The sequence below is a fragment of the Halpernia frigidisoli genome (assembly GCF_900113805.1).
GTDB classification, from domain to species: domain Bacteria; phylum Bacteroidota; class Bacteroidia; order Flavobacteriales; family Weeksellaceae; genus Halpernia; species Halpernia frigidisoli.
Genome location: NZ_FOQT01000001.1, coordinates 980,415 through 1,038,085, shown reverse-complemented (window position 1 = coordinate 1,038,085; position 57,671 = coordinate 980,415). Strand labels below are relative to the sequence as shown.

General features: G+C 33.4%; 53 protein-coding genes and 1 pseudogene (1 of these 54 only partly in view). 16 read left to right on the top strand and 38 right to left on the bottom strand.

Annotation, left to right across the window (positions count from 1 at the left end; all coding sequences use genetic code 11):
• On the bottom strand, positions 1-265 hold the beginning of the coding sequence (locus BM238_RS04835; protein ID WP_090079125.1) for a hypothetical protein. It extends 803 nt beyond the left edge of the window; 265 of the gene's 1,068 nt are visible here — the first part of the coding sequence; it begins with the start codon at positions 263-265; its stop codon lies beyond the left edge, outside the window.
• Between the two features lie 200 nt (positions 266-465).
• Between BM238_RS04835 and BM238_RS04830 the strand changes: the two genes are divergently transcribed.
• A complete protein-coding gene (locus tag BM238_RS04830) occupies positions 466-1,128 on the top strand; it encodes a TrmH family RNA methyltransferase (protein ID WP_090079025.1) in 663 nt (220 codons plus the stop codon).
• 4 nt (positions 1,129-1,132) lie between these two features.
• Here the strand turns inward: BM238_RS04830 and BM238_RS04825 are convergent, their stop codons facing one another.
• From BM238_RS04825 to tsaD, 3 genes are read right to left on the bottom strand one after another with little or no spacing between them, the layout of a single operon-like run.
• A complete protein-coding gene (locus tag BM238_RS04825; protein ID WP_090079024.1) occupies positions 1,133-2,017 on the bottom strand; it encodes a hypothetical protein in 885 nt (294 codons plus the stop codon).
• Positions 2,018-2,075: 58 nt separating this feature from the next.
• Positions 2,076-2,768, bottom strand: a complete 693-nt coding sequence (locus tag BM238_RS04820) for an RsmE family RNA methyltransferase (protein WP_090079023.1) — start codon at positions 2,766-2,768, stop codon at positions 2,076-2,078.
• 3 nt (positions 2,769-2,771) lie between these two features.
• Positions 2,772-3,788: a tRNA (adenosine(37)-N6)-threonylcarbamoyltransferase complex transferase subunit TsaD gene (gene tsaD / locus BM238_RS04815; RefSeq protein WP_090079022.1), complete on the bottom strand. Its 1,017-nt coding sequence runs from the start codon at positions 3,786-3,788 to the stop codon at positions 2,772-2,774.
• Between the two features lie 2 nt (positions 3,789-3,790).
• On the opposite strand from tsaD, the gene BM238_RS04810 reads away from it, so the two are divergent.
• The 3 genes from BM238_RS04810 to BM238_RS04800 all read left to right on the top strand — a co-directional run bounded on the left by BM238_RS04810 (position 3,791) and on the right by BM238_RS04800 (position 9,616).
• Complete coding sequence (locus BM238_RS04810) at positions 3,791-8,575, top strand: translocation/assembly module TamB domain-containing protein (RefSeq protein WP_090079021.1); 4,785 nt, start codon at positions 3,791-3,793, stop codon at positions 8,573-8,575.
• Positions 8,576-8,705: 130 nt separating this feature from the next.
• Positions 8,706-9,176 carry an Lrp/AsnC family transcriptional regulator gene (locus BM238_RS04805; RefSeq protein WP_090079020.1) on the top strand — a complete coding sequence of 157 codons (471 nt, stop codon included), beginning with the start codon at positions 8,706-8,708 and terminating at the stop codon, positions 9,174-9,176.
• A 68-nt stretch (positions 9,177-9,244) separates the two neighbouring features.
• Positions 9,245-9,616, top strand: a complete 372-nt coding sequence (locus BM238_RS04800; protein WP_090079019.1) for a hypothetical protein — start codon at positions 9,245-9,247, stop codon at positions 9,614-9,616.
• Between the two features lie 302 nt (positions 9,617-9,918).
• On the opposite strand, the gene BM238_RS04795 is transcribed toward BM238_RS04800, so the two are convergent.
• The 15 genes and pseudogenes from BM238_RS04795 to asnB all read right to left on the bottom strand — a co-directional run bounded on the left by BM238_RS04795 (position 9,919) and on the right by asnB (position 22,848).
• A complete protein-coding gene (locus BM238_RS04795; RefSeq protein WP_090079018.1) occupies positions 9,919-10,872 on the bottom strand; it encodes a ketopantoate reductase family protein in 954 nt (317 codons plus the stop codon).
• A gap of 61 nt (positions 10,873-10,933) precedes the next feature.
• A complete protein-coding gene (locus tag BM238_RS04790) occupies positions 10,934-11,515 on the bottom strand; it encodes a Crp/Fnr family transcriptional regulator (protein ID WP_090079017.1) in 582 nt (193 codons plus the stop codon).
• Between the two features lie 282 nt (positions 11,516-11,797).
• Positions 11,798-12,748 (bottom strand): transketolase family protein, encoded by a 951-nt coding sequence (locus BM238_RS04785; protein WP_090079016.1) that lies wholly within the window; start codon positions 12,746-12,748, stop codon positions 11,798-11,800.
• 185 nt (positions 12,749-12,933) lie between these two features.
• A complete protein-coding gene (locus tag BM238_RS04780; protein ID WP_090079015.1) occupies positions 12,934-13,785 on the bottom strand; it encodes a transketolase in 852 nt (283 codons plus the stop codon).
• Between the two features lie 88 nt (positions 13,786-13,873).
• The gene (locus BM238_RS04775) at positions 13,874-14,266 is read right to left on the bottom strand and encodes a type II toxin-antitoxin system HicB family antitoxin (RefSeq protein WP_090079014.1); all 393 of its coding nucleotides are present in this window, start codon (positions 14,264-14,266) and stop codon (positions 13,874-13,876) included.
• Between the two features lie 15 nt (positions 14,267-14,281).
• The gene (locus BM238_RS04770; protein ID WP_090079013.1) at positions 14,282-14,476 is read right to left on the bottom strand and encodes a type II toxin-antitoxin system HicA family toxin; all 195 of its coding nucleotides are present in this window, start codon (positions 14,474-14,476) and stop codon (positions 14,282-14,284) included.
• 59 nt (positions 14,477-14,535) lie between these two features.
• Entirely contained in the window at positions 14,536-15,642 is a 1,107-nt protein-coding gene (locus BM238_RS04765) for a DUF5700 domain-containing putative Zn-dependent protease (protein ID WP_090079012.1), read from the bottom strand.
• Between the two features lie 96 nt (positions 15,643-15,738).
• Complete coding sequence (locus BM238_RS04760) at positions 15,739-16,575, bottom strand: GIY-YIG nuclease family protein (protein WP_090079011.1); 837 nt, start codon at positions 16,573-16,575, stop codon at positions 15,739-15,741.
• A gap of 29 nt (positions 16,576-16,604) precedes the next feature.
• Positions 16,605-18,173, bottom strand: a complete 1,569-nt coding sequence (locus BM238_RS04755; protein WP_090079010.1) for a sodium:solute symporter — start codon at positions 18,171-18,173, stop codon at positions 16,605-16,607.
• A 100-nt stretch (positions 18,174-18,273) separates the two neighbouring features.
• Complete coding sequence (locus BM238_RS04750; protein ID WP_090079009.1) at positions 18,274-18,732, bottom strand: hypothetical protein; 459 nt, start codon at positions 18,730-18,732, stop codon at positions 18,274-18,276.
• Positions 18,733-18,754: 22 nt separating this feature from the next.
• Positions 18,755-19,042: a GNAT family N-acetyltransferase gene (locus BM238_RS04745; RefSeq protein ID WP_090079008.1), complete on the bottom strand. Its 288-nt coding sequence runs from the start codon at positions 19,040-19,042 to the stop codon at positions 18,755-18,757.
• A 10-nt stretch (positions 19,043-19,052) separates the two neighbouring features.
• Entirely contained in the window at positions 19,053-19,340 is a 288-nt protein-coding gene (locus BM238_RS14645; RefSeq protein ID WP_317040672.1) for a hypothetical protein, read from the bottom strand.
• A pseudogene (locus tag BM238_RS14640) lies at positions 19,341-19,622 on the bottom strand (TMEM175 family protein). It lies immediately after the preceding gene.
• A gap of 25 nt (positions 19,623-19,647) precedes the next feature.
• The gene (locus BM238_RS04735; protein ID WP_090079007.1) at positions 19,648-21,039 is read right to left on the bottom strand and encodes an MFS transporter; all 1,392 of its coding nucleotides are present in this window, start codon (positions 21,037-21,039) and stop codon (positions 19,648-19,650) included.
• A gap of 138 nt (positions 21,040-21,177) precedes the next feature.
• Entirely contained in the window at positions 21,178-22,848 is a 1,671-nt protein-coding gene (gene asnB, locus BM238_RS04730; protein ID WP_090079006.1) for an asparagine synthase B, read from the bottom strand.
• 338 nt (positions 22,849-23,186) lie between these two features.
• On the opposite strand from asnB, the gene BM238_RS04725 reads away from it, so the two are divergent.
• Positions 23,187-24,074: a hypothetical protein gene (locus tag BM238_RS04725; protein WP_090079005.1), complete on the top strand. Its 888-nt coding sequence runs from the start codon at positions 23,187-23,189 to the stop codon at positions 24,072-24,074.
• A gap of 85 nt (positions 24,075-24,159) precedes the next feature.
• Here the strand turns inward: BM238_RS04725 and BM238_RS04720 are convergent, their stop codons facing one another.
• A complete protein-coding gene (locus BM238_RS04720) occupies positions 24,160-25,362 on the bottom strand; it encodes an RsmB/NOP family class I SAM-dependent RNA methyltransferase (RefSeq protein WP_090079124.1) in 1,203 nt (400 codons plus the stop codon).
• Between the two features lie 320 nt (positions 25,363-25,682).
• On the opposite strand from BM238_RS04720, the gene BM238_RS04715 reads away from it, so the two are divergent.
• Positions 25,683-26,015 carry a zinc ribbon domain-containing protein YjdM gene (locus BM238_RS04715; protein ID WP_090079004.1) on the top strand — a complete coding sequence of 111 codons (333 nt, stop codon included), beginning with the start codon at positions 25,683-25,685 and terminating at the stop codon, positions 26,013-26,015.
• A 149-nt stretch (positions 26,016-26,164) separates the two neighbouring features.
• On the opposite strand, the gene BM238_RS04710 is transcribed toward BM238_RS04715, so the two are convergent.
• The gene (locus BM238_RS04710) at positions 26,165-27,100 is read right to left on the bottom strand and encodes a sulfate/molybdate ABC transporter ATP-binding protein (RefSeq protein WP_090079003.1); all 936 of its coding nucleotides are present in this window, start codon (positions 27,098-27,100) and stop codon (positions 26,165-26,167) included.
• 76 nt (positions 27,101-27,176) lie between these two features.
• On the opposite strand from BM238_RS04710, the gene BM238_RS04705 reads away from it, so the two are divergent.
• Complete coding sequence (locus BM238_RS04705) at positions 27,177-27,836, top strand: YceI family protein (RefSeq protein WP_090079002.1); 660 nt, start codon at positions 27,177-27,179, stop codon at positions 27,834-27,836.
• 102 nt (positions 27,837-27,938) lie between these two features.
• Complete coding sequence (gene pheS, locus BM238_RS04700) at positions 27,939-28,949, top strand: phenylalanine--tRNA ligase subunit alpha (RefSeq protein WP_090079001.1); 1,011 nt, start codon at positions 27,939-27,941, stop codon at positions 28,947-28,949.
• Between the two features lie 58 nt (positions 28,950-29,007).
• On the opposite strand, the gene BM238_RS04695 is transcribed toward pheS, so the two are convergent.
• The 4 genes from BM238_RS04695 to BM238_RS04680 are packed head-to-tail and all read right to left on the bottom strand — an operon-like array spanning position 29,008 to position 31,796.
• Complete coding sequence (locus BM238_RS04695) at positions 29,008-29,211, bottom strand: hypothetical protein (protein ID WP_090079000.1); 204 nt, start codon at positions 29,209-29,211, stop codon at positions 29,008-29,010.
• A gap of 39 nt (positions 29,212-29,250) precedes the next feature.
• Complete coding sequence (locus BM238_RS04690; RefSeq protein WP_090078999.1) at positions 29,251-30,096, bottom strand: isoaspartyl peptidase/L-asparaginase; 846 nt, start codon at positions 30,094-30,096, stop codon at positions 29,251-29,253.
• 7 nt (positions 30,097-30,103) lie between these two features.
• Positions 30,104-30,877: a Rossmann-fold NAD(P)-binding domain-containing protein gene (locus tag BM238_RS04685; protein WP_090078998.1), complete on the bottom strand. Its 774-nt coding sequence runs from the start codon at positions 30,875-30,877 to the stop codon at positions 30,104-30,106.
• Positions 30,878-30,908: 31 nt separating this feature from the next.
• Complete coding sequence (locus tag BM238_RS04680; protein WP_090078997.1) at positions 30,909-31,796, bottom strand: cyanophycinase; 888 nt, start codon at positions 31,794-31,796, stop codon at positions 30,909-30,911.
• A gap of 172 nt (positions 31,797-31,968) precedes the next feature.
• Here BM238_RS04680 and cphA point away from each other — a divergent pair, with 172 nt between their 5' ends.
• On the top strand, positions 31,969-34,599 hold the full coding sequence (cphA, locus tag BM238_RS04675) for a cyanophycin synthetase (protein WP_090078996.1): 2,631 nt from the start codon (positions 31,969-31,971) through the stop codon (positions 34,597-34,599).
• Between the two features lie 71 nt (positions 34,600-34,670).
• Here the strand turns inward: cphA and BM238_RS04670 are convergent, their stop codons facing one another.
• The 10 genes from BM238_RS04670 to BM238_RS04625 form a co-directional block, all read right to left on the bottom strand.
• Positions 34,671-34,970, bottom strand: coding sequence for a type II toxin-antitoxin system RelE/ParE family toxin (locus tag BM238_RS04670; RefSeq protein WP_090078995.1), 300 nt, complete (start codon positions 34,968-34,970; stop codon positions 34,671-34,673).
• Positions 34,958-35,182 (bottom strand): hypothetical protein, encoded by a 225-nt coding sequence (locus BM238_RS04665; RefSeq protein WP_090078994.1) that lies wholly within the window; start codon positions 35,180-35,182, stop codon positions 34,958-34,960. Before BM238_RS04665 ends, BM238_RS04670 begins: the two co-directional genes overlap by 13 nt.
• Before the next feature lie 42 nt (positions 35,183-35,224).
• Complete coding sequence (locus BM238_RS04660) at positions 35,225-36,409, bottom strand: hypothetical protein (RefSeq protein ID WP_090078993.1); 1,185 nt, start codon at positions 36,407-36,409, stop codon at positions 35,225-35,227.
• Between the two features lie 3 nt (positions 36,410-36,412).
• Positions 36,413-37,249, bottom strand: a complete 837-nt coding sequence (locus tag BM238_RS04655) for a type 1 glutamine amidotransferase (protein ID WP_177205425.1) — start codon at positions 37,247-37,249, stop codon at positions 36,413-36,415.
• Positions 37,250-37,296: 47 nt separating this feature from the next.
• Positions 37,297-38,400, bottom strand: coding sequence for a carboxylate-amine ligase (locus tag BM238_RS04650; protein WP_090078991.1), 1,104 nt, complete (start codon positions 38,398-38,400; stop codon positions 37,297-37,299).
• A 42-nt stretch (positions 38,401-38,442) separates the two neighbouring features.
• A complete protein-coding gene (locus tag BM238_RS04645) occupies positions 38,443-39,417 on the bottom strand; it encodes an ATP-grasp domain-containing protein (protein WP_090078990.1) in 975 nt (324 codons plus the stop codon).
• Positions 39,418-39,455: 38 nt separating this feature from the next.
• On the bottom strand, positions 39,456-40,169 hold the full coding sequence (locus tag BM238_RS04640) for an alpha/beta hydrolase-fold protein (protein ID WP_090078989.1): 714 nt from the start codon (positions 40,167-40,169) through the stop codon (positions 39,456-39,458).
• A 107-nt stretch (positions 40,170-40,276) separates the two neighbouring features.
• Positions 40,277-41,482, bottom strand: a complete 1,206-nt coding sequence (locus BM238_RS04635) for an ATP-grasp domain-containing protein (RefSeq protein WP_090078988.1) — start codon at positions 41,480-41,482, stop codon at positions 40,277-40,279.
• Between the two features lie 109 nt (positions 41,483-41,591).
• Positions 41,592-43,010: a leucyl aminopeptidase family protein gene (locus BM238_RS04630; RefSeq protein WP_090078987.1), complete on the bottom strand. Its 1,419-nt coding sequence runs from the start codon at positions 43,008-43,010 to the stop codon at positions 41,592-41,594.
• Positions 43,003-44,109 (bottom strand): alpha/beta hydrolase, encoded by a 1,107-nt coding sequence (locus BM238_RS04625; protein WP_090078986.1) that lies wholly within the window; start codon positions 44,107-44,109, stop codon positions 43,003-43,005. The genes BM238_RS04630 and BM238_RS04625 overlap by 8 nt, the downstream gene beginning before the upstream one ends.
• Positions 44,110-44,385: 276 nt before the next feature.
• Between BM238_RS04625 and glgB the strand changes: the two genes are divergently transcribed.
• The 7 genes from glgB to apaG all read left to right on the top strand — a co-directional run bounded on the left by glgB (position 44,386) and on the right by apaG (position 55,242).
• Entirely contained in the window at positions 44,386-46,356 is a 1,971-nt protein-coding gene (gene glgB, locus BM238_RS04620; RefSeq protein ID WP_090078985.1) for a 1,4-alpha-glucan branching protein GlgB, read from the top strand.
• Positions 46,357-46,400: 44 nt separating this feature from the next.
• Complete coding sequence (locus tag BM238_RS04615; protein ID WP_090078984.1) at positions 46,401-47,807, top strand: glycogen synthase; 1,407 nt, start codon at positions 46,401-46,403, stop codon at positions 47,805-47,807.
• Positions 47,808-47,918: 111 nt separating this feature from the next.
• Positions 47,919-49,187, top strand: a complete 1,269-nt coding sequence (locus BM238_RS04610; protein WP_090078983.1) for a glucose-1-phosphate adenylyltransferase — start codon at positions 47,919-47,921, stop codon at positions 49,185-49,187.
• Between the two features lie 119 nt (positions 49,188-49,306).
• Positions 49,307-50,341, top strand: coding sequence for a hypothetical protein (locus BM238_RS04605; RefSeq protein WP_090078982.1), 1,035 nt, complete (start codon positions 49,307-49,309; stop codon positions 50,339-50,341).
• A gap of 315 nt (positions 50,342-50,656) precedes the next feature.
• Positions 50,657-53,446: a 2-oxoglutarate dehydrogenase E1 component gene (locus tag BM238_RS04600; RefSeq protein WP_090078981.1), complete on the top strand. Its 2,790-nt coding sequence runs from the start codon at positions 50,657-50,659 to the stop codon at positions 53,444-53,446.
• A gap of 58 nt (positions 53,447-53,504) precedes the next feature.
• Complete coding sequence (gene odhB / locus BM238_RS04595) at positions 53,505-54,761, top strand: 2-oxoglutarate dehydrogenase complex dihydrolipoyllysine-residue succinyltransferase (protein ID WP_090078980.1); 1,257 nt, start codon at positions 53,505-53,507, stop codon at positions 54,759-54,761.
• Between the two features lie 94 nt (positions 54,762-54,855).
• Positions 54,856-55,242, top strand: a complete 387-nt coding sequence (gene apaG, locus BM238_RS04590; protein ID WP_090078979.1) for a Co2+/Mg2+ efflux protein ApaG — start codon at positions 54,856-54,858, stop codon at positions 55,240-55,242.
• Between the two features lie 2 nt (positions 55,243-55,244).
• Here apaG and BM238_RS04585 read toward each other — a convergent pair whose 3' ends face one another.
• The 3 genes from BM238_RS04585 to BM238_RS04575 are packed head-to-tail and all read right to left on the bottom strand — an operon-like array spanning position 55,245 to position 57,652.
• Complete coding sequence (locus BM238_RS04585) at positions 55,245-55,802, bottom strand: 3'-5' exonuclease (RefSeq protein ID WP_233741907.1); 558 nt, start codon at positions 55,800-55,802, stop codon at positions 55,245-55,247.
• A gap of 8 nt (positions 55,803-55,810) precedes the next feature.
• Entirely contained in the window at positions 55,811-56,773 is a 963-nt protein-coding gene (locus BM238_RS04580; RefSeq protein ID WP_090078978.1) for a glycosyltransferase family 2 protein, read from the bottom strand.
• A gap of 3 nt (positions 56,774-56,776) precedes the next feature.
• The gene (locus tag BM238_RS04575) at positions 56,777-57,652 is read right to left on the bottom strand and encodes a lysophospholipid acyltransferase family protein (RefSeq protein WP_090078977.1); all 876 of its coding nucleotides are present in this window, start codon (positions 57,650-57,652) and stop codon (positions 56,777-56,779) included.
• Positions 57,653-57,671: the final 19 nt, after the last annotated feature.

Here is a 57,671-nt window from a genome sequence, read left to right as displayed (position 1 = left end):
AAGTCAAACGCGAATAGATTTTCTTTAAATTCTGATGAATTTCTGACATTTCTTGTGGTCCATAAATTACACCTTGCCAAAAAGTATCATTTTCATCTTTGTCTAAAATTGGGTAATTATCAACGTAACGAAGCAGATCATCATAAACAATCGGCGATTTAAAAGCCCGGTCGTAAGATTTTAAATAATCTAAAAGTTCAGAATTTATTGGATAACTCGTTTTTCGTTTTGAAATTTTTATATCTTTTTCAGATTCTGAGTTCATAATTTTTTCTTTACACATTAAAAATACAATTTTTTATTTTGTAACATTTTTTTTGGGCGCCTTTTCCGCCTTCCACTCCCGCTTCTTTTTTTTTCCGCTGCGCTGCAATAAAAAAAGAGCTCCGTTCAAGTCGGGGCGTGGTACTCGTATTCTTCGGAAAAGTATTTTTCAAATGATATTTTTTTTCTCATTTTTGCCAAATGGAATTTAGAACTGAAACATTTAATTATCTAAAAAAATTTCTCACAGATTCTCGCTTAGCGATAATTGAAAAAGTTGTACCAGAAAGCACAGATTTTGTTTTACCGGTGATCGAAGATATTTTCCAGTTCCGAAATGCTGCGGCAATCGTGCGTTCTGCCGAAGCGTGTGGTTTTCACAAAATTATCGCCATGGAAAAAGAACATATTTTTAATCCAAATTTAAAGGTCACAAAAGGCGCAGAAACCTGGGTAGAAGTACAAAAACGGCCTTATGAATTAGAAACTTTAAAACAGATAAAAAATAAAGGCTATAAAATTGTCGCCGTTTCACCCGAAAAAAATGCAGTGAGTTTAGCAGATTTTAAAATTACCGAACCCATTTCTTTGGTTTTCGGCACAGAAAAAGAAGGCGTCACAGACGAAATTTTAAATTTTGCAGATGAAACTTTGGCAATTCCCATGTATGGTTTCACACAGAGTTTTAATGTTTCGGTCGCCGCCGCGATTTGCTTTTATGATTTACGCCAAAAATTGGAAAACTCGAATTTAGAATTCAAACTTTCTCCAGAAAAATTGATTGATCTAAAAATCCGTTGGGCAGTAAATTCCCTGCAAAGTGGCGAGGAAATTCTAAATAAGTTTCTGACAGAAAATTTTTAAAAATTTATTTAAAAAAATCAGGAGTCAAGCTTTCAAGTGGAAAAGTAGCGCCAATTCTGATTTGGTTAAAAGGAAAATATCGAATTCCATTTTGATATTGGATAAAATACGTATTTTTTTTATTTTTTAAATTTAATTTTGAAGCGAAAACTATTGGTTGATCACCGTAATCCGGCACTCGTTTTATCCAGCCGCTGTATCCGGAAAAGGTATTTTCCCAGGAAAAATTATTCTTTTTTAAGATCAATTTTAAACCATACATTACAGCATCATCCTGCACATTTAAATTGGGCGTTTGCACATCCCAGGAATAAAATCCGGCATCGGCAACCAACCTTATTTCATTTAAAAAACTGTTTTTTAAAATAAAACTTTTACCAAATTCTGTATCAAAATAGTAGCCTGCGGTGTTAAAAAATCTTCTGTTATTAAAATCACTTCCCGAAGCTGTTTTTAAAGTCGCATTTAATATTAAGTTTGTATTTTTTTCCTGATTTTTAAATATTGAAATTCTCGTCTGAAAATAAATATCGCCGGACGCAAAACCTGAATTTTTCTGCATTCCGCGGCGTTCCTTTACAGCATCGGTCACATTGTAATATTCAAAAGGAACTGCCCAAACTTTGACAGAAATTTTTTCCGAAATTAATGGAATTTCTGCTTTTAAATAAGGATTTACAGTTTCATCACCTTTGCCAAAATAATAATCGCCATAAACTGAAAATTCTGTAAATTTTGGAATGGTTGCATCCGTAAAATCAGGAACAGGATTGGCGTTCGGGCCAAAATAATTGGTGGTATGATTGATCAATTTTTGACCTGAAAAAACGGTGAACACAAGTAGAATTGTGAATAGAAAAATCTTTGAGTAGAAGGAAATTTTTGGCATTTGTTTTTTTTGCAAAAATAAAACAAATACGCTGTAAAATTTTATATACAGAGTTTTTTCAAATCATTTTGTAATAATTCCACGCAGCAACAAAAATGCCTGCAGTTTCTGTACGTAATCGTTGATCACCAAGTGAGACTGCTTTAATATTTATTGATGCTAAAAGTTCGATTTCTTTATCAGAAAAATCGCCTTCCGGGCCGATTAGAAAAGTATAGTTTTCTAATAAATTAATCTCCTTCAAATTAATTCTTTTTAAATTTTCATTGCAGTGCGCCACAAATGTACTATCAGAATCGACATTTTGCAAAAATTCTGAAAGTTTAACCATTTCATTTATTTTAGGAAAATGAAATCTTAAACTTTGTTTGCCCGCCGAAATCATCTTTTTCTCAATTTTATCAAGATTTAAAAATTTTCGTTCTGTTTTTTCCGTCTGCAAAAAAGTGATCTCTGAAATTCCCATTTCTGTGGCTTTTTCAACAAAAAATTCTATCCGATCTAAATTTTTTGTTGGCGCAATCGCAATATGAAGTTTTGGAGAAAATTGTGGTAAATTTTCTTTGATACTTAGAACGTTTAAAATTGCTTTTTTTCCTTCTAAAACTAAATTTCCCTGCGCTAAATTTCCTTTCCCGTCAGTTACAAAAAGTTCTTCGCCAGATTTCATCCGCAAAACTTTTAAAATGTGCGTCTGCTCATCTTCGTTAATTTTAACTTCAGGAAAAATATCACCAAAAAATAGTTTCATAATTTAAATTTCATATCGTGAAGTTGCAACCGCAGTAATATCAGTAAATTCACCTTTTTCAAATTTTAATTTTGCGACCATTGCAATCATTGCTGCGTTATCTGTCGTGTATTCGAATTTGGGAATGTACGTTTGCCAGTTTAATTTTTCTTCATTTTGTTTCAAGGCTTCTCTTAAACCAGAATTGGCCGAAACGCCGCCGGCAATTGCAACTTCATTAATTTTTAAATCTTTCGCCGCTTTTTCTAATTTGTCCATCAAAATTTCAACAATTGCTTTTTGAACAGAAGCGCATAAATCATTCAAATTTTCTTTAACAAAATCCGGATTTTCTTTTTCCTGTTTTTGGATAAAATATAAAACCGAAGTTTTTATACCGCTGAAAGAATAATCGTAATTATCAATTTTTGGCTTGTTGAATTTAAACTTATTTCCATCGCCCAATTTCGCTAATTTATCAACAATCGGACCTGCTGGATAATCCAGATCGAAAATTTTCCCAATTTTATCAAAGGCTTCACCTGCGGCGTCATCAGAAGTTTTGCCGATAATTTCCATTTCAAAATAATCTTTAACCAAGACAATCATCGTGTGACCGCCACTTACAGTTAAACATAAAAAAGGAAATTTTGGTGGTTTTGGATTGGCGTCATCAATAAAATGGGCTAAAATATGCGCTTGCAAATGATTAACTTCAATCAACGGAACATCTAAACTCATCGCCAAAGATTTAGCAAAAGACGTCCCAACCAGGAGCGAACCCAAAAGTCCTGGACCGCGTGTAAAACCGATCGCAGAAATATCTTTTTGTTGTATATTTGCTACTGACAGACTTTTTTGTACAACAGGAATAATGTTTTGCTGATGCGCTCTGGAAGCCAATTCCGGAACCACGCCACCATATTCTATGTGTACTTTTTGAGTTGCAGCGATATTGGATAATATTGTATTATTTTTAATAACCGCCGCAGAAGTATCGTCGCAAGAAGATTCTATACCTAAAATAATTGTGTCGCTCATATATGGCAAAGATAGAAAATAATAAAAATAATAATTCGGATCACGAAAAAAAAACCCTCTCGGAGCAAGTCGGTCAAAAGGTTTCTGATATTGAAGACAACGTTGTAAAAACGGTTGAAGATGCCAAAAATTTGCTTAAAGATACAGTTGAGCATCCGATTGAAACTGCAAAAGAATTTGGAAATCAGGCTGTAAAAGATGTGACGAGCTACACTTGGTGGGCAAAATTGTTACTGATTCTTTTTTGGTCAGTTTTAAGCTTGGTGATCTTGATTTTTATCGCAATCAATTTGCCGGTAACGAAACGATACGTTGCAAATCAGGCAATTAAATTGCTGAATAGTGATTTTAAAGCAAAAATGACCACTCAAAATGTGGATGTGGATATTTTTGGAGTTGTTCGTATTCAGGGTTTAAAAATTCAGGATGATAAAGGTCTTGATTTTATAAAAGTTCGGGATTTTACGGCCAGTTCAGATTGGTTTTCCATTATCAGTAATCCAAATGATATTAAGTTCCGCTCGCTTACTTTAAGCAATGCAGATATTAAAGTGGTGACTTACAAGGGAGAAAATAAAGCTAATTTTATCTCTTTTATTGATAAATTTTCTTCAGATAAAAAGAAAAAAACCGGTGTTTTTCAAATGAATACGCGGTTGTATATTTTAAACAGTAAAGTTTCGATCATCAATCAAAATCATGAAGGAGATGCCGGAAGATGGGTTATCGCAGACAATGTTAATTTAAAAGTACCTGTTTTAAAAGTAAATGGCGCAAATGTATCAGCACAGATCAATAATTTTTCCTTTAATACAAAGCGTTGGGGCAAAACGACACAGGTAGAAACTTTTTCAACCGATTTTTCCTATACTCCAAAGTCTCTTATTCTGAAAGATCTCACTTTTAATACCGACCACAGTTTACTTATTGGCGATATTGTTTTTAATCTGGACCCAAAAACCGGCTGGCAGGATTTTGCAGACAAAGTTAAATTAGACTTTAATCTTAAAAAAGGAAGTCAACTTTCTGGTTATGATCTCAGTTATTTTATGACAAGATGGGATAATTACAAACCTTTTTCTGTCTCTGGAAAGATGAATGGTGCTTTAAATAAATTTTATCTGGAAAATTTTCAGGTTGGTAATAAACAGGTGGCAATTAATACTTCTACGTTAAAAGCCACAAATCTTTTAAAAGGAAACTTTCAGATCGAGACCAATCGTCTTTCGACGGATTTAACTTACATCGATCTGAAGGCAATGTTGCCAACATTTATTTCGTCAAAAATGAAAAATTTTGCGGATGAATTTGGTCGTTTAAAATATGCTGGCGCAGTGAGAGTAACACCTAAGCAGATATTCGTGCCGGCAGGAAGTTTGATCACGGGAATAGGACAGGCAAAAATTTCGAGTTTTTATCTAGAAGATTTTAGCACAGATCTCCCAAAATTTCGGGGTTACGCGGAAGTCAATAATTTAAATACCTCCGTGATCACAAAAAATCAGCAGGTTGGTTTGCTTTCAGGGAAATTTAACTTAAATGGTCAAAGTCTGGATGTCAACAAAATTGTTTTAAAAACCAAATCTCAGATCTCACGGGTAGAAATTTTAGGTAAAGAAATCAATAATATTTATTTAGACGGTATTTTAGATCATAAAACTTACCGCGGCATCGCCAATATTAATGATGAACAGGTAAAAGCAAATGTCAACGGTTTTTTTGATTTTAGTACAAATAATTTAAAAGGTGATTTTTTAGCAGATGTTTCGAGTTTAAATTTAAATTATTTTTCAAACAGTCCTTCACTTCAGAATTTTAGTGGAAAAATAAACGCAAAAATTGCGATGACCAGTCTAAATGATCTTATTTTGGATGCGAATCTGCAAAATGTTGATTTTTCGACGGCCAATCAAAGATTCAATATTCCGAACGGAGATATTAAAACTTACTTTGAAAATGGCTCCAGAATAGTTAATGTAGCAATTCCTGATGTGGTTAATGGTGAAATCGCCGGTAAATTTAATTTAGGAGATCTTGCTGGAATGGTTCAAAATGGTTTAAATAAAATTCTTGCTGGTAGCGGCGTTCAAAAATCTTTCAGAGGACAGGATTTTAAATACAATTTCGACGTTCAGCAGGCTTTGATAAGTTATTTTCAGCCAAACGTTAGCATTCCGAATGGCTTAAAAGTAGAAGGATCTTTTGATGGAAATTCAAATAATTTGGTATTAAATGCAGATGCTTCAAGTTTAAAATATTTAATGACCAAAACAGAAGAAATTTCTGAGGCGGATAAAGCGTTGGCTTTGGCAAATCCCTCTTATAGAATTCAAGAAAGAGCTTTGGTAGCGAAGGATTCTGCGATGGTAGATCAAATTTCAATTAAAATTAATACAGCCAATCTGGATGGTCAGCTTCAGGCAAATATTGGTCGCATCGCATACAACAGTAATATTCTAAAAGATATAAGTTTAAAAGGAAGAAATGAAGGCGATAAAATTTTACATTTAGCAGCCAACTTTAAATTAGGAAGTCCACAGGAAGAAATTGATGAAAAACTAAACGATTATGCCATAAATTTAAATCAAACTACAAATGCCGAAGGTGATTATGTCGTGAGATTTGAACCCACTCAAATAAAACTGAAAAATGTGATTTGGTCCATTGATACGAGTCCTGAACTTAATGAGTCAATCACTTACCGAAAAAAAACCAAGGATTTCCTTATAGAAAATTTTTGGATATATTCTGATGAAAGTGAGTTACTTTTAAGAAACGCCGTATTTAAATCTGCCAAAGATTTTACAGCGGAAGGCGAGGTGAAAAACTTCCAGCTTTCGAAAATACTGGCTCTTTCTAAATCTGAAAATAGTATGGATATTACTGGTGTCGCAAATGGCACTTTCCAGTTGGAAATGGACAAAAGCAATCTGAAACCGATCATCGATTTTAACATTGAAAATATTGTTTTAAATGGTCAAAAGATGGGTAATATTCTGATAGAAGCCAAGAACAGTTCGTCGCCAAATATTTTTGATATTTCTGCTAAAGTTCTTTCTTCAGATACTTTCGGAAATAATACTTTGAACCTGACAGGAACGGTAAATAATAATACAAAATCGCCAACTTTGGATCTTACTGCGGCGATGGATCAGTTTGATCTGGCTTTCACGCAGGAATTTGTAAAAACGGTTTTTGGCAATGTTCGTGGAAAAGCGAGTGGAAATCTAAAAATTTCCGGGACTTTAGCGAATATTGATTACAGCGGTGATATTGCCATGAAAAAATTTGGTTTGAAATTACTTTTCACAGGAGTTGATTATTCTTTTGACGACACTGTAATTCCGCTCAGTAAGGGTTTGGCTGTATTGAATGACATTGGTATTAAAGATGGCAGAACAAATTCAAAAGGAAGTATTTCCGGTGCAATACAATTTGAAAGTCTGGCTTCATTGGGCGTCAATCTTGTTATGAGAGCTGATAATCTGCTGCTTTTAGATACGCAGCAAAAGGATTTTGATCTTTTTTGGGGCCGCGTTTATGGAAAAGGCGATCTTTTTGTGGATGGACCTGTTTCTGCGCTAAATATTTCCACACCTAATATGAAAGCACTTAATAACAGTATTTTCACCTTTAACAGTAATTCTACGGCCAATGTGGAGGAATTCAAAATGTTGAGATTTTTAGAGAAAGATAAAGCCGGAACAGTAACAGTTCAGGATCGTAAAAAATATGGTGCTAATATGAATGTGGATTTCACTTTAGATGTGGACAAAGGAACGACGGTTAATGTTTTGGTCGGAGACGATGTCGGTGATATCAGTGTGCGCGGTGATGCTACAAATTTAAAATTTAATCTTGGCCGAAATGGAAATATCGCCATGAATGGCAAATATTTGGTTGATAATGGAACTTTCGTCTCAAAGTCAATTCTTAACAGAACCTTTCAGATCGCTAAAAATAGTAGTATAGAATGGGACGGAAATGCACTTGCACCGGTTTTGGATATTAACGCTAATTATTTAAGAACAGTTACAAACGCGGGAGAATATCTAAATGTTGGATTGCTACAGCCGATCACCGTTGTTTTAACAACAAAAATTACGCAGACGCTCAATAATCCGAAAATCGCGTTGGACGTTTCCGCACCAGATGTTTCAAGTCAGATAAAGGAAACTTTGGCGGCAAAAATGAGTCAGGAAGATGAGAAAGTTTTGCAGTTCGGATCTATTTTGGTGTTGAATAGTTTTAATGTTCAAAATTCTGGTGGGATTAATTTTAATGTAGGGAAAACTGCGGAAAACACAGGCTACGCTATTTTACTTAAACAACTTGGTTCGGTTTTAAATTCCATTAGTAATGAATTTCAGGTCAACTTAGATTATATCCAAGGCGATCAGGCGTCGAATACTGGCGACAGAGCCAATGCTGGAGTTAGTATTGTTTTATCACCACGTGTAACTTTAAAAACTGGATTGGGAATTCCACTTTCTAAAAGTAGTGACGCCAATGTCAATTATCTTTCCGGCGAAGGTATTGTAGAATATGATTTTTCGAAGAAAAATGACGGCAGTAGAATTGTGAGGTTTTATTCAAAACCAAGTAATATCGGTCTTGTTGGTGGCGGCACCACAGGAAATTCCGGTGCAAATCAAAGTTACGGCGCTGGTGTTGTTTATAGCAAAAGTTTCAATACAATCTTTAAAAGAAACAGAAAAAATAAAAATAATCAATCAGAAAATGCTGAAATAAAAAAAGATTCTATTAAAATTGATACTTTAAAATAGAAAATAATAAACATAATTCGCTATTAAGTTAAATATTGTTAATTTTTCCCTCAATTTTTTATAATAAATAATTTTTCTTAAATTTGCAACAAAATAGAGCAAAAATTACATATTCTTTAAAGTAAAAATTATGAATTATCAGTTAGATGAAATAGATAAGAAGATATTAGACTTTTTGGTAGAAAACACCAGAATGCCTTTTACGGAGATCGCAAAACAAATGGATGTTTCCGCAGGAACGATCCACGTGAGAGTTAAAAAAATGGAAGATGCAGGTATCATCCTGGGATCTTCATTAAATATAGATTACACGAAATTAAACTACCATTTCACGGCGTTTATCGGTATTCTTTTAACCAAATCAAATAAAACACAGGATGTTTTAAGAAAATTGGGTGAAATTCCAAATGTGATCGAAACCAGCGTTATTTCCGGTAAATACAATATTTTTTGCAAAGTAAAAGCAAAAAATACCGAGAATGCAAAAGAAATCATTTACCAGATCGACGATATCGAAGATGTAATGAGAACTGAAAGTATGATCTCAATGGAGGAATACATCAGCGACAAAAACCGTTTGATAAAAGCGATCCACATATAATTCATTTTCTGAATTTAATCATAAAAACTTTTGAAACCCGTTTCAAAAGTTTTTTTTAGTTTTACACTATGGATAATTACTTTGATAATGAGCCCAAAAAAACAACACCATTTTATCTGGCATTAGGCGCGCTCGCTCTTTTTACGCTGATGGGATTGGGGATTGATGGGGATGAATTTCTGCAGCGCGATACACTTCAAATTCCTATTTGGTATTTTTTCATGATCTTCTTTGTCGATGCAATGTCGCTTTTATCAATTTTGGGAATCGCTTTTTTCAGGAAGTTTGCGGTCATCAGCTTTCCGGTTTTTGTTTTAATGCATTTTTATTTGCATCAGTTTTATTTGGAAACTTTCCTTTATACCGATGTCACCAATATTTTCCTTTACGTCGGCGTTGGTTTGCTGGTTATTATACCGAAGTGGAAATATTTTGAATAGAAATCAGGTTCTTATTTCTTATTTTTTTGGGCAGCAATTACCGCCTTCCGTTCCCAATCTTTTAATTTTTTTTGAGAAAAAATAAAAAGGATTTCCACTCAAGTCGGGCTGCAGATTTCCGCGATATTCAAGATTTTCTTACACTTAAGTTCTTTAATTTTTTTTTAGAAAACGTAAGATTTTATAAACTAAATTTAGGTGTTAGGTATTTCTGTTGGCGGGGACTTTTTATGAAAAGCTTTTCTAAACATGACAAATTGAACATTAAGCGAAAATTTTGACGACAGGAACTTCCGGCCCGCCTATAGAAACATCTTATTGTGTGTAGCTTTAATTTCTTGATACAAACATTCAGTAAAAATTGTTCTTACATTCATTTCTTTTCCATATTTAATTATTGCACCTGCAAATAATTCCAATTCATTGTTTTCTTTACCAGAGTTTACATCAAGCTGCAAGGAAGTTGGTGTTCCTACAGGAAATTTGCTTGCATTTTCAAATGTTTTAGAAATAATATCATCTTGTAAATAAATACCTTTTTTATCAGCAATTGATTTTATTTCTTCTATTATTTTTATTGCTTCTTTTCTTTGAGATTTAATTGAACAAACTGTTCCTATAGAAGAATTATATTTTGCAGTAACTAAACCAAAACTTGCTATAAAAATAAATTTTGTCCAGATATCAACTAAAGAGTTTTCTTTAAATTCAAAATTAATCTTGCTTTTTTCTATTAAATCAATGATCCAATTAATATCTTCAGAATTATGTGCTGGATCTTTACCAAATATTAGTTTACCTGGTTTTCCTTTATGTTCAACAATTCCTTTTTCTTTTATGTGCGATGCTACATAAACACAAGAAGGTAAAATAGTGTTGTTAGGTATGATTTCACGAATTCTATCGTAAATATCTGCGCCATTCATCATCGGAAATAAAACTGTATTTTTTGTGATAATTTTGGCTAATTGGCTACACACATTCTCCAAATCATATTCTTTCACACAAATAAATATTAAATCAGGGTTTTCGACATCTGAAATATTTTGATAAATAGCATCGGGTTTAGTTACGCTATTTTTATGTTCTTCTGAAAGTAGTGTTAGTCCTTGTTCTTTGACTATTTTATAGGTATCATTTCTTGCAATAAATGATATGTGGTTTTGTTTATCTATTTCATTGATTTGGTTAATTTTAAAGCCAAAATAACCACCAACCCCACCAAGACCAACGATTATGATATTATTTTTATTCATTTTTATTTTTTACAAAAATACAAATGAGCTGACGAATAAGAACTTGATAAATGACAAGAAATCATATTTTGCTAATTTCTTTTCTAATCCTACTCAATGTGCTATCTGTTACTCCCAAATAAGATGCTATAATTTTAAGAGAAACCTGTTGAAATATATGAGACTGATGATTTAAAAGATTTAAATACCTTGTTTCTGCTTTTTGACTTACCATTTCAATTAACCTATCGTTTAATTTAGAATAATTTATAACAAATAAAAGCCTACTAAACTCTCTGAATTCTGCGATATTATGAAAATTTGATTGTACATTTTCTAAATCTGTTTCCCAAAAATAACAATCTGTTATAGTTTGATAAATTTCTTTTGTTGGTTGTTTTTTAAAAAATGATAAAAAGTCGTTTACAAAACATGGTGCTGAATAAATGTTTGTTGTAACTTCTTCATTATTTTCATTTAAAATATAGGACCGTACATATCCTTTTTGTAAAAAATATGTTTTAATGCTGATTGTTTCTCTGTTAATTAAAATAGTGTTTTTATTTAACGTAAAACCACAAAATGATTCTGTGATTTTTTCAACAATTTCTTTTTGAATAGGAAATAATGAATGAAAATAATTATTTAGAATTAATTTACACATTTGTTTTTTTTCAGTTAAACACAACTCTCAAATATACGCAAGTTTTAAAAAATAGTAATAAAATTGCATTTTTGTGAACTGCAAATTATCAAAATGTTGTATTATGTATTATAAGTAATATACAAAAATAGGAAGTTTAATAATTGAAAAATACGGGAATTTAGAAGTTCAAAATACGCGTTAGTAACTCCAAATTATTTAAACGTGATAATCAAAAAATTTAACAATAAAAAAATCCACAACTTATAAAAAGATGTGGATTTTTTTATTGCTAAAAACGTTTTAAGATTTTTCCATAATTCTTTTTACCGCTTTTACAACGGCTTCAGAATCAATTCCATATTTATGCATTAATTGTTCCGGTGTTGCAGATTCCCCGAAAGTATCATTAACCGCCACAAATTCCTGTCTTGTTGGATGATTTTTTGCGAGCATTCCAGCGATGGATTCTCCTAAACCACCAAGATAATTGTGTTCTTCACAGGTTACAATTTTTCCCGTTTTTTTGACAGATTTTAAAATGATGTCGTTGTCTAAAGGTTTGATCGTGTGAATATTTATAACCTCACAAGAAATTCCTTCTTTTTCCAGTTCTTCTGCGGCAACTAAACTTTCCCAAACTAAATGTCCGGTTGCAACGATGGTTACGTCAGTTCCTTCCTGCAAAAGAATGCCTTTTCCAATTTCAAACGGCATATCTTCCGGCATAAAAACTGGTACAACCGGACGACCAAATCTTAAATAAACCGGTCCTTCAAAATCAGCAATTGCTAAAGTTGCGGCTTTTGTCTGGTTGTAATCACAGGTATTTATAACGGTCATTCCGGGAAGCATTTTCATCATTCCAATGTCTTCTAAAACCTGGTGTGTTGCGCCATCTTCGCCTAAAGTTAAACCTGCGTGAGATGCACAAATTTTCACATTTTTATTGGAATAAGCAATGGATTGACGTATTTGATCGTAAACCCTGGAAGTAGAAAAATTAGCGAAAGTTCCTGTGAAAGGAATTTTTCCACTGATCGTTAAACCTGCAGCGATGCACATCATATTGGCTTCAGCAATCCCAACCTGAATAAATCTTTCTGGCGCTTTTTCGATAAATTTTTCCATTTTAAGGGAACCAATTAAATCGGCGCAAAGGGCAACTACGTTTTGGTTTTTGTCAGCCAACTCGGCCAAACCTGCACCAAAACCACTTCTTGTATCTTTTTTTTCTGTATATGTAAATTTCATAATTTTTTGAATTGTTCGAATTTTAACGAATTATTCGAATTTAAAAGTTAATGTCTAAATTATAAATTAGTTGCAGCCCGACTTGAGTGGAAATCCTTTTTGCCTAAAAAAACTTTTCTTTTTTCGATAAATTTTGAAAGCAAAAAGATTGGGAACGGAAGGCGGAATTGTCTGCCCAAATAATTTTAATAATCCGTGATTTCGTCTAAACTTAGTTGACCCATCGCGTTTTCCAGCTGTTCTGCATTAGGCGCTTTTCCGTGCCACGCGTGAGAACCGATCATATAATCTACGCCAAATCCCATTTCTGTGTGCAACAAAATGGCGACTGGTTTTCCGTTACCGGTTTCACTTTTTGCTTTCTCCAAAATCCCAATGACAGCTTCCAAATCGTTGCCGTTTTTTTCTTCTAAAACGATCCATCCAAATGCTTCTAATTTAGCGTATAAATCGCCCAAACTAACAATATCATCGGTGTCGCCATCAATTTGACGGCCGTTGTAATCAATTGTTGCAATTAAATTATCAATTTTTTTCGCTGAAGCAAACATAAAGGCTTCCCAATTGGAACCTTCCTGCAATTCGCCATCGCCCTGCATTGTGTAAACTAAACTTTTATCGCCGTCCATTTTTTTACCTAAAGCCGCGCCAATCGCGACAGAAAGTCCCTGACCAAGTGAACCGGAAGCAATTCTGATCCCCGGCAAACCTTCATGCGTTGTTGGGTGACCTTGCAAACGGGAATTTAATTTTCTAAATGTTGCCAGTTCTGAAACTTCGAAAAAACTAAATCTCGCCAAAGTAGAGTAGAATACGGGAGAAATATGTCCGTTGGAAAGGAAGAAAAGATCTTCGTTTTTTCCTGCCATTGTGAAATTTGTGCTGTAATTCATCACTTTACCGTAAAGCGCGGTGAAAAATTCTGTGCAGCCCAAACTTCCGCCGGGATGCCCGGAATTTACGGCATTTACCATGCGCAAAATATCGCGTCTGATCTGTGTGGCGGTTTTTTTTAATTCTTCAATAGTGTGACTCATTGTTTGTAAAATATTAAGTTGCCCAAAAGTAAGGATTTTGAGTGGGATTTGGAAATGGGAAATCCTGCTATTTTAGCAGGATTTTGAATTAAGAAACTGAAAGGAATTCTCTTCCTAATTGATGGAAACCGTCCACAATTTTTTTTCTTTGTTCAGATTTTGGATTTCTATACCCCGAAACGTAATGCCCTAATTGTCTTTCGTTAATTCCCGTTATTCTAGAAATTGCAGCGCGGGTTAAGATTTTATCAAAACGATGCAGTAATGCTTGTGCAGTAAACTCAAATTGCAACTCATATTCCTTAGATAATTCTTTTGGTATTTCGTCTTTTTCTAATCCTTCAAGATGAAATTCAAGTACAGATTTATAATTTTCCTGTACTTGTTCAAATGTTTTTCCTGTAGCAACGCAACCATCAACTAATTCTGAAACTGCGCCAAAATTTTCGTCCCAATCTATAAAAACTTTTATTTTTTGCATTGTTTAATTTTAAAATTATTTCCAACCGGCTTGTTTGAAGATGCTGTTTAAAAGCATTTGCGATAAAACTTCGCTCGGTTTGCCATTTACAGTTACAGTTCCTTTTTTAGTAGAATTTTTATATTGGCGATGACTTCCTTTTTGTCTGTGCAAAAACCAAGCATCATTTTCAAGCATTTTGATAATTTCGCCAACTTTTATTCTTTTCATATTTTTAAAAAGGTCTTACAAAGATAGTAAAAATACTAACAATTATTATTTTATTATATTTAATTATATCTGGTCGGCCAATATTTCTTTTCCATAATCTGGATATATTTTATGGATTCATCGGCAAAAAGTGGTGGATTTTTTTTGTCCTTTTTTGCGGCTTTATTATAGAGATAAATAAATTGAAAAGGATTTTGAATGTTTTTTAGTAATTGATTTTTGTAGCCATTTCTTAAAATAATGTCTGCCATAAAATATCCCGGTTTATGTCCACTTGTCCATTGGATAAGATTTCTGTAGTCTTTCTCAGTTTTGATAATTTTGTCGCCGGAGTTTTTTAATTCAATGATATTATTATTGACTACAGAAATAATACTGTCAGCTTGAGGTATCAAAAAATCTCTCAAACTTAACCCGTAAGGTAAAACATCTTCATTGGCCAGATTTGTAGGTTTGTCGATCATATCCGCTGAACCTTCATTTAAAACCACATTTAGAAAATACATCAAGCCTTCATCCTTTTTTTCAACATTTTTAAAATCCAGAGGTTTGCGAAGAACGTGGTGCATCTCATGACCCAAAAGTGCGCCTTTCTGAATTTTGTCTGCGTTATATAAAGTCCACAAAGTGGCGATCACAGTTCCACTTCCGGCAATGGCGTCGTTCTCAATTCCGAGTGGATAAATATTGATGTTTTTATCTTTTACCTGCAGATATTTTGGAAGCATGCTGAACGTATTTTGATAACTGGTCTCAATATATTCCTGTGAACCTAATTTTGACTGAAAATCTCTCAATACTTTCTCATTTTGTTTGTAAACATAAACTTTGTAAGTCAGCCAAAATGAAGCAGGATCTTTTTCAATTGCCGCAACTCTTGTCTTCAAAATTTCAGAATTTTGAGGCATGTAAACCACTTCAATTGCTTTCCGCAAACGCTTTAAGTAATCTTTAATAAAACCCTGATTTTTGATATAAATTTGATTTGGTTCCAGACTTAAAAATTTTTCAAATGTTTCGTGGGAAAGTGAATCGCCTTTTTTCAAGGGTTCTATCATTTTCCAGTAGGCGTTTATTGCTTCAAAATGGAAAGTTTGGGCTTTTGAAGTGTTTAAGAAAGTAGTGGAAATTATTACTAAGAAAGTAATCAGGAAATGTTTTTTCATGGAAGTTTTTTTAAAGAAATATAAAAAATATTCAAATTTGCTATTTTGAAAGCAATTATATTTTAAAGTATTTAGAATATGAAGCAACCTCGGCTATTAAGAGTTTTCTAGACTCTTTAAAATTCTTCCATCGATTGTTTTCCATTCTGTGAGTCCATTTGCACTTCTTCCCATTACAAGTGTTGCAGCAAATGAAGGACTTGAGAAAATGAAATCTTCATTAAATTCAAAGTCAGTAATTACATTTTTAAAAATTAAATTTTCTCTAAACTTTTTTATTGATGAAGACATTGAAGTTGTCACTGAATCAGCAATCTTTGACCCTTTTAATACTAAGAATCCTTCAGAAGTTTGTTCACCGGTTGAATTGCAACCACGGGTTGCTTTTAAAAATAATAATTCTTTAGGCAAAACTGATTTTGAAGTTTCCCGTTTATCCTCAAAAACTTTATGGCCTAAAGTATTTACAATTATCTTAATATTTTCCAAAAATTCTTCCATTTCCGCTCTGTCTGATTCTGAAATTGAAGATAAAGTCGGTATACAACTATTTTCAATTAAATACCGTTTTGTTAAAGTACCAATATTATGAAGTCTATTTTCTAAATATTTGATGTGTGCTTTATTTAAATTATCATCTTTACTAATGAAAACAATTGCTTCTTTCCAGAAATCTTTTGTTGATAAATGTTGATTTATGCGAACCAAAACATTTTCTGCTTCGCCAATATATACTAAATCTTCATTTTCCTCATTTTTACCGAAAAGAAGATAGACACCAGTCGTATTTAAATCAATTCTATCAAAACAATCTTTTACTTTAATCCTTGGAACTTTATATGCTTTGCCCGTCCAATTAGATATTTCACATGACATTCTTCCATTAGGGTCGCCATCGATTAAAAATATTTTTATAGTTTTTCCAAAAGCCATAATTTTAGTGATTTTAATTTTAAATCTTTTTACCCAATCTTAAATTTATCCTTTTCCCGAATCAACCACAAACCAATAAACGTCAATAATCCGTCGATAATAATTAATTCTACACCAATTTTGTAAGTGGAGTTTTGCGTGACGAAATAGTTAATTAAATACGTTAAAACCGGTGCTAAAATGGTCACCGCAAGAATTCCGTATTTTTTGTTTATTTTAAATTTTGTTAAAATTCCAAAGGCAAATAAACCTAAAAGTGGTCCGTAAGTGTAACCCGCAATTTCCATAATTAAGTAAACAATGGATTTATCATCGATGGCTTTAAAAATCATAATTAGCACGAAAAACAAAATTGTGAAACCCAAATGAATTTTCATTCTTAAAGATTTCTTTTGCTTTTCTGTTCTTATCGTATCATCGTTTAAATTTAAAAGATCAACGCAGGTTGAACTGGTAACTGCCGTTAAAGCACCATCAGCAGACGGAAATAAAGCGGAAATTAAACCGATAATAAAAATTACGGCGATGAAAATTGGGAAATATCCATTCAATGAAAGTGCGGGAAAAAGATCGTCGCCCATCATGTTCGAAATATTTCCTGCAGCATCTTTAAAACCGAAAATGTTACTTGCTTTTCCGGAAACTGCATCGGCAATTTGTCCGTATTCTGCGCCGTTACTTTGGGCAAATAAATACAGCAAACCGCCTAAAAATAAGAATGCAAAGTTCACCAAAAGTAAAGTTCCGGCGAAAGTGAGCATGTTTTTTTTGGAATTATGAAGATTGTCAACAGAGATGTTTTTCTGCATCATTTCCTGATCTAAACCTGTCATGGCGATTGTAATGAACATTCCTCCAAAAATCGTTTTCAGGAAAAAAGTTTTTGAATGAAAATCGATATTTAAAATATGGGTGTAATCTTTTTTAGCCAAAATATCATAGGCTTGTCCAGCAGAAAGATTGAGATGCATTAAAATATAAGTGATACAGGCGATCAAACTTAAGATCATAAAAGACGTTTGCAAAGTGTCCGTTATAACAATCGTTTTCACGCCACCTTCATAAGTGTAAAGCAAAACCATAATTAAAATGACGGCAGAAGTGACCCAAAATGGAACGCCTAAATCTGATAGAAGAAAAATTTGCAACACATTTACGACTAAAAATAATCTCGCAGTTGCGCCAATCGAACGGGAAACAATGAAAAACAAAGAACCAATTTTATGTGCTTCGACATTGAATCTTTTACCCAAATAAGTATAAATTGAAGTCAGATTCATCTTATAATAAAGCGGCAAAAGGACAAATGCCACAATAAAATAACCAATGAAAAAGCCGATCACGAGCATGTAATATTCAAAACCACCGAATTTATAAGCGCCTTCTGTCATTTTACCAACAGTTCCCGGAACAGAAATAAAGGTGACGCCGGAAAGCGAAGTTCCGATCATTCCAAAAGCCACGAGCCACCATTTACTTTTTCTGTTGCCGATAAAAAAGGATTGGTTATCTGCATTTCTACTAGTAAAATATGAAATGATCAAAAGTCCAATAAAATAAACGAAAACGAATGACAGCAATAGAGTAGCGGTGCTCATAGATTTAAGAATTAAATTTTCACAAATATAGTTTTTAAAATTATGTCACAAAAAAAGCCTTGCAAAAAAATGAAAGGCTTAATTTTTTTTTTGAAAATAATCACATAGAATCTCCGTTAAATATGGCGTTTTTATCCTTTACAGTTCGCAAAGTATAACCTTTCCATTGGAAAAGTTCGTAGGTTCCGTCAGTCCAGACGTAATTTCCCTCAGTGCCTTTGCGTTCCATAACTTTACTTTTTACGGCGTTTGGTAAAAATAATTCCGCTTTGGATTGGTCATTATTAAATAGCAAATAAGCGCTTTCTTTTGTTAATTCTGAAACTGATTTTAATACAATTGCACTGTCACGAACGGGAAATTCCCTGTTTTTTAGAATAGAAAATTTTTGCATTTGAATTACATTTGCAGCATCCATAACGTGCGCCATGGGATTTATTACTGCTGAATCATTTTTCACAATACTGTCCGTGTCGTTCTCAGATTTTTTTATTTTCTCCTTGTCGCAAGAGGTAATTAACAGAAATAGAAGAGTGATGAAAATGGAATATCCTTTCATAATTTCAATTTTTTAAAAGTTATTATTTTGTAAAAACATCTTCTACAGAATCGTCTTTTGACAAAACGGAATGGGCATAACTGCAAGTAGCTTTAATAGTTTTACCTTCTTTTCTTGCAAAATCTACGGCTGCATTTACCAGTTTTTTGCCAAATCCCTGTCCTTCAAATTCCGGATCTACTTCTGTGTGAACGATATTAAATGTCAAAGGATTAGACCATTCGTACTGCATTTTTCCCACGTTTTTTCCTTGTTTCACTATAAAAAATTCACCAAAATTCAAATTATTTTTTTGTTCTATTTCTACCATATTATTTTATTTAAATATTTTTTTCTATTCTTTTATCGGGGATCAACCAAAGCATTGCCACAACAAAAATTAAAATTAAGGAAATTATCGGATAAAAAAAAGAGGGAATAATAGATATTAAATAAAATCCTGTAGATAATTTTTCCTTTAAAACATTCTTTAATACTTTTCCCAAGGCCGAATCAGAACCTTCACTTTTTAAAGATGCAATTTGCAGAATGTTAAATGAAACTGCGCACATAAAAAGTACAAAACCATATGCCGCGACCGTGTTTTTAGAGAAATGATTTTCACCCATTCAACCGGTTGCAAATGGAAAAACTGACAGCCAAAATAGCAACAGCAAATTAGCCCACAAAATTTTACCATTTACTTTTTCTACGATCTGAAATAAATGGTGGTGATTATTCCAATAAATTCCTATATAAAGAAAACTTAAAATACAGGAAATGATTTGTGGGATTAAAGGTTTTAACGCTTAAAAATTTCCTTCTTCCGGTATTTTAAATTCCAAAACCATAATAGTAATTATTACAGCTAAAACGCCGTCACTAAAAGCCTCAAGCCGGTTGGTTTTCATCTTAAATTTTATTTATTAATCTAATTTAATCTTTAGTTTTTAAATTATCTCCATCCCGAAAATGCAACCTTCTAAATACAAAGCCTGAAAAAACGGTCAGAATTCCAATTGTTAAAAACGTATTTCTAAAAGCATCATGAATGTGAACGGGTGCTAAATTTTGGTAAAATCTTAAAACTGCTAAACCAATTGCAATACCAAAACCAATTGCAATTTGTTGATTTACAGAAAGTAAGGAATTTCCACTGCTGGTTTGATCATTTCTGAGGTCAGCAATGGCGATAGTATTCATTGCTGTGAAATGGATGGAATTAAAAAATCCAAGTGAGGCTAAAAGCGGTATGAACCAGTAGATATTTGTGTTAATTCCCGGTATTGCCAAACACGTAATTAAAACACCAATAATAAAAGTATTGTACATCAAAGTATTTCTGTAGCCAAAATAATTTAAAACAGAAATGACAGCAGATTTACCAAACATTGCCGTTAATGCCATCGGAGCAACGATCCAGCCGGAAATGACAGCAGATTCTCCGTAGGCAATCTGAATCATAAAAGGAATTAGGAGCGGAATAGAACTGATACCTAGACGACACGCTAAATTTCCAAAAATCCCAACGCGAAAAGTTCTTACTAAAAATAATTTTAGAGGAAATATAACGTCTGCCGTTTTTTTAGCGTAAGTATAATAATAGTAAAGCAGCAAAAAGCCCAGTAAAAAAAGCATTAAAATAAAACTCAAACTTTTGGTTTGCCCCATTAATTCTAATGAAACTGACAGTAAAAGTGCTGCGCCTGCAAAAATTGAAAATCCTTTGAAATCAAAATGTGTGACCTTTGAAAAATAATTAGGCATAAATTTTAAACCTAAAAAGATACCCAAAAGTCCGATCGGTAAATTGATTATAAAGATCCAATGCCAGCTTAGATAATCTACCAAGTAACCACCAACTAAAGGACCCAAGACTGGTCCAATTAAAGCAGGAATTGTGGCATAGTTCATCGCTTTTAATAGTTCAGATTTATCAAAAGCTTTTATCAAGGCCAGCTTTCCAACTGGCGTCATTAAAGCACCACCCAAACCCTGAATGACACGCGAAATCACCAATTGATTAAGATCCTGAGAAAGTGCGCAGAACAGAGAACCGATGCTGAATAAAATAAGGGACCAGATAAATATTTTTCTTGTTCCGAATTTATCAGCTAAAAATCCGCTGACCGGCATAAACAAAGCCAAAGTCAGAACATAACTAATGATGGCATTTTGCATATTTAGCAGCGATTCTTTAAAATCTAAAGCGATAGAAGGCAGTGCAGTATTTAGAACCGTGGAATCAAGCATTTGCATGAAAAATGCAGTCGCCAAAATCCAGGGTAGATATTTTTTAACGTTGGGGTCTAAATTAGATGTGATCATATTGCAAAAATAAGATTTTTGTTAAAATCTTCTGTGAAATCATTTAGATAAATAGATTTCACATTATAGTTAAAACAAAAAACCCACTTTAAAAAGCGGGTTTATATTATTTATAACAAATTTTTCATTACTAATAATTTAGTAGGAATCTTCATGCACAGACTTTACTGCGCGTCCACTTGGATCATTTGCATTTTTAAATGCTTCATCCCATTCTAAAGCAATCGGCGTAGAACAAGCCACGGAAGGAACAGAAGGAACAGTTGCGGCCGCAGTTTCACTTGGGAAATGCTCTTCAAAAATAGTTCGGTATCTGTATTCTTCTTTATTTTGAGGCGTATTTAAAGGAAAACGGAATTTTGCATTGGCAAACATTTCATCCGTTACTTCATTTTCTGCCACTTCTTTTAAGGAATCAATCCACGAATAACCAACGCCATCAGAAAATTGTTCTTTTTGTCGCCACGCAATACTTTCCGGTAAAAGATCTTCAAAGGCTTTTCTCAAAACCCATTTCTCCATTTTACCTTCGCCTTTACTGATCATTTTATCTTTTGGATTTACATTCATCGCGACATCCATAAACTCTTTATCCAAAAAAGGAACGCGACCTTCAATTCCCCAGCTCATTAAAGATTTGTTGGCTCTTAAACAATCGTAGAGATGCAACTTTCCTAATTTTCTTACCGTTTCTTCGTGAAACGCTTCCGGATTTGGTGCTTTGTGGAAATATAAATAACCACCAAAAAGTTCGTCAGAACCTTCGCCGGAAAGTACCATTTTAATTCCCATTGACTTAATGACACGAGCCAATAAATACATCGGAGTAGAAGCACGAATGGTTGTTACATCATAAGTTTCCAAATAATAAACAACATCTTTTACCGCATCTAAACCTTCCTGAACGGTGAAATGAACTTCATGGTGAACGGAACCAATATGATCCGCCGCTTTTTGTGCGGCAATTAAATCCGGTGAACCTTCCAAACCAACCGCAAAACTGTGCAATCTTGGATACCAGGCTTCTTGTGTGTCGCCACTTTCAATTCTGTTTCTGGAATATTTTGCAGTAACTGCGGCAATTATTGAAGAATCTAAACCGCCGGAAAGTAAAACGCCATAAGGAACATCACTCATTAATTGTCTGTGAACCGCGTCTTCGAGGGATTTTCTGATCGCAGAAATATCCGTTACATTATCTTTTACGTTTTCGTAATTATCCCAATCTCTTGTGTACCATTGTTGCAACTCAAAACCATCTGGGCTGTAAAGTAAACTTCCCGGTAAAAATGTTTCTATTGTTTTGCAAACACCTTCTAACGCTTTTAATTCTGAAGCCACGAAATAATTTCCATTTTTGTCCCAACCTTGATAAAGCGGGCAAATTCCCATGTGATCTCTCGCTATCAAGAAAATATCTTTTTCAATATCGTAAAGTGCGAAAGCGAAAATTCCATTTAATTTGTCTAAAAAATCTTTGCCGTCTCTTTTGTATAAAGCCAAAATAACTTCACAATCAGATTCGGTTAAAAATTCATAATCAGGGAATTCTTTACGCAATTCTTTATGGTTATAAATCTCACCATTTACGGCTAAAACGATGTTGCCATCTTTTGTAAATAAAGGTTGTTTCCCTGAAGTTGGATCGACAATTGCCAATCTTTCGTGGGAAAAAATAGTTTTTTCGTTTTGAAAAATACCGCTCCAGTCCGGGCCACGGTGTCTGATTTTCTTCGACATTTCTAAAACCTGAGGTCTTAGCATTTCAGTTTTTTGTTTGGCGTCAAAAAGGCATACAATTCCGCACATATGTTAATAAAGTTATAGGTAGTTGTTAGTTTAAATGTGAATTAATACACAAATTTAAGTAAAAAACTTTAGTGAAAGTAAGTGGAGGATAAATTGAATTTCAAATAAATAAGCAATCAGAAAAATAGTTATACATTTAATGGTGATATATTACCAAAAATATCAATTTAAAACTTTTAATTATATTTTAAATTCGCAGTTCATTGTATAAAATTTGGCAAAATTTAAATAAGAAAAAATAAATTTAAAGTGACAAAGAAATATTTGAAACAGTTGCCCGTAAAAACTAAATTAAGATTTTAAATTGTCCATAACAGAAAAGTTAATCTTCCAAAAAAATGAAAAAAGCATATTTATTGTTCATTCTAATTTCTAATTTATACTTTTCCCAGGAATATTTTTTTTTGGATAGTTTGAAATCTGAATTTAAAATTAATAAATACAATTTAGAAACAAAAGACATCTATAAAATCAATAAAAATATTGAAGTTTACAATGTCTTTACATCCAAAAATGAAATTTTACTTTTATCTGTATTGCCTGATTTAGATGAAAAGATTCTCTCAGGTTTTGATGAAAAAGGCTACAATTGGATGCCGGTAGATTCTGCCGTTTTTAGAAATAAAATCATATCAAACAACAAGTTGCGAAGTCTAATTTTCGGTTGGAAATCTGATAATAAGCCTGAAAATAAAACTTTAAAATATAAACTGATTAAAAAAGCTAACGGAAAATATTATGTTTCTAAACTTTGCCTAACAGAATTTTTCGTTGTTTCGAATTTAAAACTACCAATCATTACGTCTTATGGTACTATAAACACTGCTGAGAACAAAACAACAATTGAAGAATTTGAAAAAAGTTTTAAAAAACAGATGCTTGGCGAAGAATTTATTATGGATGTTCGGACTAATAATTTCCATAGAAATATAGATAATCCATATATTTTTAAAATTTATTTATCAAAAAAGTTTAAAATCAAAGATCAAACTGCATTTCAGTTTTGGACGTTTGATGGCTGGTGGGAGCACGATGGTTACAACGAATACAGAGGAATTGACCGTTTTTTATACATACCTGAAAAAGGCATTGTTGGTGGTTCTTATGATTTTTATTTTAGATTAAAACCAAAGAATTCAAGTATTGATTATTATGCAATTTCAAATGATAAATTATGGGAAAATATTATCGATGAAAAGATAATGTTGGCAACAGAATTTCAATAGCATACTTTTTTATTTCCCTTAAAATATTTAAAACAAAAAAAGCACTTCAAATTTGAAGTGCTTTTCTATTATATAATAATTGATTTTATTTTCTCTCTATCAAAGCCATATAAAACCCATCATAACCTTCACTCGGCATTACTTTTTTCTCTTCCAATAAAGCATAATTTGCATTATTTTTTAAGAAAAGATCAACCTGTTCGCGGTTTTCAGAAGGTAAAATTGAGCAGGTCGCATAAATCATTTTTCCGCCCACTTTGATGATTTTAGAATAATCCTGCAATATTTTTTGTTGTTCAATTTTTATTCTATCAAGAAATTGTTGGTCAATTTTCCACTTAGAATCAGGATTTCTTTTTAAAACGCCGAGACCGCTGCAAGGTGCATCAATAAGCAATCTATCGGCTTTTTCGTGCAATCTTTTGATTACTTTCGTGTCTTCAATCAAACGTGTTTCTATATTTTGCGCGCCGGCTCTTCTGGCTCTTCTTTTCAATTCTGCCAGTTTCCAGGCATAGATATCCAAAGCGATAATCTGACCTTTATTATTCATTAAAGAAGCCAAATGCAAGGTTTTTCCGCCCGCTCCGGCGCAAACATCTACAACTCTTTGTCCTTCTTTAACGTCCAGAAATTCACCAATTTTCTGTGAACTTGCATCCTGAACTTCAAACAAACCATCTTTAAAAGCAGTCGTCAAAAAAACATTTTTCTTTTCTTCCAGTTGAACGGCATCCGGATAATTTTTTATCGGAAAAGCAGTCACATCTTCATCACGCAAATCTGAAATCAATTCTTTTGTTGAGGTTTTTAAAGTATTTGCGCGCAAAACTGTCGGCGCCTGCTCATTTAGCGCAATCATTTCTTTTTCCCAATTTGCGCCCAATTCGCGTTCAAAAGTTTCAACCAACCAATCAGGAATTGAATATTCAAAGGCTTTAGACGGCACTTTGTTTTTCTTTAATTTAACCAAAACATCTGCGACTTTTACGCCGTCAAATTCCTCAAATTTTTTATAGTGCGTTTTTGTCCAAAGGCAATAGGAAATGATCATTTTGTAGATATTATCCGGCTTGGCATTTTCGCCCATGTAATATTCCAGGCGTTTTTTCCAGCGGATAATGTTGTAGAAAATTTCTGAAACCACTTTCCGATCCGCGCTTCCCCATTGTCTGTGCGCTTTCAGCAGTCTTTCGATCACTTTATCGGCATATTTTCTTTCGCCGAAAAACGTTTCCTGCAGCGCATCGTGAATTCCTATCAGTAAATTTCTGTGTATCAGTTCCATACAATGGATTTTTTTATTTAAGATTATTAATTTTATCTCAATTATTCCGGACAAAATTTTTGCAAAAATACGGCTTTAATTTTTATCGTTAAATCAGTTTTTGATATTATAGAATATATGTTTACAAATTTTTTTGGGCGCCTATTTCCGTCTTCCGTTCCCGCTTTTTTATATTCCACTCCGTTTCATATAAAAAGAGCTTCACTCAAGCCGGGGCGCAAGAACGTATCCATCTTCAAAATTATTTATAAATAAGAAAATTAACATTTTAAAAATTAAATCTTTACTTTTGCTTTTAAGAATCAACTATCAACTAAATCATGAGCGAACCAATTATCTGTCCGAAATGCAAATCAGAACTTACTTTCAATATGGACGGCGAGATGTTTTGTTCGCAATGTTTTCACCAATGGGATCCAAATGAAGAATGGGTTGAAAATGAAATTTTGGATTCAAACGGCGCTGTATTAAATAATGGCGATACCGTTCAGGTGATTAAAGATCTTCCTGTAAAAGGTTTTCCGAAATCCATAAAAGCCGGTACAAAGATTAAAAATGTCAGATTAAGACCAGATTCTGATCATAATATTGATTGCAAAGTGGATGGTTTTGGCGCAATGGCTTTGAAATCTGAGTTTTTGAAAAAAGTTTAAATACTTAATCACAAAGGCACAAAGCCAAATGCGTGAGTATGAAAAGTATAATTTAAAAAAAACATAAGGCACATAAAATCTTTATGAACTTTTCTTATAGATTTTTTAAAAATGTTTTGTGACTTTGTGGTAAAAAAATCAAAAACTTATTAAACAAATTCCAAATAAACATTACCGCTCAATTCCTGTTCGGAATAAACTACTAAGTTTTTCCCTTTGAAATTAATTTTATTCCAAAAATAACTTCCCGCAAAACGGCTTTCCAAAACCTTCGCTTCCAAACCACTTTCTGTAATATTTATTTGATGCGGAAAATAGAAGTTTTTAGATAAATTTAAATGATTTTTTTCTTCATCTGAGAAAATATTCACTTCACCAAAAAGTTTCGCCACATAATCTGTGTAAGGGTTTTCATAAGTTTCTTTAATGGAATCACTTTGAATCAAGCGACCATCTTTTAAAATAATCAATCGATCCGTCCACGGCATGATTTCCTGAATATCGTGCGTTGAAATGATCAAAGAAAGTCCATTTTCTTTCACATATTTAAACAATCTTTCGCGCAATTCTATCTTTCTTGAATAATCTAAACTACTAAAAGGTTCATCTAAAAGTAACAATTTTGGCATTTGAGAAAGCGATCTTGCAATCGCAACGCGTTGTTGTTGACCGCCACTTAAATTTTTAGGTAAAATATCTGCGAAATTCTCCATTCCTACAACTTCCAAAAGTTGGATTACTTTTTCTTTTTTCTTTTCTAAGTTTATATTAGAAAGAAATTTCCCAACGTTTTCTGCGACAGTTGCATAAGGCATTAAATCATAAGTTTGCGCCACCATTTTGATGTCTGTTTCCCCGGGGACAATATTCTTTTTTGGACCATAAAGATTTTCATTATCTAAAATAATTTCGCCAGATTCCCATTGCAAAAGCCCGTAAATCAAATTCAATAAAGTTGATTTTCCGCAACCACTTTCACCCGCCAATGCGACAATTCTACCTTCATCAATTTTTAAATTAAAATTTTGAAAAAGTTTTTGATTTTCGTTGTGGGAGAAGTGTAAATTTTTGATTTCTAAAAGCATAATGCAAATTTAACAATTTTGTCAATGAAATAAAATAAACTTATTTTTGCACCCACAAACAACATAATACTAAACTATGAAATTTATAAAATTACCTTTGATTTTTAGCGCTTTAACATTAATTATTTTAACAAATTGCACAAAAGATAAAAAAGTAGAAAGCGAAACTACTGCCGTTACGACTTCAAAAAATGGAAAAGTATATGAAGTAAATACCGTAACAAGTAAGATCGAGTGGAAAGGATACAAAATTGTAAAAAGTGAAAACGCCGGACACATTGGTAATATATCAATGAAAAGTGGTGAAGTAACTGTAAATAATGGTAAACTGGAAAGCGGCAAATTTGTGGCAGATATGACAACCCTGACAAGCGAAGATCTAAAAAACGACCCAGAAAACTTAGCAAAACTAAATGGCCATTTAAAAAGTGCCGATTTCTTTGATGTTGAGAAATATCCAACTACAACTTACGAAATTACAAAAGTGTCGGAAGCGCCCGCAGGAAGTGATTACAATACTATTTTAGACGGAAATTTAACGATAAAAGGCATTACAAAACCAGTCCAGTTTAATGCAAATGTTTCCATGGAAGGCGAAACTATAAAAATTGCAACTCAGCCGAAAGATATTTCACGAGAGCAATTTGGGATTGTTTTTCAAATGCCTGCTGCAAACGGATTGATCAAAGATGAAATGACGCTTCAAATCGTAGCAAATGCTTCTGCGAAAAAGTAATATTTTACATTAAATAGTAATCTGCTTCAAACTTTGAAGCAGATTTTTTTTGCTTAAATTTTTAAAGGAAAAATTGTATTTTTGTGCTTACTAAAATTTGATATGTTAGAGAATATTGCGGCGATGATAGAAGAAGTGAACAAATTTACTTCGACCAATAAAGATGAAATTGAAACATTCCGACTAAAATTTAATGGAAAAAAAGGTATTTTAAATGATCTGTTTGAGGAATTTAAAAAAGTACCAAACGAGAATAAAAAAGATGCCGGACAAAAAGTAAATGCTTTAAAACAAGCTTTTCAGCAGAAACTGGATGAACTAAAAACGGCTACAAAAACCGAAACAATTTCCGTAAAAGAAGATCTTACGAGACCGGGTTTTCCTTTGGAATTAGGAACGCGTCATCCGATAAGTTTGGTTAAAAACAGAATTAGTGATATTTTTAAATCAATCGGTTTTGCAGTTGCAGACGGACCGGAAATTGAAGACGACTGGCATAATTTCACCGCTTTAAATTTACCGGAATACCATCCGGCTAGAGATATGCAGGATACTTTTTTCATAGAAAAAGATCCGGATGTTTTGCTGAGAACGCATACTTCTTCCGTACAAATTCGTTACATGGAAGAAAATAAACCGCCGATTCGAATTTTAGCACCAGGAAGAGTTTTCCGGAATGAAGCGATTTCTTCCCGTTCTCATTGTATTTTTCACCAGATCGAAGGTCTTTATATTGATAAAAACGTGAGTTATGCAGATCTGAAACAAACTTTACAGTTTTTCACAAAAGAATTGTTTGGAAAATCTAAAATTAGATTACGCCCTTCTTACTTTCCTTTCACCGAACCAAGTGCGGAAGTTGATGTTTACTGGGGTTTGAACTCAGAAACAGATTACAGAATTACGAAAGGAACAGGTTGGCTGGAAATTATGGGTTGCGGAATGGTCGATCCTGCAGTTTTGCAAAATGTCAACATCAATCCAGACGAATTCAGCGGATTTGCTTTCGGAATGGGAATCGAAAGGATCGTAATGCTGCTTCATCAAATGGGTGATATCAGAATGTTTTTCGAGAACGATAAACGAATGTTAGAACAATTTAAAAGTCTATAAAGCGAAAAAAACTTCAAATAATTTTGAAGTTTTTTTTAATTAAAATGAGGATGAAAAATTATTTTGTTTCGTCCATTTTTTCAATTTTTGTGCTGTCAACTGGCACACCTTCACTACTTGCAGCCGCAGGCGCAGTTCCGTCAACTCTTTTTTCTTCAACAGAATGTTCTTCTTTAAATTCTTCTCTTTTCTCTTTATTTTGAGCACAACTTACAGCGGAAAATACAAGAATTGCCAGACTTAGTTTTATTAAATATTTCATAATTATTGTTTTAAAATTTATAAGCTAATTTACAGTTTTTTAATTGAAAACTTCAAAATTTTCCCCATCAAAACTGGCAAATACCATTGTCGGATGAGAATTTTGATGAAAGATATTTCCTTTTGAATCAATCGCTATCGCGCCGGCAAAACCATCGATTTTTTTTAACTCGGTAAATGTTTTGTCAAATGCTTCATTTATTTTAAAACCGTCAGAAACACGCGTTACAATTTTAGTCGCAGTTGCATTGCTAACAATATCTTCGCCCACGCCGGTGCAACTCACACCACAAAATTCATTGGCAAAATTTCCTGCCACTGTTGCAGAATCAGAAATTCGTCCGGGAATTTCAAATCCTTTTCCGCCGGTGGAAGTTGCCGCAGCAATTTTTCCATTTTTATCTAAAGCTACGCAACCAACAGTTCCTTTTCCCAAACTTTCAACTTTTGCCAGATATTCTTTTCTACGCTGCGGAATTTCGGTGGAGTAGTCTTTAAAACCATTCTCTGCAGCGTATTTTTTTGCACCAATATCTCCCAAAACACGGTCGTTGGTTGCCATTAATTTCTCAGCAACTAAAATTGGATTTTTTACATTTTCAATATTAATAACACCTGAAAATTTTTGAGAATCGCCATCCATTATAGAAGCGCTCATTCTGATCACGCCATCACTTTGAATCTGCGAACCGGTTCCTGCATTATAAAGTTCATCATTTTCAAGAAGTGAAACTGCGTAAACAACTGTTTCTGCCGCTGTGTGATTTTCTAAAAATTCATAGGCAAGTTTGGCATTTTTCTTTAAAGATTCCTGTTTTGCTTCTTTTATTTCATGGCTTTGGTCGCTTTCAGAAAAGAAACCGCCGTGAATAATTATTTTACTCATAAATATTTTAAAATTTTGCTGGATTTGGATGAATGAATTTATAATTTATTTTGTTGATCAATTTTTCAGAAGAAACACATTTTCCAGATTTTTCTCCATCAGATTTTTTGCAAATATTTTTTGTTTGACAATTAAAAACTTCAATTTTTGTAGGATGTTCGGGCGAGACAATATTAAAAGGTTCACCATTAATTTTTAAATCAATTAATTTTAAAAAAACTTTACAAATATCTTCAAAATGCGTGTGATTGACGACTTGATTAGGTTCGGCAATTTCTTTATTTTGGTAATATTTAGAAAAAAATCTGTCAGCCCCCATTAATCCGCCAAATCTTAAAATATTGATCTGTGGAAATGTACTTTTCATTAATTTTTCAATGGTCCAGATATTTTGATTTAATAAATTTTCATCGATGGAATTTTCTGTAACTATTTCGTCAACTTGCGGATAAATTCCTGTGGAACTGCAAAGAAAAAGCTGACCTTTAAAATCACCAATAAACTTGATAATATTTTTAAATCTTTGTTTCAAAACTGTAACTGGCGTTCGTTGAGAAAAAGGAATTGTAATTATTATAATGTCAACATTAGAAAATAGATTTTCATAATCTAAGTCTTCATGATCAGAAAATTTAACCAAATAAGGATTAAAATTTTGATTTTTTAAAGTGGTTAATTTTTCTTCGGAAGTTGTGGTAGAAAAGATTTTATACTTGTAAATGGCAGATTTTGCAATTTTTTCTCCGAGCCAACCGCAGCCAATTATACCTAGTTTTTCCATGGTTCTAAGATAGAAAATTTAAAGGAAAAGATTATCTAACCTGTGGAATTGGTGAATACTGAGAATTATTAATTGTCAAATCTTTTGTCTTAAGATCAAATGTATCGTTCATAGACATAACATGGACAGTTAAATTATCAATAGAAATTGGTTGTCCAAGCTCGATATTTGTTAAGTTAGTATCCTTAATAAATCTTCCATCCACAATAATTACCAAACCGGAACCAACTGTTGTCATAATTCCATTAAAAATAAATAAGCCAGTATCTTCCCCTAAGCCAATTCCCAAAGTACGTGGATTATTGACCACAGATTGAAATAATCTGCCGATCCTTCCACGCTGCACAAAATGCGTGTCAATAATTACATCATCAATAAAACCTAAACCTTGTGTAGTTTTTATTTCCCCTTTTAAAAGCGCTTCCTGACTGGAGCCCTGATAAATCATATTTTCGGAAGCAGCCGCTGCTCCTGCAGAAGTTCCGGCATAAATAAAATCTTCATTTTCGTATTTATCAAGTAAAGCCTCGTGAAAACGTGTTCCGCCTAAAATGGAAGTTAGCCTCAACTGATCGCCGCCAGTAAACATCACGACATCGGCTTTTTTTATTCGTTCAACTACGTCATCGCTGTTTGCTTGTTCGCGGTTGATAATATCTAAAATATTGACATTTTTAGCGCCAAGATATTCAAAGGCTTTTTTGTACTCCGGGCCAACAATTTGTGGGATTTGTGAAGCTGTAGCGAGGATTTCAATTACGGAATCATTTTTTGATTTCGATTCGTCAATGATCTTTCTTAAAATACCACGTTCGAAAAAATTAAGGTTTTTTTCTACATTTTGATCGAAATCTGTCTCGGCAAAACTACCTTTGTTAACAGCACCACCGATTACAATTAATTTTCCCTTTGGATCCATGGGTGCAAATTTAATTAAAATAAGATAAAGGCTTAATTTTTAAAAGGAGATATTTTTAGATAATTTGATCTTTTACCATTAATTTTAAATCTATACTATTTAATTATTTACATCTTTATACTATATTTGACTAATATTCGCTTTTGCACACATTAATAAAGATCTATAACATATGAAAATTGAGAAAATACAGGTTTTAAAAGGACCAAATATCTGGAGTATAAGAAGAACTAAACTTATTCAGATGCGTTTAGATCTTGAGGAGCTAGAAGAACTTCCAACAAATAAAATAGAAGGTTTTCGCGAGAGAATTGAACTTTTAATTCCTTCGCTGATATCACATCGTTGTTCCGAAGGTGTTGAAGGCGGACTTTTTCACCGTATCGAAATGGGAACGTGGATGGGACATGTAATTGAGCATGTGGCTTTAGAAATTCAGACTTTAGCGGGAATGGATACCGGATTTGGAAGAACCAGAGAAACAAAAACCAAAGGCGTTTATAATGTTGTTTTTAGTTATTTGGAAGCAAATGCCGGCGTTTTTGCTGCGGAAGAATCTGTTGAGATGGCCAGAGCTTTAATTGAAAACAGATATTACGATATTGAAGCGTGCATTCAAAAATTAAGGGAAATAAGAGAAAAAGAAAGACTTGGTCCATCAACCGGAAGCATCGTTGAAGAAGCTGTTTCAAGAAATATTCCATGGATCAGACTTGGGAAAAATTCTTTAGTACAATTGGGTTATGGTAAAAATCAGCAGCGTTTTCAGGCAACCATTACCGGTTTAACCAGTTCAATTGCCGTCGATATCGCATGTAATAAAGAATTAACCAAAATAATGTTGGGTGACGCCGCAATTCCCGTTCCTTCCGGTGACTTAGTGACTGACGAAGAAGGTTTAGCAGATGTAATAAGAAAAATTGGTTATCCAGTTGTTCTAAAACCATTGGATGGAAATCACGGAAAAGGTTCATCCATAAATGTAACTGACTTTGAAGTTGCAAAATTAGGATTGGAACACGCTCAACAATACGGCAAAAAAGTAATCGTTGAAAAATATATTACTGGTTACGATTTTAGAATTTTAGTAATAGATCATAAAATGGTTGCTGCTGCGAGACGCGTTCCAGCGCATGTAGCAGGTGACGGACAAAAAAATATTCAGCAGCTGATCGATCAGGAAAATACCGATCCACGAAGAGGTTACGGTCACGAAAATGTTTTAACTGAAATTCTGGTTGATAAAGATACCAATGAACTTTTAGAAAAATTAAACTATACTTTAGACACAATTCCTCAAAAAGGTGAAATTGTTTACCTAAAATCGACTGCAAACCTTTCTACAGGCGGAACTTCCATTGATGTAACAGAAATGGTTCACCCGGAAAATGTGATGATGGCGGAAAGAATTTCCAGAATTATCGGCCTGGATGTTTGCGGAATTGATATTATGGCAGAAAATCTTACTCAACCTTTAAAAGACAGTGGTGGTGCGGTTTTAGAAGTAAATGCTGCTCCAGGATTTAGAATGCATTTGGCGCCGTCCGAAGGATTGCCAAGAAACGTAGCAGCGCCGGTTGTGGACATGCTTTATCCGCAGGGCAAGGAATTCAGAATTCCAATTATTGCAGTTACCGGAACAAACGGAAAAACCACCACGACTAGAATTATCTCCCATATCGTCAAAAATAATGGTTACAGAGTAGGTTTTACAACGTCTGACGGTATTTATATTCAAAATACAATGCTGACAAAAGGCGACACAACAGGTCCACTTTCGGCAGAATTTGTTCTAAAAGATCCAACTGTCGAATTTGCTGTTTTAGAATCTGCAAGAGGTGGAATTTTACGATCAGGTTTAGGTTTTAACTCTTGTGATATTGGTGTTTTAACGAATATCAAAGAAGATCATTTGGGTTTAAATGATATTCATTCCCTAAAAGATCTGACGCGAGTAAAACGCGTGGTTTTAGACAGTATTAAGAAAAATGGCTGGGCAGTTTTGAACGCTGACGATGAATATTCAATGAAGCTGGCGACCGATCTTCACTGTAAAGTAGCACTTTTTAGTTTAGATGAAAAAAATCCTCATATTAGAAAAGCGGCGAAAGAGGGAAGAACAACCTGTGTTTATGAAGAAGGTTTTATTACCATTAAAAAAGGCGACTGGAAGATCAGAATTGAGCGTGCTATTTTAGTGCCGATCACGATGGAAGGAAAGGCTAAATTTATGATATCCAATGTTTTAGCAGCGACTTTGTCTTGTTTTCTTTATGGTTTTAAAATAGAAGATATTTCTTTGGCTTTAAAAACATTTATTCCAAGTGCCGATCTTACGCCCGGAAGACTGAATGTATTTAATTTCAAAAAATTTAAAGTTTTAATTGATTTCGCCCATAATCCTGCAGGCTATGAAGCCATTGAAGATTATTTAAAATATGTAGAGGCCACAAAAAAGATCGGAATTATTTCCGGTGTAGGCGATAGGAGAGACGAAGATATTCGCGAATGTGGAAAAATTGCAGGCAGAATGTTTGACTATATCATCATCAGAAATGAAAAACATTTGCGTGGACGTTCAGAGGAAGAAATTAACGGATTGATCATTGACGGTATAAACTCTGCGGATAAAGACGTCACTTATGAGATCATTCCAAAAGAGATTGAAGCGCTGAAACACGCGATGAGTATGGCAGAAGAAGGAACTTACATTACCGCTTTAAGTGATGTAGTTTCAAATGCAATTGAATTGGTGCAACAATACCAACTGAAGGAAATGCAGGAAACTCAGAATATTAATTAAGAAAAAGCCGCTTATTACAGCGGCTTATTTTTTATTACTATTCGATAAATAATTAGAAATTCCAGATAATTTTATATGTTTAAATCTTTAGGATTCATTTTATTTGCCCAAAAAGAAATAATTTCAATAACATCTGAATCTAAACGGTAATAAAGTGAATAGTTTTTTAAGACTAAAACTCTTCGCACTTCATTATTTGTGTTTTCAACAATAATTCCAATCAAAGGATTTTCAATTAATAGAGATTCCGTATAAATTACTTCTTCAATTATTTTTTCAGAATAACTAGTCGATTTGTTATTTTCTATCCAAAAAGCAATAGTTTTCAAATATTGTTCTTCTGCTTCAATCGTCCAATTTACTTTACGCACAAGAGTTTTGCTTTGTTGTGAACATCAACACTTGATACAATTCCACCATTATTGGCTTGTTCTAAGCCTCTTGAAATAGATTCCATTTCCGCGTCCGAAACTATTATTTTTTGACTTGTTTCCTTTCTTTCAAAAGAAATTTTCATTTTCTTCAGTAAACTTTCAAGCAAATTTTGCTCTTCAGAAGAACTCGGGTGAACTAATATTTCCATGATAAAATAATGTCTTGTAAAATTAATTAAAAAATTTTAATTCTAATCTTCAGCAAAAAACGCTGTAGATCCACCGATCCAGATGGCGTCTTTTTTATTAAAATCAACATTTACCATCGCTACTTTTGTCATTCTTACCAAATATTCCATTAAAATCGGACGTTCTTCATCTTCCTGCCAAATGTAAAGTAATCGAATTTCTGCCTTTGAGAATTCACCATTTGGATCTAAAAAAAGTGGCGCATAAACGACTTTTCTTTGTAAAATAAAATTTTCTTTATCTAAAATCGCACCAGTAATTTCTTTAGTTGGATCGAGATTTACGCCACTTCCTGCAAAAGAAAATAAAGGTTTTAAAACGAAATCTTTTAGATTTTCACTTTCAGGAAATTCATTTAAAAAGTAACTTTTTGGGACAAATTCATGCTGCAGTTTTGGCAACAAATATTTTGAAATTTTAAAAAACCAATTCGGGTGCGTCACCCATTCTACATCCAATTCTTCCCGAAAATTAAACTCTAATTTTAAATCAGGAAAACGGTCCAATTCATCAAAAATAACACGATTGTAAATTCTTTTTATTTGAACTAAATTTCCATCTTTTTCGTAATATAATTTTTTTCCCTGCTTCTTAACCTTTGTAATACAAACTGGTTTTACACCTAATTTTTTTTCTGTTAAATAAAAATCAATATTGGTTTTTTGTTTGTCAGGATATATTTCTAAAAGGACCACATTTTCCGGATTTTCGTCGCCAATTATTAATTTTTTTAATTGGGCGTAATAATCTTCATTAGATAATTTAGATTTTAATTCATTTAAAAAAGGATAAACATCACAAAGTGTATTTTCAAGTTCTTTCTGAAAAGTGTAAAGTGTCGGGAAAGCTTGTAGTTCAATAAGCTGAGGCTCTATTTCGCCAGTTTTATTTTCGCAAATTCCAAAATCTATCGTGAAAAAATGTGGTTGTTTTGTATCATTTGGAACATTACAATTTGCCGGAACAGCTTTAGAAAGTTCTTCCTGAGGAATGTCTTTTATTTGGGTAATGATACTTTCGCAAGCGTCTTTTAATTTATCCTTAAAATCTTTTGTCAAAAAAATTGGACTTTCAGATACACGAAATTGTGGTTCGATGCCACTTTTTTCTTTTAGATCAGAAATGACATCTTTATATTTATCAAACGAAAAATCATCATTAAATAAATCGCGGTATTTTTTTATCATAATTTAATGATTAACTAGTCGAACTTCTTTTAAAATTTGAGATTCCGCAAAATTTAAAAACCTTGGTAAAATTTGTGCTTGTGTCAAAATAATTTTATCGTCATCGTTCATTCTGTCGATGGTTTCCAGATATTTTTCCATACCGTAATTATCGATCATGGCTTTTCGATTGGTTTCATCTTTTAAATTTTCCATCATCCCAAACGGATCTGCCTCCGGATGAAATTGCGTACCAAAAATCTCTTCTGAAAATTTAATTGCCATTACAGCGCGTTCTTTGTGAATGTGTGGTCGCATTTTTTCTAAAGCCATTATTTCCATTCCTAATTCTTCCATGCGGTCCGTATTTGGTTCGATAAATTGGTAAGCGCGGGAATCTACGGCATAGAACGGTTCCGGTAGATTTTCTAATAGATAATAATCTTTTCCCTCGTCTGACTTATGAATAGGCATCACGCCAAAAGAGTATGAATTTCTTTTACAAATATTTCCTAAACCCCAATGAATACTGGCAATTTGGAAGGAATGACAAATTAAAAAAGCAAATTTTTTCTGAGAATTATTTTTGTTATGTTCCCAAAGTTGATCTAAAAAATCAGCGTAAACCGGTTCCCAATCGTAACCTTCTTTATGTGGATTTCCCGGACCGCCAGAGGAAAGAAAAATATCAAAATCATTAATATCTGGTATCTCATTTTTATAACGTACATCAAAGCATTGTATAGTAACGCTGTTTTCATTGTTATCTTTGAAACGCTTAGAAATTTCTCTAATATTTCTCATGCCTTGATTAATATGATTATAATTCATATCTAACAAAGCAATTCTTATCTCTTTCATAATTCCATATTTTTGGGCTGTAAAAGTACGAAAATTTAAAATTTTGTTTAAAAAATGCCGTATTCTGTCTCGGAGATCATGTAATCTACCACGGCCTGTAAACTTTCTGTTTCTTTATAAACTGCCAGTTGACGATCTGCGCCACTGCCATTTTTCATAATTTCCCACGCATATTCCACTTCTTTCCTACAATCTAAATCATCCACAACATCATCAATAAATCCTAATAATTCTTCGAGTAAATGTTCAAAAGGAAATTGTTCTTCTTTACCAAAATCAATTAATTTTGCATGAATACCGTCTTTTGCAGCGCGCCATTTATTTTCGTTTAAAAGTAATCTTCTGTATGATCTGAAACTTAAATTTTGCTGATGAAGTTTATAAATTTTTGCCACTAAACATTGCATAATTGCAGCAAGACAAACGGTTTCGTCCAGTCGCATTGGCATGTCACAAATTCTAAATTCAATCGTTGGGTAAAATGGGTGAACTCGAAGATCCCACCATATTTTTTTCGCGTTGTCGATTGTTCCTGTTTTAACCAAAAGATCAACATAACTGTCAAATTCCTGTGCATTATTAAAAAAACTTGGAATTCCAGTACGTGGAAATTTAACAAAAATTTCCTGTCTATAAGATTTAAAACCGGTATTTCTACCGATCCAAAAGGGTGAATTTGTAGAAAGAGCGTAAACGTGAGGCAAAAAATAACGCATTACATTTTGTATTTTTACGCCTTCTTCACGATTGGGAATACCGATATGAACATGGAGACCGAAAATTAAATTTCCACGCGCAACATCGCCCATGTCATCTACAATTTTGTCATAGCGTTCCTGTTTTGTGATTGTGTTGGTTTCCCAGTTAGAAAAAGGATGTGTTCCGCCACCTGCAACACGAAGGTTTTGATCGTGCGCTGTTTTAATCAAATGTCGACGCAAATCTGTTAATTCCGCGCGTGCTTCTTTAATATTCTGACAAATTCCGGTTTCCATTTCCACCATAGATTCATGCATTTCATGTTTCAGGTTTTCACTGAGAACTGCTTTTCCGCCTTCTATAATTTTTGAAACGTGCGAAACCAGATCGCGGCTTTCAACATCAATTATTTGATATTCCTCTTCAATACCGATTGTGAACGTATGACTCATTTGTGTACTATTTAAATTAATTTACCGCATTTTTCCACTAAATTATATAGCAGAATCTTTCACGAAATTTCCCCAGGAAATATTCACTTTTCCAGGAACATATTCTTTCGCTTTTTCTATGGCTAATTTTGCAGAATGCTCTACGATCCAGGCAAAATTTTCTTCGCCAACAGCATTTCTGTCTGCATCTGGTGCAGGATTACAAAAGTCAATCGCATAAGGAATGCCATCTTTGACGGCAAATTCTACGGTGTTAAAATCATAACCTAAAGCCTCATTCATTTTAATCGCGTAATCATGAATGACTTTTAAAATGCTTTCTAGTTTTTCACCTTCGTATTTAGATTCTGTTACGTATCTTAAATGCGGCGCATTTCTCGGTTCATAAGGCATAATGTGAACATATTTTTTACCTAAGCAATAAACGCGGTAATAATCATCAAAAATAATTTCTTCCTGAAGCATCATTACTAATTGCTCAGTTTCGCGCAATTTTTCCCACATATCTTCCGGACTTGTTACGCGATAAACATTTCTCCAACCGCCGCCATCGTGTGGTTTCATGTACGCTGGAAAACCAATATAATCGAAAATATAATCCCAATCGTGTGGGAATTTTAAATTTCTAAAAGACGTTTCGGTAGTGTTTGTCGGTCGATCATTTGAAGGCAACAAAACTGTATTTGGAAGTGGAATTCCAAGTTTTGTCATTAAAGCATTATTCAGAAATTTTTCATCTGCGCTCCACCAAAATGGATTGTTGATGACGTAAGTTCCACTAACTGCTGCATTTTTTAAATAAGCACGGTAAAATGGAACATCCTGTGAAATCCTGTCAATAATGACAGCATAACCGGAATCTGCACCTTGTTCCAATTTATCGATCATAACGGGTTCTGCGATAATTTCGCCATTTCCCATTTCATTCACTTTATCAATAAAAGCCCAGGGAAATGTATCTTCCATTCCGAATAAAATTCCGACTTTTTTTACTGTTTTATCTGCTTTTTTCGCCATAATATGTTTTATTTTTTTTGTTTAATGTTATTTAAATTTTAGCCAAAAAATCTTCCTATAAATTTAGGGAAAACCATACGCCAAAGCGGCCAGTCATGGTTGATCCATTTTTGTTCATCATACCAGTGAGAAATTCCTTTTGAGGCAAGAATTCCTGCCATTTCACGGGTTTGTTCTAAGCAAATATCCTGATCGGAAGTGCTTAAAACAATATTCATGTGTTTGTATTTAAAGGCTTCATCGTTTTTAACAAACTCACGCGGACAGTTGAAATAAACTTTATCACTTTCGTACCCGTCCATAAAATTTCTGATCGTAAAAGCACCAGAAAGACAGAGTAAATGCGAGACAACATCGGGAAATCTAAAGGCAAAATTCGAAGCATGATAACCGCCGAAACTTGCGCCTGCAACGGCAACTCTATGTGTTTGATGAACTTTTTGAATATAAGGAACAAATTCCTGAATCAAAAACTGAACATATAATTCATATCTTCTAATTCTTTCATCTGGTCCAATGGATTTATTGTAAAGGCTTATTTCATCAATAGTTTCAATATTGTAAAGTTTTACTTTCCCTTGATCTACTAAATTTGCGATGCTTCCATTTAAATGAAAATCGGCATTTTGAGTGTAAGAACCCTTCGAAGTTGGAAACATAATGATCGGATAACCGTAATGACCAGTGACTTCCAGTTTTAAACTTTTACCTAAAACATGAGAATAATAATCTGTATGTTGTATTTGTGGCATATTTTTCTAATTTTTTTTAAATTTCAACTAAGAATTATTCAGTTAAAAAATGTAATTTCTATCAACTATCAACTATCAACTATCAACTATCAACTATCAACTATCAACTAACTTGTTGGCCTGTTTTGCGGCGGAATAATATTTAAAATAGAGTGTGTTATTTTATCCGTTGCTTCATCAAGTTTCTGTTGAATAATTTCCTCTTTGTCAGATTTATAAACAATCGCGATGTGGTAATCAATATCTACAAATTTGTAAACTTCTTCACATTCAAATTCTTTGGTGTCCGGATGTTTATCTTTAGCCAAACAAACTAATAAACCTGAATAGAAACCAGTTGGTTTGGGTAATTCATATTTTTCATTTCGCAAAAGTGAAGTTTCTATTTTCGCCCATTCGTCCCAAATATTAATACCACTTGAGGCTTTTATCAATTCGGGAATATGTGCGCCACCAACTCTGGAAGAAGTTTCCAGGAAATAAAGTTTGCCATCATCACCCAAAATAAATTCTGTGTGAGTAGCACCATAAACTAAACCAAAACTCTCTAAAACTTTTTTATTTTCTGCTTCCAGCTTCTTATAAATATCAGAATATCTACCCAAAGTTTTGGTTCGAAAAACGCCGCCTTCATGAGCAACATTCATTGGCGGAGAAAGGTATTGAGCGCAGGAAGTAAAAATTATTTCTTTGTTGTAAACCAAACTATCCACGTGGAAAACTTTTCCAGGTTTAAAGGTTTCCAGTAAAAATAAATAGCGTTCTTCGCCTAATTTTTCTAAAGATTCCCAAAGTTGCTGTTTAGAATTAATTTTTTGAATACCGCTCGCAGAAGCTTCAGAACGTGGTTTTAAAACCCAAGGTGCGGGATTATTATCGCAGAAATCTGCTAATTTTTGATCATTAAAAACAGAAGAAAACTCTGGAACATTGATGTTTGAATCTTTCGCTTTCTGTCTCATCGCCAGTTTATCGCGGAAATAACGATGGGTTGTTTGTCCCATTCCGGAAATTCTAAACGTTTCCCGAAGCATCGCCGCTTTTTCAACATCATAATCATCCAAGGCAATAACCGCGTCAATTTGGCTGGTTTTCATCAAGTGACTAAAACCTTGGGTAAGATGCTCTAAATTCCAGGTTGCGGCTTTTGTTTCCGACATGTAATAAACCTCGTCGATCGATTGCCAGGGCCAGTTTTTATCTTTTAAATTATCTGATGTAATTAATATTACCTTATTTCCTAATCTTTTTAATTCCTCCAAAAATTCACCGCCTTTATAGTAGCAGGAAATGCATACAAAAATCTTCTCCATTCTCTCAATTTTTAAACCTTTACAATTTTAGAGTTTTTAATTTGAAAAAACAACTAAATGAAGGTGAAATTTAAAGAAAATTCAATGTTTATGAGGATTTATTAAAATGTTAATTTTTACAATACTTTTCTAAAAAATCAATAATTAGTTGAACGCCATAACCGGTTGCTGCATATTCTTTCGCATAATTGACTTTTCCAAAAGCAACGCCAGCAATATCGAGATGCGCCCAGGTTTCATGACCTTCAATAAAATGTTCTAAAAATTTTGCTGCCGTGATGCAACCTCCAACTGGTGAAGCAGGAAGGTTTTTTAAATCTGCAACATCCGATGTAAGCATTTCATTCCAAACGTCCCACATTGGCAAATTCCAAAGTTTTTGATTGGTCAAATTTCCAGAAATTTCTAATTTTTTAATTAAATCATCATTATTTCCAAAAAGTGCGCCCGCGTGACTTCCGAGAATTCGCACTGCACTTCCTGTAAGAGTTGCCAAATCGATCAGAATATCAGTTTTAAAATTTTTCGACAAGTAGGAAAGTCCGTCTGCCAAAGTCATTCTGCCTTCTGCATCAGTATCAATTACTTCGATTGTTTTGCCGTTATAAGCTGTAATTACGTCACTTGGCAAATAGGAAGTGTTCGAAACTGCGTTGTCTGTTATTGGTAAAATCGCAATAATATTGACCGGTAATTTTCTCTCTGCAGCTGTTATTAAAGTTCCGATAACTGCAGTTGCGCCACCCATGTCACTTTTCATATAGTGCAAATTTGCGTTTCCTTTAATAGAAATTCCACCTGTGTCAAAAATGACACATTTTCCAACCAGGCCAATTGTCTTTTTGGCATTTTCACCCGAATATTTTAAAATACAAAAAGCAGCTTCTTCCGAACTCCCTTGATTAACGGCTAGATATGCGTTTAGACCTCTTTCTGCGCAACCTTCAGTATTTAAAATTTCTAATTCTAAATCGTATTTTTTAGCTAAATTCCTAAGAAAATCTGAAATAATTGGTGCTTTTTTATAATTCGCGGGTTTATTCAGCCAGTCCATGCAGGCAAATTGCCCGTTGCAAAGTGAATCAGTTTTAGATATTAGCTCTTCAATTTCTTTTTCATTTAAATTTTTAATATTTAAAGAAAATTCTTCCTGCCAAAAAGCGTGAGATGAATCAAATGGATAATTGTAAGTCCCTAGAAATAATCCCTTAACCAATTCTGAAATTTGGTTAAAATTTAAATTTTCTACAACAATTTCTGTCGAAACCGATTGAAGATTTTTCTTTTGAGATTGTGCAAAATGATTTCCAATTTCCTGAAAATCGATATCTTCTGAGATTGTACCAAAACCAATTAAATAAGTTGTAAAATCATCGTTTGAGATTACAAAAACTTCTTTTTTCTTACCATTAAAAAAATTGCTTGTCTTTTTTGGATAATTTTTTTGCTCACTTTCCCAAGATTTTTCATTAATAAAATGAAATATTTGGTTAGAACTGTTATCTGAATCTGAACTTATTTTAATCATTTTTTATTGTTTTTGTTGGGTCTTCAAGTGAGTCATAATACAACCATTCTACAGCGCGGGGGAATTCCTGAGACCAAAAAAATTCCTGGTGTTTACCTTCCGGATTTATTCTAACTATAGTCTCAAAATCGTAAATTTTTTCTAATTCCCATTTTTCTAAAGATTTTGAAAATTTCTTTATTCTGTTGACCATTTTTGAACCTTCTTTATCACCGCCATAAAGATAAACTTTCATTTTGTAGGGATTACCAAAATTTAACATCGGAAAATTATTCTGCGGTTCTACCCAAAGCGAAGGCGAAAAAAGCATCAGTTTTGAATAGACTTCGGGATAAAGAAAACCGCTGTAAATACTTATTAATGCGCCTAAAGAACTGCCGCCAATTCCGGTATTTTCACGGTCTTTTTTGGTTCGGTATTTTGCATCAACAAATGGTTTTAAAGTGTCGGTGATAAAACGAATATATTTTTTGCCTTCTGCATTTTTTATTATGGCGTCGTTATCAAAAATATATTCTTTTATTCTTTCTTCTTTCCCGTGTTCAATGGCAATAACAATGAGATCGCCGCGACCATATTCTGCTAAAAGTGATAATTTTTTATCAATCTCCCAATTTCCAAACTCTGCGCCTTCATTAAACAAATTTTGTGCATCCTGAAGATAGAGAACGGGATAGTTTTTCTCAGAATTATAATAATCATGGGGTAGAAGCGCCCAGATTTTTCGGTATTTATCGAGCTGCGGAATATAAAATTCTTCAGAGATAATTTCTACGATGGGGAAAAATTCTTCTTTAAAAGGTCCCCAGTTGTAACGCCATTTTTCTACAAAATCTTTCGTTTGTTCAAGAGATCTATGAATTTTTCTATTAGGATGAATTTTATCGAACTTATCAATTTCTACATTTTCCCAACCTCCTTTTGTAAATTTATATTCAATATTTTCTGGCAAAAGATGGTTTTCAATTTCAATGATATAAATAAAATCTTCGTTTTTATACAATTTAAACTGCTCTTCTTTCGGATTCCATTTATTAAAATTTCCGGTGATATAAATTGCGCGTTCATCCTCATCATTCGTTTCTAATTTAAATATCATACTTCAAACATTTCATTGTATTCACTCTATCAGTGAGCTTTTTATCATTATATTTTATCTCCAAAACCTATCTTTTTATATTAAAAATTTGTTGTCGGAGATTTCACTTGCTAAATTTAAAAAAATATCTTTCTCTTAAAAAGTTTTTAGCTAAATAAAATTCATAATCCTATGTATAAAATAAAAAATCAATTTTTTTGTCTCTTTTTGATGAATTAAGAATTATAATTCCTACTTTAGTTTATCAGAAAATTATAAAATTCAATAAAATCAAGAATGCACGAAGTAAAGCCGTTTTCACTTTTTACGGAACATGATATTTACCTTTTTAAAGAAGGGCAGCATTTTAGGTTGTATGAAAAATTTGGTGCGCACGAAGCGGAGGTAAATGGTGAAAAAGGAATTTATTTTTCTGTTTGGGCACCTTTTGCAAAAAGTGTTTCTGTGATCGGAAATTTTAATCAATGGAATTCCAACAATCATCCGCTTTTTCCTAGATGGGATGAATCTGGTATTTGGGAAGGTTTTATTCCGGAATTAGCACTGCAGGAAGTTTATAAATACGGCATTTTAACAAAGGAAAATATTTTATTAGAAAAAGGCGATCCTTTCGCTTTTAGTTGGGAACAAAATGTACAGGCTGCATCTGTAATAACTTCCACCTGGTTTGAATGGAAAGATGAAGATTGGCTTAAAAACCGTTTTAAATATAATGATCTTGACGCACCAATTTCCGTTTATGAAGTTCATTTAGCTTCCTGGATGCGCGGAACAGATAATCCTGAGGAATTTTTCAATTACCGGGAAATTGCCGAACGATTGGTTCCTTATTTAAAGGAAATGAATTTCACGCACGTAGAATTTATGCCTGTGATGGAATATCCTTACGATCCAAGTTGGGGTTATCAAATTACCGGGTTTTTTGCGGCAACGTCACGTTTTGGTTCGCCACAGGATTTGATGTATTTAATTAATGAGTTACATAAAAATAATATTGGCGTTTATTTAGATTGGGTTCCTTCACACTTTCCGCGTGATGCCAATGGTTTGCACGTTTTTGACGGCACACATTTGTATGAACATGAAGATCCAAGAAAAGGTTTTCACCCCGAATGGAAATCTTACATTTTTAATTATGGCAGACCGGAAGTTAAATCTTTTTTAATTTCAAATGCCATTTTTTGGTTGGATAGATTTCATGCGGATGGTTTAAGAGTTGATGCTGTGACGTCAATGCTGTATTTAGATTACGCCAGAAATGAAGGCGAATGGGAACCAAATATCCTCGGTGGAAACGTAAATTTAGAGGCTAAAAAATTTCTTCAGGATTTTAACACAGCCGTTTATAAAGATTTTCCAGATGTAATGACTATTGCAGAAGAAAGTTCAGATTTTCCTTTGCTCACAAAACCTGTTCATGATGGCGGAATTGGTTTTGGTATGAAATGGATGATGGGTTGGATGCACGATACTTTAAAATATTTTAAACAAGACCCAATTGTCCGAAGAGATTTTCACCACAAACTGACTTTTGCGTCTGCATATATGTACAATGAAAATTACATGATGCCACTTTCTCACGATGAAGTCGTTCACGGAAAAAGCAGTTTAATTTATAAAATGCCGGGCGACGAATGGCAGAAATTTGCTAATCTGCGTGCCATGTTTGCTTACATGTTTACGCATCCGGGCGCAAAATTGCTTTTTATGGGCAATGAATTTGGACAAACTAGTGAATGGAAATTTAGAAATTCTTTAGATTGGCATCTGTTGGATTTTCCAGTTCATAAAGGCGTTCAGGATTTTGTAAAAGAACTCAATTTTTTATATAAAAATGAACCTGCTTTATATGAAAATCAATTTGATCCGCACGGTTTCGAATGGGTTGAAGCGGATGATGTAGACAATTCTATTTTTATTTATTTAAGAAAATCCAAGCACGATAAAGATGTTTTAATGACGGTTTTAAATTTAACCCCAAAAACATTTGACTATAAAATTGGAGTAAACGAAGATACTTCCTGGGAAGTTATTTTAAATTCTGACGATGAAAAATATGGCGGAAGTGGGATGAAAGCAGAAATTTTAGATGAAGAAAAAAAGCCTTGGATGAATCGCCAGAATGCCATTATTATAAACTTACCACCTTTATCTGCATTGGTTTTAAGACAGAAAAAAGCACTAAAAAAATCCATAAAAAAGACTGAAAATCTTAAAAAAAAAGTTCAGATATTAAGAAAGTTGTAAAAACCAAGGTAAAAGCAACTTTAAAAACTCAAAATAATTAATTTATGACTATTTATCATCTTTCAATGGAATGTTATCCTGTCGCAAAAGTGGGAGGACTGGCTGATGTTGTGGGCGCTTTGCCAAAATATCAAAATAAAATTGATGGAATAGATGCAAAAGTCGTAATGCCTTGGTATAATAAAAGTTTTATTTACGAAAATGAATTTGAAATCGTATTTGATGGCTGGATCCACCAGTCTTTTCATACTTATCAAGTTCAGGTGATGAAGGAAAAAAGTAATTCTTTAGGTTTTGAGTTATATTTAGTAAAAATACCCGGACTTTTAGACAGAGATAATCCTTATGGTTATTGGGATGAAAGCCAGCAATTTTTGGCTTTTCAGCACGGCGTTTTACATTGGTTGAGCGCGATGCAAATTCTTCCGGATGTTTTGCACTGTCATGATTATCATACCGGTTTAGTTCCTTTCATGGTAGAAAATTGCCCGGATTTTACATTTTTAAAAGGTGTAAAAACAATTGGAACAATTCACAATGGAGAATATCAAGGCCAGATGAAATGGGAAATGAGTAATTATTTTCCTCATTTTGATGGCTGGAAATGGGGACTTTTAGATTGGGAAGGTTACATAAATCCTCTCGCTTGTATGATAAAATGTTGTCACGCTTTTACGGCGGTTTCCGGTGGGTATTTAAATGAATTATTTCAAAGTTTCCGCGGTTTGGAAAGTCTAATTCAGGCTGAAAACAAGAAAGCTTTTGGCATTATTAATGGCATTGACACGGAAGTTTGGAATCCTAAAACGGATGAAATGCTCACTTTTAATTTTGATGTAAAAAATGCACAGGAAGGAAAATTAAAAAATAAAAAAGCCCTTTGCGAAGCTTATGGCTTAAATCCCGACTTACCATTATTTGGATTTATTGGAAGATTTGCCACAGAAAAAGGCGCAGATCTTTTACCGGAAATTGTAAAAAATGGAATTCAGAAAATGCATGGTGCTTTTAACATCATTATTTTGGGTTCAGGAAATAAACAGCTTGAAAACGAATTACAAGATCTAAATAATACTTTTACAAATTTTGCTTTGGATCTTGGTTATAAAGAACATCTTTCACATCAGATTTATGCTTCTGCAGATTTTCTTTTGATGCCTTCCCGCGTAGAACCTTGTGGTTTAAACCAAATGTATGCGATGAGGTATGGAACAATTCCCTTGGTACGTTATATCGGAGGTCTAAAAGATACTGTTGAAGATGTATCTTCTGGTGGTTGTGGTTTAAATTTTGCTGATGCAACATCCGAAGATGTGATACATAATATCGACCGCGCATTGCATATTTACAGCCAAAAAAATTACTTAAAATCACTTGTTGAGGCCAATATGAAGAAAGATTTTTCCTGGGAAATTTCCGCGCAAAATTACATAGATTTATATAAAAATTAAATTCTTTGATCACTTAAATTTATTCGGAGATTTATAAATTATGTTAAAAGAAATACTACTAACAGTTGAAGAAATGCGAAGAAAAAACTAAACAGAAAATTATTACAAATTATGAAACATAACGTTATATCAATTGTCTTGGGTGGTGGCCGCGGAAGCCGCTTATTTCCACTCACTTATTCGCGTTCAAAACCTGCAGTTCCAATTGCGGGAAAATACCGGCTTGTAGACATTCCGATTTCAAACTGCTTAAACTCCGGATATAATAAAATACTGGTTTTAACGCAGTATAACTCAGCTTCTTTGAATTCCCACATAAAAAATTCCTATCATTTTGATACTTTTAGCAAAGGTTTTGTGGATATTTTAGCCGCAGAGCAAAATGTTGAAAACGACCAGTGGTATCAGGGAACTGCCGATGCTGTTCGTCAGTCCATGAAGCATTTGGAAAAATATGATTATGATTATATTTTAATACTTTCGGGAGATCAGCTTTATCAAATGGATTTCCGTGAAATGATCGATTTTCATAATAAAAATGGTGGTGACATTACCATCGCGACAATTCCGGTAACGGCGAAAGATGCTACGGGTTTTGGAATATTAAAATCTGATGAAGAAGGAAATATCACCTCATTTATCGAAAAGCCAACAGAAGATCTTTTGGTTGATTGGAAAAGTCAGGTTTCAGAAAAGAGCATGAATTCCGGGAAAGAATATTTGGCCTCTATGGGGATTTATGTTTTTTCAAAAAACGCTTTGTTGAAAATGTTTGAGGAAGATGCCGGCGATGATTTTGGTGGAGAATTGATTCCAAATGGTCTTGGTAATTACAAAATGTTGAGCTATCAGTTTGACGGTTACTGGACAGACATCGGTACAATCGAATCTTTCTACGAAGCCAACATGGATTTAACTAGAGAATTGCCTCAGTTTAATTTATTTTCTGCCTGTCCTATTTACACCAGAGCCAGAATGTTACCACCGTCGAAAGTCAATGGTTCATATATAAACAAGGCGATAATCGCAGATGGCTGTATAATTTTAGCAGATAAAATCGAAAATTCCATTATTGGAAACAGGTCAAGAATACAAAAAGGTACCAGCTTAAAAAACTGTTATATGATGGGCGCAGACTATTATGAAAGTGAAGAAACAAAAGTCGGTAACAGAAATAATAATATCCCAAATATGGGAATCGGCGAATATTCTCAGATCGAGCAGGCTATTTTAGATAAAAACTGCCATATTGGGAATCACGTAAAAATTATAGGTGGTAAACATCTTCAGGATGGCGACTATGAAAACCATTCCGTGAAAGAAGGTATAGTTGTTGTGAAAAAGGGCGCCATTATACATGATGGAACGCAAATTTTTTAAACTTTACCAGATAATATTTCAAAATGAGCTTAAATTTTTAAGCTCATTTTTTTTAAAAATAATACCTTTGCCGAAACTTAAAAATGAGTTATTTTTCCGTTTTTTATTAAAAAAATACAATGCGTTGGTTTAAATTTTTGATTTTTATTGGAATTCTGGCTTTTTCCGGTTTTTATATTTTTGCTTCGACGATGGACGATACCAAAAGTTTTAAAGCAGAAAAAGAATTAAATTATTCCGTTGAGAAATTATTTCCTCAGTTTAATAATCTGCAGAATTTTACAAAATGGAATAGTTTTTTTAAAGGTCATAAAAATTACCGCTACGCCTATTTCATACCTTATGAAGGTCAAAACAGCGGACTCACTTATTACAACGAAAATAATGTTCGGGAAGGTGATCTTTTTATAAAATTTTCTGCGAAAGATAAAGCTGTTCGCTATTACCTTTTTGATTCAACAACCGGCAATCCTTTTATTTTCGAAATTACTTTTAAGAAAATTTCGCCGGAAAAAACTAAAGTTTTCTATTCATTAAAAACACCGAAAATACCTATTTTAGCCAGACCCTTTCACGTTATTTCTGAAGATGATTTCAAAGAAAATTTAAGCACAAGTTTGAAAAATTTATCGGGACTTTTAAGCAATAAAGTGGACAAAGACAATCAGATCGCGCGCCTGAAATTCGATAGCGTTATGGTGGAAAATGGTAAAAACAGCATTCTTCTTGGTGTAAATGTAAGCGCCTCCAATAAAAAAGATGATCTTATAAAAAATATAGTTTTAAATCATAGTAAAGTTAAAAACTACCTTCAGACTGATCTTCAAAAAGAAGAAGATGAATTTGGAACGCCAGTTTTAATTACTGATCCCAATGATCTAAAAAGTAAAAACATTTCTTATTATTACGGTTTTCCTTTATCTAAAAAAATAAATGTGAGTGACAATAATTTCATTTACAGATATTTAACACCAAAAAAATATTTAATTATTTATTATAAAGGAAGTTATCAGGGCAGATTGCAAAGTTTACAAAAACTAAATTCCGAGGCAAAATCCCAGGAATTAAGAACAGGTCAGCTTTATGAAACTTTTCTGGAAAAACCAACCGAAACCATTGAAGTTACTTTAAAGATGGCACTCGAAATACTGTAAATTAGAAGCAAAACCATTTTATCGCTTTAGAAAAAGTCTTCCCGTTTTCCGCTGTATCTTTTTATTGAGCGCTTTTTGCAAAGCGCTCAATAAAAAGGATGCCGCTTCACCCGGGGCTAAATAGAAAGTTGTTTTCTATTTTTCAAAATTATAAACATTTTGTTTATTCTAAAATCTCTTTTTAATTCAATATTTTATTGCAAAGCGTTATTTTTAAGGATTTTTAACCTTTTTGCAGGGGACAATATTCACATATTTTCATTAAATTTGTACATTAAACAAGTATCAATTAAAAAACAGGTAATCTGTAACTAAATGGACAAATTTTCATTCCTGAATGCTGCACACGCTCAACTCATTGATGATCTTTATCAACAATATCTCACCTTTCCGGATTCTTTAGAACCTTCCTGGAAGTCATTCTTTCAGGGTTTTGACTTTGCACTGGAAAATTATGGTGAAGAAGATAATGCTCAGCCTGCAAATTATGTAGCAGAAAATTATAAATCGGGAGAAATTCCTGATGATATTTTAAAAGAATTTCAGGTTGTTAATTTAATTGAAGCTTACAGAAGCCGAGGTCATTTATTTACTAAAACCAATCCGGTAAGAGAACGCCGGGTTTACCATCCTACTCTAGATATAGAAAATTTTGGTTTAAATTCTTCAGATCTGTCGAAAGTTTTTAACTCTGCAACTGAAACTGGCATGAGTAAACCTTCTACATTGAAAGAGTTAATCTCACATTTGCAAAAAATATACTGTGATTCTATTGGTGTGGAATATATGCACATCAATAATGTTGAAGAAAAGCAATATATCAGAAACTGGATTCAGCAAAACGAAAACCAGGCTCAGCTTTCAAAAGACGAGAAGATTGAAATTTTAAAAAAATTAAATCAGGCGGTTGCATTTGAAAATTACCTTCACACAAAATTTGTAGGTCAAAAAAGATTTTCACTGGAAGGTGGAGAATCTTTAATTCCAGCTTTGGATCAGCTGATTTCCCGCGCTTCAAAATTAGGTGTTAATGAAGTGGTTTTAGGAATGGCGCACCGTGGAAGATTAAATGTTTTGACCAATATTTTCCAAAAATCTTCAAAACAAATATTTTCTGAGTTTGAAGGAAAAGAATTTGAAGAAGATGTTTTTTCCGGTGATGTAAAATACCATTTAGGATCCTCAAAAAGAATAAAAACAGAATCTGGAGAAGAAGTGCGTATCAATTTGGTGCCGAATCCTTCTCATTTAGAAACAGTTTCAGCTTTGGTGGAAGGTATTTGCCGCGCGAAAGTGGACCAGGAATTTAAAGGCGATTATAATCAGATTTTACCAATAATTATTCATGGTGACGGCGCAGTTGCCGGTCAGGGAATTGTGTATGAAGTTGCTCAGATGATGACACTTGAGGGTTACAAAACCGGCGGGACTGTTCATATTGTGGTTAATAATCAGGTTTCTTTTACCACAAACTACTTAGATGCGCGTTCTTCAACATATTGTACTGATATTGCGAAAGTGACAGATTCTCCGGTGATGCACGTAAATGCAGATGATGTAGAGGCTGTAGTTCACGCGGTGAGATTTGCAGCAGATTTTAGAAAGCAATTTGGAAAAGATGTTTACATTGACCTTTTAGGTTATAGAAAATATGGGCATAACGAAGGAGATGAACCACGTTTTACACAACCTTATCTTTATAGTTTAATTTCTAAACATCAAAACCCAAGAGAAATTTATAAAACAAAGCTTCTTGAGGATAAAACGCTTTCGACTGAGGTTTTAGAAAAAATGGACCAGGAATTTAAGGCGCTTTTGGATGAGAATTTTGATGCCTCAAAGCAGATCGAAAGAAATACAATGGATATTTTCATGCAGGAAGACTGGAAGGATTTTCCGATGGATAAAGCAGGTGATGTTTTGAAAGTTTACGATACTAAATTTGACATTGAAAAATTAAAAAATTTAGCTAAAGAAATTGCAACTTTACCCGGCGACAAAAAATTTATTAAGAAAATTTCCCGTTTGTTTGATAACCGTTTAAAACAAGTTGAAACTGATACTTTAGATTGGGCTCAAGGCGAACTTTTAGCTTACGCAAGTTTGTTATCGGAAGGAAATAATATTAGAATTTCTGGTGAAGATGTTCAGCGCGGTACTTTTTCTCACCGCCATGCAGTTGTAAAAACTGAAGATGCGGAAGAAACTTACACGCCATTAAAACAAGTCAATGAGAATCAAAAATTTGATATTTATAATTCTCATCTTTCAGAATACGCCGTTTTAGGTTTTGATTACGGTTACGCAATGGTTTCGCCAAATACTTTGACAGTTTGGGAAGCGCAATTCGGTGATTTTGTAAATGGTGCGCAAATAATTATTGATCAGTATTTAGTTGCAGCAGAAGACAAATGGAAATCTCAAAACGGTCTGGTAATGCTTTTACCACACGGTTCTGAAGGTCAGGGTGCGGAACATTCTTCCGGACGATTGGAACGTTTCTTGACTTTGGCAGCAAATGAAAATATCATTGTTGCAAACTGTACAACGCCGGGAAATTATTTTCATCTTTTAAGACGTCAACAAAAATTTCCTTTTAGAAAGCCTTTAATTGTAATGACACCAAAATCTCTATTGAGGCATCCTAAAGTGATCTCTAGTTTTGAAGATTTAGCAAATGGTGAATTTCAGCCAATTTTAGATGATGTTTCAGCTGAAGCAGATAAAATTGAAAAACTGGTTTTTTGCTCCGGAAAAATTTATTATGATCTTTTAGCGAAGAAAGAATTGATTAATGATGAAAAGATAGCTTTAGTTCGTTTCGAGCAAATATATCCGTTGCAGATGAATAAAATTGAAGAAATTTTAAATAAATACAAAAACCGAAAAGAATTGGTTTGGGCACAGGAAGAACCGGAAAATATGGGTGCCTGGAGTTTTATTTTAAGACATTTTAGAGATGAGAATATTCAAGTTATCTCACCAATTGCGAGCGGAAGTCCGGCGCCTGGAAGTCATAAAAAGTTTGAAATTATTCAAAATAATATCATCAACCGTGTTTTTTCCACGAATGATGAACCAACAAACAAACCCTTAACTGCATAATATTATTATTTTTGCTTTAGCTTTAAAAAATTAAAAACGAAATCTAAAAAATAAACAAATGTCTATATTAGAAATGAAAGTTCCGTCGCCGGGAGAGTCTATCACAGAAGTTGAAATTGCAAGCTGGCTTGTGAAAGACGGTGATTATGTTGAAAAAGATCAACCAATTGCTGAAGTAGATTCAGATAAAGCTACCTTAGAATTGCCTGCGGAAGAAAGCGGTATAATTACCTTAAAAGCGGAGGAAGGCGATGTTGTAGAAGTAGGTCAGGTTGTTTGTTTGATTGATCGTGACGGTGCAAAACCTAGTGGAGATGCTAAATCAGAAGAAAAATCTGAGGTAGAACCTGATACAGAAGAAGCACCAAAAGAAGAAAAAAAGGTAGAAACACCAAAAGTAGAAGCTCCAAAAGCAGAAACTCCTAAAAGTTATGCATCAAATACACCTTCACCAGCTGCAAGAAAAATTTTAGATGAAAAAGGTGTAAATCCTGCTCAGGTATCAGGAAGTGGAAGAGACGGCAGAATTACGAAAGACGATGCAGAAAAATCTTCTGTTGCCGCAATGGGAACTTCAAATAATGCAGGATCAAGAGGTTCAACAACGTCAAGACTATCAATGTTACGCAGAAAAGTAGCTGAGAGATTAGTTACCGTGAAAAATGAAACTGCAATGCTGACAACTTTTAACGAAGTTGACATGAGCGAAATTTTTAGAATCAGAAAACAATACAAAGAAGAATTTTCTTCGAAACATGGTGTTGGTCTGGGATTCATGTCATTCTTTACTAAAGCAGTTGTTCGGGCTTTGCAAATGTATCCTCAGGTTAACTCAATGATTGACGGCAATCAAATGGTTTCTTATGATTTCTGTGATATTTCAATTGCGGTTTCAGGACCTAAAGGTTTGATGGTTCCGGTTGTAAGAAATGCGGAAAATATGTCATTTAGAAATATTGAATCTGCTATAAAAGATTTGGCTGTAAAAGCAAGAGATGGGAATATTACGGTTGATGAAATGACAGGCGGAACCTTTACTATTACAAATGGCGGAACTTTTGGCTCAATGATGTCTACGCCTATAATCAATCCACCGCAATCTGCAATTTTAGGAATGCACAATATTCTTCAAAGACCAATGGCAATTGATAATCAGGTTGTTATTCGCCCGATGATGTATGTTGCGATGTCTTATGATCATCGAATAATTGACGGTAAAGAATCAGTTGGTTTTCTAGTCGCGGTAAAAGAAGGAATTGACAATCCTGTTGAAATTTTAATGAATGGCGATGAAAGAAAAGCTTTAGAACTTTAATAAGTTTTTTTTTAAATATTAAAATCCTGGCAATAAGTCAGGATTTTTTTTTCAAAAAAGGCGGGATTTTTGCTAACATTTTGAAAAAACACAAATGTACAGCAAAACTACAAATGGCATTACGATCAATGTTGAGCCTGTTTATGATGCATTAAACAGCTTTCCGTCCGCGAACAGATTTGTGTTCAAATACAATATTGAGATCATCAACAACTCTGACTTCAATATCAAACTAAACCGAAGAAAATGGCTTATTTATGACGTCGGTTTCGGCTTTACAGAAGTAATCGGTGATGGGGTAATCGGACTAACTCCCACAATTTTACCTGACGACAGTTTTTCCTATTTTTCTAATGTAGCTTTGCGAAGTGGCGTTGGTACGATGGCAGGAACGTACTTTATGACCGATATCGATTCTGATGAAGATTTGGATATTGAAATACCAAAATTTAATCTGCTCGCAGAAGTTTTAAGCAATTAAATTTATAAAACTTTTAGATTTTTTTTAAAACTTTCACTTACCTCTTCAGTTCTCGTCAAAAATAAATGTTCAAAGCCTAAAAGTGCAATTTTTGCACATACTTCAGCGTCTGCACCAGCCCGGTGGTGTGTGAATTTTATATTATGAACATCAGCTAATGATTTTAATCCATATTTAGGAAGATTTTTCCAGGATTTTTTAGCAATTGATATGCTGCAGAGATAATTTAATTTTGGTTTAAAAATACCATAATGATCGATACAGCTGCGCAATACGCCAGCGTCAAAACTTGCATTATGCGCTAACATTAAATTGCCGTACATCAATTCCTCAACTTCGTACCAAATATCAGCAAAAGTCGGTGCATCCGCAACTTCATGCGGTTGAATACCGTGAACAGCAATATTGTAAGGATTAAAATACGGAAAACTTGGCGGTTTCAAAAGCCAGTTTTTTGTCTCGACGATCTGCCCGTTTTCGACAATGCAAATTCCCAATTCACAAGCAGAATTTCTGTCATTAGTAGCTGTTTCAAAATCAATGGCACAAAAGTCTATCATATTTTAATTTAGAAAAAATGTTTAAAAATAAGCCATTTACTTTGATAGTAATTTTTAATCTGAAAATTACCGCGACGTTTTAAAGTTTCATTAAATTCTTTATAAAAGCCAAAATGTGCTTTTAAAACAGCTTCAAAATGCGGAAATCCGTTTTTTAAACCAAAATAAATTCCAGCAAAACCATCTAAAATTAGCCTCAAAGGTAAAATCCAGAATAAAGATTTTAAAGGTAAATTTTTTAAGAGCATACTTAAATTATTTCTAATATTTAAAAAGGTTTTTTGAGCAGATTGTTTATTTAAAGTGCCGCCTCCAACATGATAAACAGTCGATTTTCCGCAATACAATATTTTTTTACCTTGATTTTTAAGCCTCCAGCAAAGGTCTATTTCTTCCTGATGTGCAAAAAATCGTTCATCAAAACCATTCATGCGTTGAAAATCTTCTGCCCGGATAAACAATGCACAACCAGTAGCCCAAAAAATTTCTGTTTCATCATCGTATTGACCTTGGTCTTCCTCAATTTCTTCGAAAATTCTTCCCCTGCAATAAGGGTAGCCGAGATTATCAATCAAGCCGCCACCTGCGCCGGCAAATTCAAAATAATTTTTATTGTTGTAATCTAAAATTTTTGGTTGAATTGCTGAAATATTTTTATCGCTCAGGAATAAATTGATAATAGGTTTTAACCAATTTTCAGTTACTTCAACATCAGAATTTAAAAGACAATAAATATCACCTGAAATTTGCTTTAAACCTTGATTGTAACCTTCTGCAAAACCAAAATTTTCTGCATTTATTACAATTGCTACACTTGGGAAATTTTGTTTTAAATAAGTGATAGAATCATCTGTAGACGCATTATCAATAACAAAAATCTTCGCTTCCTTAGAATTTTCGATGACGTTTGGCAAAAATTTTTCAAGCCACGATCGTCCATTCCAGTTTAAAATAACAATGCTGATTTCCATATTTTAAACTTCAAAGCGTTTGATCAAATCACTATATTTCCACCTTCTGTGCGACCAAAGCCAATTGTCTGGCCTTTTATTAATAGTATTTTCCAGCCTGTGATGAAATTTTTTCACCACTTCAAATTCTTCAAATTTTTCGCCATCTGGGAATATTTTATAATAATTAACCTGATAAAATCCGCGTTTTACTTTCTTCATCTCACAGTAAAAAAAGTCAAGATCCAAACGCGTTGCCAATTTATCGTAACCAATAAAAGCTGGCGTGCGTTGGTTTAAAAAATTAATTCCAAAATTAACCTCACTGGAATGCGGCGTTTGATCTGCCACGAACATATAAACTGAATCTCCGTCATTTGGAGTGCGTAAAATCTGCCGAATAACTTCTTTCGCTTCTAGTGCGCTGTTACCAAATCTGTTACGAATAAATTTTAGTTTATCTTCCCAAAAATCATTACTTACCTTTCTATAAACCGGATGACAGTGTTTTTGCGAAATTACGACAGGCAAAACGGTAATCCATTCCCAATTAAAAACATGGCCAGCTAGCAATATGACATTTTTGCCATCTTTCTTCGACTGATGAAAAAGATCTTGATTTAAATGTTGAATTCTTACTCTTAGCTCTGTTTCTGTAATTGTAAATAACTTTACAGTTTCTGCAATATAGTCTGCAAAATTTTTATAAAAGGTTTTTCTGATTTTCCTTATTTCGCTAATTGACTTTTCAGGAAAAGATTTTTTTAGATTTTCAGTTACCTCTTTTTTTCTGTAACTAATTATATAATAGCTTACAAAAAATAAAAAATCTGCAAAAAGATAAAGAATTTGCAGTGGCAGACGTGAAAAATGTAGTATAAGTTTAAATAAAAATTTCATAGATCAGTTTGCAAAGTTA

Excerpts from the sequence above, each read along its gene's own strand:
- BM238_RS04760 (WP_090079011.1), bottom strand. The coding sequence starts at position 16,575 with ATGGCTTTTGGAAAAACTATAAAAATATTTTTAATCGATGGCGACCCT.
- BM238_RS04715 (WP_090079004.1), top strand. The coding sequence starts at position 25,683 with ATGAGCGAACCAATTATCTGTCCGAAATGCAAATCAGAACTTACTTTC.
- BM238_RS04820 (WP_090079023.1), bottom strand. The coding sequence starts at position 2,768 with ATGAAACTATTTTTTGGTGATATTTTTCCTGAAGTTAAAATTAACGAA.
- BM238_RS04585 (WP_233741907.1), bottom strand. The coding sequence starts at position 55,802 with ATGATAGACTTTTGTGCCATTGATTTTGAAACAGCTACTAATGACAGA.
- BM238_RS04635 (WP_090078988.1), bottom strand. The coding sequence starts at position 41,482 with ATGGAGAAGATTTTTGTATGCATTTCCTGCTACTATAAAGGCGGTGAA.
- BM238_RS04790 (WP_090079017.1), bottom strand. The coding sequence starts at position 11,515 with ATGTGTAAATTAATTCTAAATAATTATTTTCATTCATTATTTCCTATT.
- apaG (WP_090078979.1), top strand. The coding sequence starts at position 54,856 with ATGTACAGCAAAACTACAAATGGCATTACGATCAATGTTGAGCCTGTT.
- BM238_RS04605 (WP_090078982.1), top strand. The coding sequence starts at position 49,307 with ATGCGTTGGTTTAAATTTTTGATTTTTATTGGAATTCTGGCTTTTTCC.
- BM238_RS04765 (WP_090079012.1), bottom strand. The coding sequence starts at position 15,642 with ATGAAAAAACATTTCCTGATTACTTTCTTAGTAATAATTTCCACTACT.
- BM238_RS04810 (WP_090079021.1), top strand. The coding sequence starts at position 3,791 with ATGGCAAAGATAGAAAATAATAAAAATAATAATTCGGATCACGAAAAA.
- BM238_RS04780 (WP_090079015.1), bottom strand. The coding sequence starts at position 13,785 with ATGAGTCACACTATTGAAGAATTAAAAAAAACCGCCACACAGATCAGA.
- BM238_RS14645 (WP_317040672.1), bottom strand. The coding sequence starts at position 19,340 with ATGGGTGAAAATCATTTCTCTAAAAACACGGTCGCGGCATATGGTTTT.
- BM238_RS04825 (WP_090079024.1), bottom strand. The coding sequence starts at position 2,017 with ATGCCAAAAATTTCCTTCTACTCAAAGATTTTTCTATTCACAATTCTA.
- BM238_RS04660 (WP_090078993.1), bottom strand. The coding sequence starts at position 36,409 with ATGATAAAAAAATACCGCGATTTATTTAATGATGATTTTTCGTTTGAT.
- BM238_RS04630 (WP_090078987.1), bottom strand. The coding sequence starts at position 43,010 with ATGATTAAAATAAGTTCAGATTCAGATAACAGTTCTAACCAAATATTT.
- tsaD (WP_090079022.1), bottom strand. The coding sequence starts at position 3,788 with ATGAGCGACACAATTATTTTAGGTATAGAATCTTCTTGCGACGATACT.
- BM238_RS04600 (WP_090078981.1), top strand. The coding sequence starts at position 50,657 with ATGGACAAATTTTCATTCCTGAATGCTGCACACGCTCAACTCATTGAT.
- BM238_RS04610 (WP_090078983.1), top strand. The coding sequence starts at position 47,919 with ATGAAACATAACGTTATATCAATTGTCTTGGGTGGTGGCCGCGGAAGC.
- BM238_RS04735 (WP_090079007.1), bottom strand. The coding sequence starts at position 21,039 with ATGATCACATCTAATTTAGACCCCAACGTTAAAAAATATCTACCCTGG.
- BM238_RS04770 (WP_090079013.1), bottom strand. The coding sequence starts at position 14,476 with ATGAAAAGAATAAAAGTTGGCGAAATTATCAAAATGCTTGAAAATGAT.
- glgB (WP_090078985.1), top strand. The coding sequence starts at position 44,386 with ATGCACGAAGTAAAGCCGTTTTCACTTTTTACGGAACATGATATTTAC.
- BM238_RS04755 (WP_090079010.1), bottom strand. The coding sequence starts at position 18,173 with ATGAGCACCGCTACTCTATTGCTGTCATTCGTTTTCGTTTATTTTATT.
- BM238_RS04720 (WP_090079124.1), bottom strand. The coding sequence starts at position 25,362 with ATGGAACTGATACACAGAAATTTACTGATAGGAATTCACGATGCGCTG.
- BM238_RS04690 (WP_090078999.1), bottom strand. The coding sequence starts at position 30,096 with ATGAGTAAAATAATTATTCACGGCGGTTTCTTTTCTGAAAGCGACCAA.
- pheS (WP_090079001.1), top strand. The coding sequence starts at position 27,939 with ATGTTAGAGAATATTGCGGCGATGATAGAAGAAGTGAACAAATTTACT.
- BM238_RS04625 (WP_090078986.1), bottom strand. The coding sequence starts at position 44,109 with ATGATATTTAAATTAGAAACGAATGATGAGGATGAACGCGCAATTTAT.
- BM238_RS04695 (WP_090079000.1), bottom strand. The coding sequence starts at position 29,211 with ATGAAATATTTAATAAAACTAAGTCTGGCAATTCTTGTATTTTCCGCT.
- BM238_RS04580 (WP_090078978.1), bottom strand. The coding sequence starts at position 56,773 with ATGGAAATCAGCATTGTTATTTTAAACTGGAATGGACGATCGTGGCTT.
- asnB (WP_090079006.1), bottom strand. The coding sequence starts at position 22,848 with ATGTGCGGAATTGTATGCCTTTTTGACGCCAAACAAAAAACTGAAATG.
- BM238_RS04655 (WP_177205425.1), bottom strand. The coding sequence starts at position 37,249 with ATGAAAGAGATAAGAATTGCTTTGTTAGATATGAATTATAATCATATT.
- BM238_RS04800 (WP_090079019.1), top strand. The coding sequence starts at position 9,245 with ATGGATAATTACTTTGATAATGAGCCCAAAAAAACAACACCATTTTAT.
- BM238_RS04830 (WP_090079025.1), top strand. The coding sequence starts at position 466 with ATGGAATTTAGAACTGAAACATTTAATTATCTAAAAAAATTTCTCACA.
- BM238_RS04705 (WP_090079002.1), top strand. The coding sequence starts at position 27,177 with ATGAAATTTATAAAATTACCTTTGATTTTTAGCGCTTTAACATTAATT.
- BM238_RS04710 (WP_090079003.1), bottom strand. The coding sequence starts at position 27,100 with ATGCTTTTAGAAATCAAAAATTTACACTTCTCCCACAACGAAAATCAA.
- BM238_RS04680 (WP_090078997.1), bottom strand. The coding sequence starts at position 31,796 with ATGGATCCAAAGGGAAAATTAATTGTAATCGGTGGTGCTGTTAACAAA.
- BM238_RS04725 (WP_090079005.1), top strand. The coding sequence starts at position 23,187 with ATGAAAAAAGCATATTTATTGTTCATTCTAATTTCTAATTTATACTTT.
- BM238_RS04775 (WP_090079014.1), bottom strand. The coding sequence starts at position 14,266 with ATGCAAAAAATAAAAGTTTTTATAGATTGGGACGAAAATTTTGGCGCA.
- BM238_RS04685 (WP_090078998.1), bottom strand. The coding sequence starts at position 30,877 with ATGGAAAAACTAGGTATAATTGGCTGCGGTTGGCTCGGAGAAAAAATT.
- BM238_RS04745 (WP_090079008.1), bottom strand. The coding sequence starts at position 19,042 with ATGGTAGAAATAGAACAAAAAAATAATTTGAATTTTGGTGAATTTTTT.
- odhB (WP_090078980.1), top strand. The coding sequence starts at position 53,505 with ATGTCTATATTAGAAATGAAAGTTCCGTCGCCGGGAGAGTCTATCACA.
- BM238_RS04615 (WP_090078984.1), top strand. The coding sequence starts at position 46,401 with ATGACTATTTATCATCTTTCAATGGAATGTTATCCTGTCGCAAAAGTG.
- BM238_RS04805 (WP_090079020.1), top strand. The coding sequence starts at position 8,706 with ATGAATTATCAGTTAGATGAAATAGATAAGAAGATATTAGACTTTTTG.
- BM238_RS04575 (WP_090078977.1), bottom strand. The coding sequence starts at position 57,652 with ATGAAATTTTTATTTAAACTTATACTACATTTTTCACGTCTGCCACTG.
- BM238_RS04665 (WP_090078994.1), bottom strand. The coding sequence starts at position 35,182 with ATGGAAATATTAGTTCACCCGAGTTCTTCTGAAGAGCAAAATTTGCTT.
- cphA (WP_090078996.1), top strand. The coding sequence starts at position 31,969 with ATGAAAATTGAGAAAATACAGGTTTTAAAAGGACCAAATATCTGGAGT.
- BM238_RS04640 (WP_090078989.1), bottom strand. The coding sequence starts at position 40,169 with ATGCCACAAATACAACATACAGATTATTATTCTCATGTTTTAGGTAAA.
- BM238_RS04785 (WP_090079016.1), bottom strand. The coding sequence starts at position 12,748 with ATGAAATTTACATATACAGAAAAAAAAGATACAAGAAGTGGTTTTGGT.
- BM238_RS04650 (WP_090078991.1), bottom strand. The coding sequence starts at position 38,400 with ATGAGTCATACGTTCACAATCGGTATTGAAGAGGAATATCAAATAATT.
- BM238_RS04645 (WP_090078990.1), bottom strand. The coding sequence starts at position 39,417 with ATGGCGAAAAAAGCAGATAAAACAGTAAAAAAAGTCGGAATTTTATTC.
- BM238_RS04795 (WP_090079018.1), bottom strand. The coding sequence starts at position 10,872 with ATGAATAAAAATAATATCATAATCGTTGGTCTTGGTGGGGTTGGTGGT.
- BM238_RS04750 (WP_090079009.1), bottom strand. The coding sequence starts at position 18,732 with ATGAAAGGATATTCCATTTTCATCACTCTTCTATTTCTGTTAATTACC.